The organism is Hominibacterium faecale (assembly GCF_020734085.1).
Classification (GTDB): Bacteria; Bacillota; Clostridia; order Peptostreptococcales; family Anaerovoracaceae; genus Hominibacterium; species Hominibacterium faecale.
Genome location: NZ_JAJAGH010000012.1, coordinates 115,343 through 173,013, shown reverse-complemented (window position 1 = coordinate 173,013; position 57,671 = coordinate 115,343). Strand labels below are relative to the sequence as shown.

The following is a 57,671-nucleotide window of genomic DNA, read 5'->3' as shown; positions in this document are numbered from 1 at the left end:
AAGAAAGCCGTATTTATAAAAAAACACTCATCCCAATCATAGGGACGACAATGGTATTGGGAATTGTTAACTTTATCCTTTTAAATCATTGAGAAAGGAACTTTTAAAATGAAAAGAGAAATAAATGCAATCTTAATCATGGCTGCTTTTCCGATCCTTTTCTTGGGAGGCGTCAAGGGAAATACAGCAATTGCGCTCATTGGAATTTTGCTGCTGGTATTGAACGCCTGCTTCATCATCCTTCAGAAAAAGCCATCCAAGGCTAAAGTCTCAAAAAAAGATGTTTGAGATCAATTGATCTCAAACGATTCCAGCATCTGAAGGAAGTTGCTGGCAGCAGGGGAGATGTAGCGCTCCGAATCCCAAATGGCATAGACCTCTGTTGCCAGATGAGCAGCATCCATTGGAAGGTATCGCATAGCATCATCATGGATTATATTGGCGATGCCTGCGGGGATGATGGCTATGCCCTGGCCGGAGGAAGCCAGAAGTAATGAGGATTTTGCATCATCGTTGATGCAGCGGTAAACGGGAGAAACCTTTTCAGACTTAAAGTATTCATCGAGGATATACTTCCAGCGCCGATAGATAATCAGCGGCTTACCCTGAAAAAAGTCCGCTTCCAAAAGGAGTTCTGAAACATCGGAAAAAAAGCTGGAATGACCGTAAGCAACCAGAGGCTCTTTTAGAAGAAGCATTTGACTGAAATGATTATTATCAAAAGGCGTGCGCACAAAAGCCAGTTCGATTAAATTATTGTCAAGAGATTCAATCAGGTCATATGTATTGTGTTCATGAATATCGAATTGTACATTGGGATATTTGCTGCAGAACTGACTCAGGATATCCGACAACAAGTTCGAGCTCAGTGAGGAGATCATTCCAATGCTGATATGGCCGCTGTTGCCGTCGCCGATGCTTTTGATTTCCCGGCAGGTTTCTTCGGTATAATCAACGATATTCTTGGCGCGGTGGTAGAGGGTTTCACCAGCGCTGGTTAAGGTGATGCAGCGGGGGCCCCGGTCAAAGAGCCTGGTGCCCAGTTCCACTTCCAGCTGTTTGAGCTGGTGGCTGAGAGGAGGTTGGGAGATATGCAGGGCTTTAGCAGCTTTTGTGATGCTGGTTGATTCCACGACAGCGATAAAATATTGAAGCGATTTAATATCCATTGACTCCCTCCCAAACGAATGTGTTAAATAATTGATATCCCCATTAAAACATAACCGGAACAGAAAATCAATTCACACGATCTTGAAAAGTTGTAAAAATATACAATTTGTAGAAAAACATGAACAGTTGTTATATGAAAGGAAAAGAAACATGGAAAAGAAAAAGTTTGTCTATTCGTTTAATGAAGGCTCAAAGGACATGAAGGAGCTGCTGGGCGGAAAAGGCGCTGGTCTGGCTGAAATGACAAAAATCGGCCTGCCGGTACCCTTTGGCTTCACCGTTACCACTCAGGCGTGCAGCCGATATTATCAGGACGGTCAAAAGCTGGCAGATGACCTTGCTGGGGAAATTTTTGAAAAGCTTGCTGAACTGGAAGAGGTAACGGGAAAAGGCTTTGGCAGTAAAGAAAATCCTCTTCTGGTATCGGTTCGTTCCGGGGCTAAAATTTCCATGCCCGGTATGATGGATACGATTTTGAACCTGGGACTGAACGACGATACGGCGGAAGGTCTCGCCAGACTGACAGAAAATCCACGGTTTGCCTATGACAGCTATCGCAGATTCATCCAGATGTTCGGCGAAGTGGTGATGGAGATTGAAAAGGCAAAATTCGATGCTATCTTTGATACTAAGAAAGAAAAGGAAGGCTGCCGCTTTGATGTGGAGCTGACAGCAGGCCACCTGAAAACCATCATCGACGACTATAAAGCACTGGTCAAGAAAGAAACCGGAAGCTGCTTTCCGCAGAATCCGGGCGACCAGCTGATGGAAGCGATCAAAGCTGTTTTCCGATCCTGGAACAATGAAAGGGCGATCCTTTACAGACAGCTCAACGGAATTGCAGAAGACATGGGTACTGCGGTAAATGTGCAGGCCATGGTGTTCGGAAATATGGGCGAGACCTCAGGAACGGGCGTGGCTTTTACAAGAAATCCGGCCAATGGACAAACAGCGCTCTTTGGGGAATTCCTGGTTAATGCGCAGGGGGAGGATGTGGTCGCCGGAGTACGGACGCCGCAGCCCATTGGAGAAATGGAGAAGGCGTTTCCCGAAGCGTACAAAGAGTTCCTTCGTATTTCAAAGCTTTTAGAAAACCATTATCTGGATATGCAGGATATCGAATTTACCATTGAGAAAAACCGGCTGTTTTTGCTTCAAACCAGAAATGGAAAGCGAACCGCGGCGGCAACGGTTAAAATCGCAGTAGACATGGTAAAGGAGGGGCTGATTGACAAGGATACGGCAGTCATGAGGCTGGAACCTGCCATGATCGACCAGCTCCTTCACCCCAGATTCGACGATGGAGATTTGGGAGGGGCAGAGCGGATCGCAAAGGGACTTCCCGCATCTCCGGGAGCAGCGACCGGCAGGATTTACTTTACAGCCTCAGATGTTGTGGCAGCTGCTGAGAACGGGATTGCCGCCATTTTGGTAAGGCTGGAGACTTCCCCCGAGGATTTGGCGGGAATGGCAGCGGCCCAGGGTATTCTCACGGCTAGAGGAGGCATGACCTCACATGCTGCGGTGGTAGCCAGAGGTATGGGAAAATGCTGTGTTTCCGGCTGTGGGGAGCTTCATATTGACGAAGAAGGACATCGTTTAAACATTGGGAATACCGTGTTAAAGGAAGGCGATTATCTCTCTTTGGACGGTACGGCCGGTGAGGTGCTGCTGGGTCAGCTGAAAACAGTACCGGCGGAGCTTTCAGGCGACTTTGAAACGATTATGGGATGGGCGGATGAACTTCGCAGTTTGGGAGTTCGGGCCAATGCGGATAATCCCAGAGATGCCCAGCAGGCTTTGGATTTTGGAGCCGAAGGAATTGGTCTTTGCAGAACCGAGCATATGTTTTTTGAGGAAGAACGCATTCCCGCTGTAAGAAGAATGATTCTGGCGGATACGGAAAAAGAACGGAGGGAGGCCCTATCCTTCCTCTTAAGCTATCAGAAAGATGATTTTAAGAGACTTTATCAAATTATGGGAGAACGGCCGGTGACCATCCGCTTGCTGGATCCGCCGCTTCATGAATTCCTGCCACATACGGAGGACGAGATCCGCCAGCTTTCGGAGCAGATCTACGTTCCTTATGAGAAGCTGGCTAAGAAAGTAGAGGAGCTGCATGAGTTCAATCCGATGATGGGGCATCGAGGCTGCCGCCTGGCGGTCACCTATCCGGAAATCGCCGAGATGCAGGCAGAAGCAATTATAGCAGCGGCGATTGAGGTACGCAGAGAAGAGAATCTCAATCTTGTCCCGGAAATCATGATCCCCCTGGCTGGTATGAAAAACGAACTGGCGGATGTGAAGGCAACGGTGGAGAGAACTGCCCAGTCCGTTATGGCGCGGGAGGGTGAGCAGATTCCCTATTTGATCGGTACCATGATCGAGCTGCCGCGGGCCGCTCTGACAGCCGATGAAATCGCAGAAGAAGCGGAATTCTTTTCTTTTGGTACCAATGATTTGACTCAGCTGACTTTTGGCTTTTCCAGAGACGATACGGGCAAAATGATCAAAGAGTACAAGGAAAAGGGCATCTTCAAAGAGGACCCCTTCCAGTCGATTGATGAGGACGGTGTAGGCTGGCTGGTGGAGACAGGAACGAAAAAAGGAAGAGCAGTAAGACCAGGCATCCACCTGGGCATCTGCGGCGAACATGGAGGGGATCCCAAATCCATCGAATTTTGTGATCGCATTGGATTGAATTATGTATCCTGCTCACCATTCCGTGTACCTGCGGCAAGACTGGCCGCGGCCCAGGCAAGAATAAAGCGTCTGCTGAATGGGAGCGAAAAGGGATGCTGAGAGAGAAAGGCAGCGGAAAGGAGATTGAAAAGATGAAAACCATCAGGAACTTTAAAAGAGTACTGGTCGCCAATCGGGGAGAAATCGCCATCCGAATTTTTCGGGCGTGTAAAGAATTAGGTATTAGAAGTGTAGCAATTTATTCGGAAGAAGATAAAAATTCGCTTTTCAGGACAAAAGCAGATGAGTCCTACCCCATCGCCAAGGGAAAGTCGCCGGTGGACGCGTACCTTGCGGCTGATGAAATTATTGAGCTGGCAAAGGCTAAGGGCGTAGAAGCAATCCACCCGGGTTATGGATTCCTCTCGGAGAACGCGGCGTTCGCCAAAGCCTGCGAGGAGGCAGGCATTGTCTGGATCGGCCCAACTCATGAAATGATGGAGCGTCTGGGAGACAAGATTCAATCCAAACTTGCAGCAAACCAAGCGGGCGTGCCCACGATTCCAGGAATCGAAAAAGCCATTGAGACAAAAGAGGAGGCGATCAAATACGCAGAAGCCTGTGGGTATCCGATTATGTTCAAGGCGGCCGCCGGCGGCGGCGGGAGAGGAATGCGGATCGTCCGCAATCGCAAGGAACTGATCCCCCAGTTTTTGAGCGCAAAGCGGGAAGCAAAAAAAGCCTTTGGGATCGATGATATTTTCATCGAAAAGTACCTGGAGCGGCCTAAGCATATCGAAGTGCAGGTGCTGGGCGATCAATATGGAAATCTGGTGCATCTGTACGAGCGGGACTGCTCGATCCAAAGACGGCACCAGAAAGTGGTGGAATTTACCCCAGCCATCTGCCTTACAAAGGAACAGAGACAGCGAATCTGCCGGGACGCGCTCAAACTGGCCGGCGCTGTCAACTATCGCAGCGCGGGCACGGTGGAATTTCTAGTGGATGAATATGGCGGCCACTATTTTATTGAAATGAACCCGAGAATTCAAGTAGAGCATACCGTCACGGAGATGACAACGGGAATCGATATTGTCCAGTCCCAGATTCTTATCGCCCAAGGCTATCCCCTGGATTCGGAGGAATTGAACATAAAAGGGCAGGAATCCATCGAGCCGCGAGGCTATGCCATCCAGTGCAGAGTAACCACCGAGGACCCTATTCACGGATTTGCCCCGGATACGGGTATAATTACCGCATACCAAAGCGCATCCGGATTTGGGATCCGCCTGGACGGCGGCAATGCCTTTACTGATTCGGTAATTTCGCCCTATTACGACAGCCTGCTGGTAAAAGTAACTGCCTGGTCCAGAAGCTTTACCGATGCGGCTGACAAGGCCATGCGGGCTCTTAGGGAAATGAAGATAAAGGGTGTCAAGACCAACGCGCCTTTTCTCATGAACGTGCTCAACCATCCTGATTTCCGCACGGGCAGCTGTGACACGGGATTTATAGCCGACAATCCCAAGCTGCTCAATATACGAGTCAGAGAAGACCGGGAAATGAAGGTGCTGGCCTTCCTGGGAAATCAATTTGTCAATGAAACAAAAGGAATAAAACCGGAGTTTGATGTGCCGGTTTTCCCGAGAATCAAGCAGGAGGATTTGAAAGAGCTGAGAGGGACCAAGCAGATTCTGGAGGAAGAAGGGCCGGACGGATTGGTGCGGTGGATTCAAAAGCAGAAAAAGCTTTTTCTGACAGATACAACCATGCGGGACGCCCAGCAGTCACTGATGGCAACGCGGGTTCGAACCGTCGATATGGAAAAGATTGCTCCGGCGACCGCTTATTTTGGAAAGGATTTGTTTTCCATAGAAATGTGGGGCGGCGCGACCTTCGATACGTGTTACCGGTTCCTCAAGGAATCGCCATGGGAAAGGCTGGATCTTCTGCGCGCCCAAATCCCCAACATCCTGCTGCAGATGCTCATCCGCGGATCCAACGCAGTGGGCTATAAGAATTACCCGGATAATGTTATTCGCAGGTTCATCAAAGAATCGGCCCGCTCGGGAATTGATGTTTTTCGCATTTTTGATTCGCTGAACTGGATTCAAGGCATGGAAGCTGCTCTGGATGAAACCCTGAATCAGGGCAAAGTGGCCGAAGCGTGCATCTGCTATACCGGAGATCTTTTGGATGACCGAAAGGAGAAATACAATCTGAGCTATTATGTGCGAATGGCAAAGGAACTGGAAAAGCGGGGGACCCATATACTGGGAATTAAAGATATGTCCGGTCTGCTCAAGCCCATGGCTGCAAGCAAGCTGGTGACAGCGCTAAAGCAGGAAGTCAGTATCCCGATTCATCTGCATACTCACGATACCAGCGGCAATGGCATCGCAGCCACACTCATGGCCGCCGGAGCAGGCGTGGATCTGGCCGATGCGGCCTTCAACAGCATGTCGGGGCTAACCAGTCAGCCGGCTTTGAATTCCTTGGCGGCTGCTTTGGAAAATACGGAGCGGGCCACTGGGATGGAGCAGGAGGGCCTGCAAAAGATATCCGAGTACTGGGCAGCCGTAAGGCCGGTTTACAAGAAGTTTGAATCGGAGCTTACCGCCAACTCAGCGGAAATCTATCAATATGAAATACCAGGAGGACAGTATTCCAATTTGAAACCTCAGGTGGAGAGCTTTGGACTGGGCCATAAATTCCAGGAAGTCAAGGACATGTACAAAGCGGTTAACGAGATGCTGGGAGACATAGTCAAAGTAACGCCCACTTCCAAAGTAGTGGGGGATTTGGCCATCTTCATGGTGCGAAATGACCTGACGCCGGAAAACATCTATGAAAAAGGAAAGGACATTGACTTTCCGGACTCGGCTGTTTCCTATTTTGAAGGCATGATGGGCCAGCCGGAAGGAGGCTTTCCCGAGAAGCTGCAAAAGCTGGTACTAAAAAATATAGAGCCGATCACCTGCAGGCCGGGGGATTTGCTGCAGCCCAAAGACTTTGATGGGATTAAGAAAACCCTGCGGGAAGAATTAAATCTCGAAGGCACAGAGCGTCAGGCCCTCAGCTGGGCGCTGTATCCCAAGGTCTTCGAAGACTATATTAAGGAAGTGAGAACTGAAGGGGATTTTCGTTTGATGGGCAGCGATATTTTCTTCCATGGTTTGGCTGAGGGCGAGACCTGTGAGGTGAAGATCGCAGAAGGAAAAGAATTGATCATCAAACTGATTCATGCCGGCGATGGGGATGAAGCTGGTTCTCGCGATGTGGTGTTCGAGGTCAACGGAAGCCGCACCGCTGTAAGAATTAGGGATAAAGATGCCGGAATCGCATCGGAGATATCGCAGATTTTATACGCCGATGAAGAAGACTTAACGGAGATTGGGGCCAATATTCCAGGAAACATTCTCAAAGTCCTGGTGGAGGAAGGTGAGGAAATCAGGGAAAAACAGCCCCTTGCCGTCATTGAGGCCATGAAGATGGAAACCAATATCTTATCACCAATGAATGGGACTGTGGACAAGATTTATGTCCAGGAAGGCCAGCAGGTGAAAACCGGACAGCTGATCGTCAAGCTGAAGTAAGCGTGGCGCTGCCGAGATCAGTGTCGAAAAATGTCGAATGAGAGAATTGGCGCAACAATTGCGTTGTTTTCCTTGATTGTTAATGCCCGTTGCTTGCAGCAACGGGCAGTTCCATATACAATAGCGAATGACTTGAAAGCGATTTCCGAAAAACTGGAGATTATCAACTTACAACTTGCACAAAAGAAGGCCGCAAGGAGAAGACTGCTTCATTGGCTGCTCATCTTTTTACTATTTTCGTTCGCAGCAGCCCAAACTGTATGGTAACGCAAGTAAACAAAAACAGCAGGACCGGATAAAAGGAGTATTTCATGATTTCCAGATAAGTGACGTGCCCGTACTGCTGGGCCAGCAGGAGGCCGCTGTCGTGGGGCAGCAGCATGAGAATGATGCAGGAAAAAATATCCAAAAGGCTGGCCAGGCGCTTTGGAGCGATTCGGTATTTTTCACCCAGCTCTTTGGCTACCGGCGCAGTTATGAGAATGGCCACCGGGTTGTTCAGCGTGGTTCCAGACAGGGCCATACAGGAAAAAGAGATGAGATATTCGCAGCTTTTTCGCGTTTTTATCTTGCGGGTCATGGCTTCAAAGAGCCAGCTGATGCCGCCGTAATACCTCACAAGCTCGATCAATCCCGATATGAGCATGGAAAACACAGCCAGGAAAAACAGATCCTCCATCCCGGAACCAATGGCCATCGTCCACTCAAAGAAGGTGACGGTGCCCATGGCAATGCCGATGATGCCGGACATCAAGATGCCGATCAGCAATACCAGGAGGACATCCAGCCCTGCGATGGCAGTTGCCAGGACGGTCACATAGGGCAAAACCTGGACCACGTGATAGGACAGGTCCTGAGTATCTGCGGTTCCCCCCTGGCTGCCGCCCAGTACAGCATAAAGAATGATGGTAATCATTGCTGCGGGCAGGGCGATCAATAAATTCATTTGAAACTTATCCTTCATCTTTGCGCCAACACCTTTGGTCGCGCAGATGGTGGTATCGGAAATCATGGACAGATTGTCGCCGAAATAGGAACCGGCTATGACAGCCGATCCGGCCATGGCCGCATTCAGTCCTGCTCCCTGGGCTAGGGCCATTGCAACGGGAATCAAGGCCACCTGGGTCCCGGTGGAAGTTCCGATACAAGTGGATATAAAGCAGGTTACGATAAAAATTCCAGGGATTAAAAAATGGTGGGGAATGAGGGTGAGCCCCATGTTGACAATGGATTCCTTTCCGCCCATTGCCTCTGCGGCCGAAGAGAAACCTCCTGCCATGAGAACGATGATGCCCAGCAGCATGACTCCCGAACTTCCGGCGCCTCTGCAATAGACATCCAGCTTTTGGCTGACAGGCGTCTTTCGATCGTAAAAAAGCAGCGCCGCCAAAATTGCCGCCATCACAGCCACGTAACGGGGCATCTTTGCAAAGGGATTTTCCGCTCCCGCCAAAGTGAAGGCGATTCCGCAGCCCACGTACAAGCCCAGAAAAAGAACCAGCGGCAGGAATGCCAGAGCTTTGTAATTTTTGCTGCAAGTTTTATTCATACTGTGATCTCCCGCATGTTTTCTTCTTATTATTAGCGGGTTTAGCCCTTTTGTATGCAGCCCTTTTCCACTAACTTGCTTAAAAATAAAGTGTTTTCATTATGGTAAACCAAAATGTCAGTTGTATTGTTATTATAATTTACAAGACGCCCCTGACAGCTTTCTTGTGATTCAGATAAAAGGCATATTCCCTTTGTCCCAGGTATATTTTTTAAAAGGGGGTGTGCATATGAAACCAGCGAACAGCAACACCAAAGAAAACAAAATCAAATCCTATCTCAAGCAAACAGAGAATCCCTATTGCTTCCTCAGCGGCAAGACCAAGGTGACGATGCGATTCAGCGACACCAGCCAAACCATCGAAAGCAAGTTACGGCAATACTTCATTACCATGAATCACCGTTAGCGTTTGAAGGAGGAACCATGGGAACACGACTTGCAAAGGATGGCAAAAACAAAAACGGCGTTTATTTTCGCAGCCAAAGCGAGCCGATCGTCTGGAAGATCGGAGTCTATATCCGGCTTTCGGTTGCCGATGGAAACGATGTGAGCCTCAGCGTAAAAAATCAGGATGCGATTATCAAGCACTTTTTAGAAGAGGAATTCCGTGAACCGTACAAACTCTATAAAACCTATATTGACGATGGAATCAGCGGAACCACCAATGATGAAAGAACTTCCTTTCAGGAAATGATCAAAGACATTGAAGGCGGCAATGTAAACTGTGTCGTTTCCAAGATGCTGTCCCGGGTTTTTCGAAATTACTCGGATCAGGGGTACTTTCTTGAGGAATATTTTCCCAGAATGGGAATCCGGTTCATTACCCTGGAAGCCCCAGAAGTTGACACTTATAGGAACCCCAATGTGGTACACGGCTACGAGCTGCCCCTAAATGGGATCGTCAACGATCGAATCGCCGAGTCCGCGTCCATGTCTGTCCGTCAAACCTTTCAGAACATGCGCAGGGAAGGAAAATTTCAAGGCGGTTTTCCGCCGTATGGGTATATAAGGAATCCAGAGGATAAGTACAGCTTTATCATAGATGAGGAGGCCGCCAGTATCGTAAGGCAAATTTTTCAGTGGTATGTGGTAAACCGTATGGCGCTGGAGAAAATCCGAAGAACGTTAAATGAAAAAAACATACCAAATCCCACAGGCTACAAAGTCTCAAAAGGATACAAATACCAAAATCCCGGGGTGCAGGGAAGTGAAAGCTTTGCCTGGAGCGCGCGGACGGTCAAAACGATATTGCAAAACCGGACTTATCTCGGGGAGATGATACAGGGAAAGCTCACCGTGATCAGCTACAAAGTTCATAAGCAAATTAAAGTGCCTGAAGACCAGTGGGCCGCTGTCCCAGGCCGGCATGAGCCGATCATCGAGCAAGAGGTTTTTGACAAGGCGCAGGAGCTGCTGGAGTTGAATAAAAGCATGAAAAGCTGCCAGTCGGAGCCGTCACTCCTGTCGGGCTTTGTGTACTGCGCGGATTGCAAGCGGAAAATGCACAAACGGAAAAATGGCAAGCAGGTCTACTATGCCTGCAGCACCTACTATAAAAGGAACAAAAACGATTGCACTTCCCATTTTACCAAGGCGGATATCATTGAAAACGCAGTACTTAAAGCAATCCAGCTACAGATTTCTTTGGTCGATGTGGACGGGATCATGGAAGGCATCGCAGAGCTGGATGAAGGGGAATGGCGCAGTGAACAAAAGAGCCGGAAGAAGGCTGCGAAAGCAGAACTTAAAAAACTGGATAAACAGTTGGAAACCCTGTATTTGGATTATAATAAACGTTTGCTGACAGAGAAAGAATATCTGAGTTTTCGCAAAAAATTCCGCACACAGAAAGCATCTTTGGAAAAGAATCTTGCGCAGATGGATGCGGATCAAAAGGATGAAACGCAGAAACAAGAGCAAAGGCAGTGGAAAGAAGTATTCCGAAAACACCAGAATATCGCGGCCCTTAACAGGCCGCTCCTGGAAGAACTGGTAGAACGAATTTATGTGGATGAGGAGAAAAATCTTACGATATATTTTAAGTTTGGGGATTTATTTAGATAAAGAATAGATTGACACGATTTATATTATTGTCAGCGGCATGGCGTCTCTGTACAAAATCAGCAGTACTCAGTTCCATGTCCATTAAAGTCCGCAGACTGTCTCCTAACTGTGACGTTTTTTCGGAGTATTTTAAAAATGTGCGGTAAGAATTGCAGAATATTTAACAGTAAATGTTAGAATTTTAAAAAAATATTGAAGATGACATAAGTGCATGGTAAAATAAAAGATACTGGAAATGTTATTAAAAAGCTTGTAAGATATAGTTAAAATCAAGGTAACACGCAACGTAGAGAAAGGCGCGCTTATGGAAAAAAGGATTCTTAGCAGGGACAGAAAAATGATTAGCGCCATACGTTGGAAGAGAGTGATGGCCGCGGTGCTGTCCCTCTGCCTGATCACGGCAACAATACCATTGCTGCCAGGCGAAGGCTTTCTTGCAATGGCGGCAGCAAAAGAGAAACTCATTCAAGCAGGCAGCGGTGGAATCGCCAATCCTGCAAAGCCGGCAAGTAAGAATGCTGCCTGGTCAGGCGAATACCTGTATTTCGGGGAATATTATCAAGGGAACGCTACAGATAAGGAGCCAATAAAATGGAAGGTCCTGGACAACGGCAAAAAGAACAGTTTATCCTCTGAGAATGGATGTATGTTGTTGCTTTCCGACCAGGTCGTAGATTGCGTTCAATTTAATGAAAATTCTGTTGAGGGAAATGAATGGAAAGACAGCAATCTGTTAAAGTGGCTGAACAGTGATGGCTTTAGCGGCTTCTATACATCAGGCGGATTTTTAAAAACAGCATTTCAGGAGAGCGAACAAGGAGCGATCTGGAACAGCAATGGCAGTAAAAGCGACGATACCTATGGATGGTATACAAATCCTGCCATAGGAGGGAACAAAATCTTTTGCCTTACGGCAGCAGATATAAACAATGAAAAATATGGGTTTTATAATGCAAATGGCGCTGCCCAATCCAGAAAACAAACTGTGACAACGTATGCAAAAGGTCAGGGCGCTAATTCTGCGGGCGTTTGGTGGCTGCGTTCGGCGTCCACTACTGAGGCTAACTTTGCCGCCATCGTTGACTTTGACGGTGAGGTGGCTATCGGAAATGTGCACTCGAATGACGTCGGCGCTGCTCCCGCTTTTAATTTGAATCTGTCCTCTGTCCTCTTCACATCGGCTGCCGAAGGCAGCAAATCCTCGACCTTTAAAAAAGTGGCAACAAACGGTTCGATCACGGAATGGAAGGCCACCCTGTCTGATAAAAACTCCATGTCCGGCAGCGCCGGGGTTTCCGGAAAAGGAGTCAGTGGCAACACGGTCACCTTGACAAAAGGTTATCCTGCGGCCGCACTGACAATCCGCCATCCGGCATTACAATCCTTTGGCAGTGCAAATTACACCAATGTGACCGCGGCATTGACCGATTCCAGGGGAGAAATCCTGTACTACGGCTCAATCAACAGCAACAAAACAGCGACCAGCTCCAGCCTGACAATCCCTGCAGGGCTTCCTCTCGGAACCTACACCTTGAAGATTTACGGGGAACAGTGGAATGGAGACAAGCGGACCGATTATGCCACCGGCACCCCTTATACCATAAACTTGAACGTGAAGGAACAGGAAACCACCGTACCAAAACCAAAGGCCGCGCCCCCGGCCGCGCCGAAGGTAAAAGGTTCGGTCACCTATAACAGCGCCAAAGTAACCTGGAAGAAGGTAAAGGGCGCAGCCGGCTACCAGGTCTATCGTGCCACCAAGAACGGCAAATACAAAAAGGTAAAGACCACCAAAGCCACTTCCTGGACCAACAAGAAGCTGACCACCGGCCAGAGCTATTATTACAAAGTGCGCGCATACAAAAATCAGGGTGGGAAAAACTTGTACAGTAACTTCTCCAAGAGGCTAAAGGCCGTGCCCCGGACCAAAGCGCCTTCTTACAAACTGACCGCAGGCAAAAAGAACATTCGGATATCCTGGAAAAAAGTCCATGGAGCCGATGGTTATCGTATCTACCGAGCAAAAAGTAAAAACGGCAAATATAAGCAGATCAAAGATTCCCGCAGTAAGCTGAGACGTTACACGAGCATTTGTCTGACGAGTCATCACCGGTACTATTATAAAGTGCGCTCCTACAGAATCGTCAAAGGCAAGAAAGTTTACAGCCCCTATTCAACCGTGAAGAGCGTTCGTACAAAATAATATTAGACAAATGCGTGTTTCATAGCACAGCAAAAAATCTCTTTCTTCGTTATAATGCTCACAAAGAGAAGAACGAAGGAGGAGATTTTTATGTTTGGGGACGTAATCCCTGCGGTTACCAAAGCCGCAAAAGTAAAAGCGAGGGTTTTGTCCAATTGCTTACCAAATGCACCGGCTCTACCGGGCCTATGGGAAACTGCCTTACATACGGCAATGGCTGCTGCATGTGCATCCTCAGGTGCCCGGCCTTCGGCCCGCGAGTCAGCATAACGCAAAAAGCAGGCAAGAGTGATATTATGGGCCGCCGAAAAGACGGAGCTTTCGGCGCTTTCAGCGGATCGGGCAAGTTGGAAAAAGGTTCCCTTTCCGATGAAATTCGTCAGCAGTTGGATGAATACGGCGTAGCAGTCATTCCTGTGCCAAAGGAAGAAATCGTGCCGGAAAAATTGGATTTGAAGGTTTGTCAGCAGTATGCCCTGACTGAATATGCGGAGAACATTGTTCTTTTGGACACGGGCTATGCCAAAATCATGACGCCCTTCTTCCCGCTGGAAAGTTTGCGCCGTGTTCCGGGCTTTGAAAATGCCAGATATGTGGACCCTTACGCCGGGGGAAAAGGCAACTCCATTCGCTATCTGTCCGTGGCGGAACGGGAAAATTCGATGAAGGCAGCCGGAATTGAAAATATTTTCTGCGGCGGCGAAAAATCCGGACTTTTTGTAGGCCACACAGAAGCCATCTCCACTGGCAGCCTGGCCGGGCATAACGCGGTGCGGTATCTGAAAGGCATGAAGCTTTTAGAACTGCCTATCGGCCTGGCCATCGGCGATTTGATTGCCTTCGCCAATAAGAACCTGGAAAGCGAGGAAGGTTTGATGACACGCTATACCTTTGCCGGAGCGGAATACTTTAAGCGAATGAAAGAAAAAGGACTGTATTCCATTGATCGGGAAGAGATCCGGGAACGGGTGAAACGATACGGCCTTGAGGACATTTATAGTGAAAAGTTGATTTAAGAAATGCTGAGAGGAGCTGCTGCATTCGAATTCGTGATGAATGCGATCAGCTCCTTTTTCACGCAAATTTTACTAAATCTTTTCCGCAATCCGAAAATCTATACACCCAACATTTGAAAAAAGCTTGTGCTGCCGAGTGACCTCCCGCAAATAGGGCGGCCGCATGAAAAGCGATTTGCTTCATCAGGCAGTCCCATTCATCTGCTTGAAGAAAGAAAAAACTAATCTGAAAAGTCCCAAACTCCCAGTGGAATATCAAGCCAAAAACCTTTCAGTGCTTGCAACAGCAAGGATTACAGCGTATAATGTCTATGAATGCATTGGAAGAAGAACTGGGGGCACTGGCAAGACCCAGAGCAAGCTGCAGCAGGAGAAACACAAGCTAAAACCGCACCTACAGACCCGACAGCAGAAAACAGCAGCAATGACCCTGCAGCAAGTACAGAGGAATAACAGCATCGTCGCCTCTGCTTCCAAATTGGACTGCAGACAATCCCAATAAAAGGAGGACCCTGAATTGTTGATCGATAAACTTTTACAAGCTGCAAAGCCATATACCCAAAACAGAACCATAAAAGATCTGGTGGTAGGAATTTCCCTGATCGCTGTCCAGCTGGACGATGACAGTGTGGGCGTGTCCTATGTCCTCCGGGAAGATTTGCCCGGCGGATGCTCCGTTTTCCCCTACGCCAGAGAAATGATCGGCGTTTCGGCGGCGCAAATCGCTGACTGGGCAGCCGAAGGAAGGGATAATATTCAAAGAGCCATTGGCAATGCAGTTCTCAATGCGGCTTCTACCCAGCAGGATTTGCCCGACTGCAGCCAGGAGGGAAAACCATTCGGACTGCATTTGACGGGAGGCGAAAAGGTGGGCATGATCGGTATGATCCAACCAGCCGTCATGATGCTAAAGCCCTACAACTGTCAGATGTACATGTTCGATAAGGGAAGAGAAGGACAGGATGGTATCTACCCTGCAGAAAGACAAGCAGAATTGCTGCCCCAGTGCCAAGTTGTTTTTCTAAGCGGCACCACAACTATCAATGGAACCATCGATCAGCTGCTCCGCTGGTGCGCGCCGGACAGCCGCATCGTTATGCTCGGATCCAGTACGCCCATGTTTCCGCAAGGATTCAGGGGCACGCAAGTGGATATTCTGGCAGGAAGCTGGTGGGATGGCACCAAGAAAAGCGAAATCTTTCGCTTGATATCCCTGGCATCTGGTATCGATGGGCTGAGACCTTATATGATCAAGAAGAATGTAAAAGTAAGACCGTAAATCTTTGTCTCCGGGGACCTTCCATCCCAACTGGGCGGGCCTGCCTGGAGCCGAAGATCGGAAAATTTCTGCGAAATTTGGCAATCTTTACGCAAAGTTGTGGGTTTGCGGGGCCCCGTCTTGCCAAAAAGAAGGTTTTCCTGCGCTATGGTCAATTTAAGGGGGCGCAATCGTTGAAAAATGCGTAAATTTCGCATAATTTTTTTGCTTTTTTCCGCAAACAGCTTTTCCCTTCCAGCAGCCTGCTATTTACGACTCTCCTCCCATACCGCCGGCAACCCTCTCTTCATGCCGCCAGAAAACTGCCAATATGCGATCACCACTGAGGCCTGATGCCCCATATGACCCGGTAACGAAAGAAATTGGTCAAATTTTGCAGAAAAATCGACAAGATTGACGTTACATTTTTACGCAGTTCTCTATATAATATAAGGGTATTATTTTCATTGTTTCAAGATTTCAAAGAACGTTCGCCGCGCGATATGCTATCTGCAGGTGGCATACGTGCTGACAGATTGATTAAAAAAGGCCCTCGGGGCCGGAAGACGAGGGATAAGGCATGCGTATTGCAATTTGTGAAGACAACGAAAAAGATACTCGGCGGCTGGTGCAGATGATCGGCGTGGATCATAGCTGCGAACTCTATACCAGCGGAGAAAAACTGATACTCGATATGGAAGAACTTTCCCTTCGCTTTGATCTTTATCTGCTGGATATTTTTCTGGAGGATGATGAAAACGGCATTCACTTGGCCGGAACCATCCGCAGTATGGACGAAGAGGCTTTGATCTGTTTTGTTTCCACCAGCGATGATTTTTATCGCCAGGCATATGATCTATATGTGTTTCAGTACCTGATCAAACCAGTGGAACAACAGGATATGGACAGGCTTTTGCAAAGAGCTGAACATCAGATCAAAAAAAATAAGGGAAGAGCCGTAATCTTTGAGCGGTATGGGAAGCCCTACGCGATCCCTTACCAAAAACTCCTCTATATCGCCAGCCGGGGGCATAATCTTTTATATAAATGCAAAGACGGGAGTGAATACAGCAGCGGCGGAAAACTCAATGAAATCGCCGAGGCGCTGGATCCAGGAATATTTTTCCGATGTCATCAGAGTTTTATCGTCAATATGTACAATGTGGACGATATGCAGCAAAACATTTTTTTGTGCGGGGGAGAAGAAATCCCTATCTCCAGACCTTATTACCAGCAGGCGAAAGAGCGGTATCGAAGAGCGCTCTTCGAGGAATTTGATTGAACAAAGGGAGACACGCTCGTGGAAGAATTATTACGCCAGTTATCGATTCTATGGTCCTTATTTCATATTTTGATTCTTTTTATCCTGATCTATCGTTCACGTTACTCTCTGAAAACCACGATGATTGCCACCGGTATCTGCATGGGTCTGTTAATCCTGGGCAACGTCTGGGGCTTGGCAAGATTCGGTCCGGGGGTTATGGGAAAACTGTTCATCCTTACTTGCACGCTGCCCAGCCTGGTCTTTTTCTTCTATATGTCCAAGGACCGGGGCGGACGTTTTTTCTTTACTTTTTGTATTGCAGATACCATTGCCCTTTGGATCATAGCAGTGACCAATCTGCTGGATTTTTATCTGCACGGCCAATGCGTGATCATGCTGGTGAGCCGTATCGTAGCTTTTCCGCTGCTTGAGTTTTTTGTATATCGATATTTGCGAAAGCCTTACCTGGAAGTGCAGAGCCATGTGGAAAAAGGATGGTGGATCTTCGCGCTGATGACAGCATTGTACTACATGCTGCTGGCGGTGATGTCCAACTGGCCGACGGTGGTTACCGATCGGCCTCACGACCTTCCAGCGATGTTTTTAGTATTACTTTTGATGCCGATGACCTATCTGGTTATCTTTTTCGCGCTTTACAGACAGCTGCTGCTTTTTCGGACGCAGCAGCAGCAAAGGGAACTGCGGATTCAGATGGAAACCTACGAGGCGCAATTGGAAAACCAGCGGATGATTCGTCAAATGAAGCACGATATGAAAGCCCATTTTGCCGCTTTGACAGGAATGCTGGCAGAGGGAAGGAGCGAGGAGGCAAAGTCCTATTTACAGGAAGCGTCGGATTATAGCGATGAACTGGCAGGCAGCAAATATTGCGAGGACCCCTATCTCAATGGAGTGCTCACCCAGTTCGTCGCTCGTTTCGAGAAGTTGGAAACAGCCATTGAAATCGATGTTTCCGTGCCGATCATCATCACCCATCGAGTGGAACTATGTTTGATCCTTTCCAATGCTCTGGAAAACGCATGGGAGGCCAGCCAAAAGCTGCCTGTCAGAGAACGTTTTGTCAGTCTGCAAATGCGGAAAAAACATAACAACCTGCTGCTGATTCGGATCAAAAATCATTGCGATAAACGATTGGTCACTCGGGAGGGGACTTTGCCCAAGTCGACCAAGCAGGAAGCAGGACATGGCTTTGGGCTTCCCACTATGAAAGAACTGGCTGCCCGGTTGGGAGGCGAAATCGTCTGCTATGCGGAGGGCGGACTCTTTGTTGTTGATGTAATGGTAAAAATATAGGTAATACCCGGTTGACCAAGCCGGGCTTTCCCGATATAATATAAATAACATATGTCAATAACAGAAGAGAGGAAATAAACAATGGAAGAAAATACAAGAGGCTGCGGCGACACCGGATGCACGGAAGAATGCTGCAGCGGATGCGAACACGCATGTTCTGATCAGCAGCCTGAGAGCCTGATCGAACCGACCAACGAATACAACAATATCAAAAAAGTAATTGGCGTTGTCAGCGGAAAAGGCGGCGTAGGAAAATCCTTGGTGACCTCGCTGCTGGCAGTGACCATGCAGAGAAAGGGATACCAAGCTGCGATCCTGGATGCGGATATTACAGGTCCGTCCATTCCCAAGGCATTTAAGCTGAAGGAAAAAGCCGTGGCCAATGAACTGGGAATCTTTCCGGTAAAAACTAAGACAGGCATCGGCACTATGTCTGTCAACTCCATTCTGGAAAACGACACGGATCCGGTCGTATGGAGAGGACCGGTTATCGCCGGAACGGTTAAACAGTTCTGGACCGATGTTTTATGGGGGGATGTGGATTACATGTTCATCGATATGCCGCCGGGTACCGGCGATGTGCCGCTGACCGTATTCCAATCCATTCCGGTGGATGGTATCGTAATCGTTACTTCTCCACAGGAACTGGTATCGATGATCGTTTCCAAAGCCGTTAAAATGGCCCAGCTGATGAATATTCCAATCATCGGTCTGGTGGAAAACATGTCCTATTTTACCTGTCCGGACAATGGCAAGGATTATCAAGTATTCGGCGACAGCCATATTGAAGAGGTCGCCAAGGAACACGGTTTGGAAGTGCTGGGACGCCTGCCGATCGATCCTAAGCTGGCTGCGGCCTGCGACAAGGGAATGATCGAACTCTTTGAAGGCGACTGGCTGGAAGAGCTGGCAAAGAAACTGGAAACCATGTAGAAAGCCGCTGCTATTTGAGCAAAAGGGAGAAAAAGATGGATTTACAAGGGCAAACCTGGATACCCTGGGCTTTGGCGGGGGTATTAATCGTAGTAATGGTTATATACAAGCTGGAGCTGCGGCGTAAAAGAAACAAGCGAAAATAAAAGGTACAAGAAAGGGCGGCTGCATGAAAAGCGATATGCTTCATGCAGCCGCCCTGCGTTTTTGATTTCATGAAATTTGCTTCCAGCCAGTGGGGCCATACCTTTGCAATGCGAGGCTGCTGCGGCTTGCAGATACGATGTGGGGAGTTTCGGGAAAAAAGTAAAACAAAATTTCAATTTTTACGCAAGTTTCAACGCTCAAGCACACTCAGACTCGCCATGGAGGCCGCGCGGGCCGCAGGTTGCGGAGATCAGACCCTGCAAGCTCACAACTTTGCGTAAAGAATGCAATTTTTTTCAAAAGTTTTCCGGGTCCAGGTCCGGATCCCGCTGCTATGCCTGTTTTTGATACTTTTCCTGGCCCCGTTACGATACCTGCTCACAAAACACCTTTCCGGGTCCCAGCACCCCGTCAGGTTTAAAGACCCTTCCGATTCTTATAACTAAATTTGCTCCCGGAGAGGATAAATCTGAGGATGGTCATGATGGCAAGCAATGCGGCGCACATCCAGAATGCGGTGATATAGAAGCAAGATGTCTCGCTGAGCCGGGAGACGGATGGGTGTACGGCTTCAATTTTCTGGATCAATATATCAAGGAAAAACGGTATCCTGACCCTTGACGGTGCAGCATTTGAACATACCATGGCCTGCTTCACACCCTACACGGATCGGCCGGAGCTTCGGGGAATGCTCTATCATTCCGATGAGGAAGTATATGATTTTATTTCAAAAGCCCATGCACGGAGCATGCAGTGTACCATGCACGCTGTAGGCGAAAGGGCCATCGATCAGCTGCTCTATACATATCTTCGGGTATTTTCGGAGCAGGGGAGAAAAGACATCCGCCACAGGCTGGAGCATTTCTGCCTCCCCACAGATGAACAGATCCAAATGGCAAAAGAACTGGACATCATTCTTTCCATGCAGCCGAGCTTTTCCTACTTTTGGGACGGAGCCGGCCAAGAGTTCGCCAATGTGGTGGGAAGAAAGCGGGCAGACAGAATGGACCCCTTTCATAAAATTATCGAAAAGGGGATCACTGTCCTCAGCGGCTCCGACGCGCCGGTGGCGCCGATTCAGCCCCTTACTTATCTGGCCCACTGCGTAAGCGGCTATAATCAAGTTAGAAACATTTCTGTTACCGAGGCCATCAAGATGTGTACGGTCAATGCTGCTTATGCCAATGGTGAAGAAAAACAAAAGGGCTCCTTGGAGGTGGGAAAAACCGCCGACATGGCAGTGATCAGCAAGGATCCTTATGAAGCGGCCGCTGCTGGTGAAATCCTGGAGATGGAAGTTCTGGCTACGATCAAGGACGGCCGCATAATATATAGGAAGGAGCCTGTTTAATCATATGCAGATCGGAAGGCTACAGCTTTCCGGCGATATAGCTGGCCCGGTGTACAATAGATAGAATAATCCGCAGCACCGCGCCCACGACCAGCAGTCCCAAGGCGATAGAGCCTGCCATCATCAGCGTATTGCTGCCGGTGGCCGCCGCATCTTTCAGATCGCCCGAAACCAGCGCGGCCATGGTGTTGTACATGCCGGAACCGGGGACAAGACACAAGATGCCGGGAATGGTGAAAATGGTCGAAGCATCTTTAAATACGCGGGAGGCGATGTCGCTGAGCAGCCCCACCGCGCAGGAAGCGATGAAGCAGGAGACAACCGCCGTAGCTCCCAGAGCCATGAGGGACTGATAGACCACCCAGCCCACTGCGCCGATGCAGGCGGCAACGGGAATATGGCGGGCAGGCACATGAAAGATGATGCAAAATCCCAGCGTGGCAAAGAGGGCAAAGAAAAATGCGGAAATCATATGAACGTACCTCCTATCAAAGACCCAAATACCGAGTTCCAAATCTTCATGATCACACCGGCCCCGGCAGCCAGCGATATGGCGATCAAAGCGGCTTCCGTGGCTCTGGCAAGTCCCGACAGCATATCGCCCGACAGAAAATCACGGATGGAGTTGGTGATGGCTACGCCGGGAACAAAGATCATCAAGGTGCCGATGATAATGGCATTGGAATTGGTTCCCGGAATAAAAGCCGCCGCCGTGAGGGCAAGGGCTGCCGAAACGGCACAGCAGCAGAACCCTCGGATAAAATAATTGATGGAAAAACGCTTGAGCAAAAGGGACAGCAAATAGCTGGCAGCTCCGATCAAAAGTCCGCAGAGAAAGTCGAGAATTCCCCCGCCGAAGAGCACGGAGAAAAAGGACGCAACGAGAGAAGCTCCCAGCAGCCGTACCGGAAGCGGAGCCGAGGGTATATTGTCAATTTCCTTTAGCCGCTTCATCCCATCTTCTACGGAAAGGTCCGTTGTAGTAAACTCCCGGGAAAAGCGGTTGATTTCGGATATTTTCGTCAGGTCCGTATCGCCGCCGCCCTTGATCCGCTTTACATACGTATACATATCGCTGTCCGCATCGCCGGAATCCAGGGAGACGAAGATGCCGGTGGGCATGGCGAAAACCTCTACATAATGGATCCGGCAGGCCTTACAAATCCGCTCTATGGTATCTTCCACCCGGTAGATTTCCGCCCCGTTTTTCATCATCAGTTCTCCCGCCCGAACGGCTAGAATCAGCACTTTTTTTTGAAATGGATTGATCATATTATAAGCCCTTCTACACAACATTTTACAGGTATATGATTGATTACGTCCCATTATACCAAAAGGCCCTGCCTACAGCAAATGAAGAATCCCTTAAAAATCTTCAAAAACAAAAGAAAATCGGTTGACTTTTCCTGCGTATCACGTTATCATGATAAAGTAATAAAGAAAGCGGTTCGAAGGGAGGGTCATAGGATGATAGTTCTGGTCAAAGACAGCAACGGAAACGTTGTAATTGAAAAGGAAATCAGTCAGAAAGAAGTTCTGCTGCGGCTTTGTGTAAGAGACGACGACTTTTCCGACGAACAGAAAGAATACAGCCTTGAGCAGGTATTTGGTTCCTACCACTAGGTGGTAAATAAATCAACTCTCTGAAAGACCATGGAAGCATGGTCTTTTCATTTTGCCCTAAATATGGTAGAATCAAGCGGGACAAGAAACCGGAGGCCCGCGGGCCTCTTAAATTTTGAGGAGCGACTATGAGATTAAATAAATATATTGCCCATGCCGGGATCGCCAGCAGGCGCAAAGCGGACGAACTGACCATAAACGGAAACGTGAAGATCAATGGCCTGACCATGCGCGAGCCCGGTTATGACGTGAAACCGGGGGATGTGGTGGAAGTCAACGGTACTACCATCCGCTCACAGGAAAAGAAGGAATATGTGCTTTTGAATAAACCAGTGGGATACATTACCTCGGTTCAAGACGAACAGGGCAGGCCGGTGGTCATGGAGCTAGTAGCCGATGTGGATGCGAGACTGTTTCCAGTCGGGAGACTGGATTACAATACATCCGGAATGCTGATTTTGACCAATGACGGCGATCTGGCGTACCGATTGACACACCCCAAGCATCAGGTTACCAAGACCTATCGGGCGCTGGTAGCCGGCGTACTTTCCAATGAAAAGCTGGCCAGGCTGCGGAGGGGCGTGGACATCGGCGGTTTTGTGACTTCTCCGGCACAAGTGAAGGTCATCAAGCAGGCGGAGCGTTCGGCTTTGGTGGAAATTAAAATCCACGAAGGCAAGAACCGGCAGGTGCGCAAGATGTTCGCCGCTGTTGGAAATAAAGTGCAGGAGCTGCAGAGAACAGCCATTGGGGATCTATATCTTGGGCGCCTGAAAGAAGGCCATTATCGGAAACTGACAAAAGAGGAAATCGATTATCTGAAAGGTTTATAGAGGAGGAAAATGGTATGCTGAGACTGGAACATATTGCCTGGGATTCGCCGGACGGCGAGGAAATCATCCAGGATATCGATTTGGAGATAGGAAAGGGCAAGCTGATTGTCGTTACAGGCCCCAACGGGGGAGGAAAGACCACGCTGGCCAAACTGATCGCAGGTCTTGTAACGCCCTCATCAGGGCGGATTTTCCTGGAGGGAGAAGATATCACCGAGGCCAACGTGACGGATCGGGCAAAAAAGGGAGTCGCATATGCGTTCCAGCAGCCGGTACGCTTTAAGGGACTGACCGTTCGCGATCTGCTGGATCTGGCCGCAGGCGGCGGTCTGGATGAAACGTCCATCTGCACACTGCTGGGAAAAGTGGGGCTCTGTGCGGAAGAATACATAGACCGGGAAATGAGCGCGTCCCTTTCAGGAGGCGAAAGCAAACGCATTGAGATTGCTACCGTTCTGGCTCGCAATGCCAAGCTGTCCATCTTCGATGAACCGGAGGCAGGTATCGATCTTTGGAGCTTTACCCGTTTGGTGGAGACTTTTGAAGAATTGCGCCAGGAAAACGAGGGGACTTTGCTGGTGATTTCCCACCAGGAGCGAATTTTATCCATTGCCGACGAGATCGTCGTTATCGGAGCGGGCCGTGTGAAGAGCGCCGGACCTCGGGAGAAAATCCTGCCGACGCTGCTTTCAGAAGAACGGACGATTCGCTGCCCTCATGGAAAGGAGGAGATTTGCCATGAATAAGATTACGGAAACTCTACTGCGCATTGTCTCCGAGTTTGACGGAGATTTTAAAGGCGCCTTCAATATACGGGAAGACGGCATGTGCGCCGGCCGCCAGTCTACGGAACATGTGCGCATTGAATCCAAGACGGACAAGCCTGGCCTGGAAATCCACATCAAGCCGGGAACCAAGGGCGAAACCATTTCCATACCAGCCTGCGTGACCAGGGGAAATGTGGACGATTTAGTTTACAATGATTTTTATGTGGGAGAAGGGGCGGATGTGACCATTGTCGCCGGCTGCGGTGTTCATACAGACAGCGATGATGAGGCCCGCCACAACGGGATCCATCGTTTTGTTCTGGAAAAAGGAGCCCACGTACTTTATACGGAAAAACATATCGGTACGGGAAGCGGTACGGGAGCGCGCCGCATCGATCCGGTGACGGAAGTAGAGCTGGCGGAGGATGCCAGCCTGGAAATGGATACGGTCCAGATCAAAGGGGTTGACAGTACCATCCGTAAAACTACGGGAACCCTGGCTGCGCGGGCCAAGCTGGTGGTGCGCGAGCGAATCATGACTGATGGCTATGAGAAAGCAGAGACCGATTTTGAGGTGACCCTTGCAGGAGAGGATTCAGGAGCCGACCTGATTTCCAGATCCGTTGCCCGGGGCAATTCCCATCAGATGTTCCGTTCGGTTATCAAAGGTGAAACCCGCTGTACCGGCCATTCGGAATGCGACGCCATTCTGGCGGACAACGGAACGGTTTCCGCAGCCCCGGCGCTGGAGGCATCCCATGTGGACGCACAGCTGATCCATGAGGCAGCCATCGGAAAGATTGCAGGCGAACAGATCCTCAAGCTGCGGACCTTAGGCCTTACTGAGGCCGAAGCCGAAGAAAAAATTATTTCGGGATTTTTGAAATAGAAAAATGAGACAAAGGCGCATTGGCGAAAGAGCCGCTCAACCTGCGGACTGCTTGGACCATTTGGCAGGATTGAGCTGATCGGGAAGCTGATGATTCATCGTTTCCTGATACAGCGCCGCTTTCTTTTCCAGATATTCCAGACGCCGTTCTGCTTCCGCTTTTTGCGCCTTGGCTTTGATGATTTGATCCTGAATGATCTGCCAGCGCTGGCGGATGGTGGAATCACCCTCCAGGCATAAATCCACATACTGTTTAACCGCATCGAGAGGCATTCCGCAATCGCGAAGATATTTGACTCCGGTCAGCCAGTTGATGGATTCCTCATCAAACAGACGAATATTATTCTTATCTCGTTTTACAGAGGGCACCAGTCCCTTATCCGTATAAAAGCGGACCGTATGTTCCGTAAGATCCAGCATCTTGGATACATCTTTTACCGTAAACATAAAAAACCTCCTTAAAAAGCTTGACTTCGAGCTGCTCGAAGGTGTTAAAGTAATGATAATGCAGGTGTACATCCCTGTCAAGCTTTGAAGATAGAAAACGAGGAGGGACCTAAATGGAGACTTTAGGAAAAGACATAAAAAAACTGGGGTTTGGACTGATGCGGCTGCCGCAGAAAGAGGGCAAAGTCGATGTCGAACAGGTAAAAATAATGGTGGATCGGTTTTTGGATGCCGGTTTTACCTATTTTGATACGGCATGGGCCTATGCAGGCAGTGAAGATGCGATTCGGACGGCTCTCGTGGAGCGGTACCCGAGGGAGCGTTTTCAGCTGGCAACGAAGAACGCAGCATGGATTGACTGCAAGACCAGGGAGGAAGCGATTAAGCAATTCGATACGTCGCTCAAGCAAACTGGCGCCGGTTACTTTGACTTTTATTTGCTGCACAATTTGGGTGAAAACCGTACAAAAGTTTTCGATGACTATGATATGTGGAGTTGGGTACAGGAAAAAAAAGAGGAAGGTCTAATTAAGCATGCAGGATTTTCCTTTCATTCAACGGCAGATGAACTGGAAGCTATCCTAACGGCTCACCCGGAAATGGAATTCGTCCAGCTGCAGATCAATTATGCGGACTGGGATAATCCATCCATACAATCCCGATCCTGCTACGAGGTTGCCAGAAAACACAAAAAACCCGTGATTATTATGGAACCGGTCAAAGGCGGCATGCTGGCGACTCCGCCTGCGCCTGTGCAAAAAGTTCTGCAGGAGGCCGACCCCGGCGCATCAAACGCGTCCTGGGCAATTCGCTATGCTGCGGATTTGGAAGGTGTGATTACGGTCTTGTCCGGCATGAGCAGTTTGGAGCAAATGGAAGACAACCTTTCTTTTATGAAAACTTTTAAAGGGCTGTCGGCTGAGGAGAAAGGCGTGATCGAAAGAGCGCGTGACGCTTTGTGCCGAATCCCGCTTATTTCCTGTACCACCTGCGATTACTGCGCAAAGGTATGCCCCATGAACATTGGCATTTCTGGGTCCTTCACTGCAATGAACCAGTTGACCTTATTCAACCAGAAAGAAGCAGCGGCATCACAAGAAGAATGGCTGGTGAACGGACATGGAAAAAAACGGGCTTCGGAATGTATCAAATGCGGAAAATGCGAAGAAGTCTGCCCCCAGCATATTTCCATTATTCGTGAATTGGAAAAGGTCAGCCAAACGTTTTCCTGATTGCTGGACGACCACTATGACCGTTTCAGTCACGATGGGAAGAGAATTACCCAGCCGCCAGGATTTTTGCCGGCTGGGGGAGATGTGAAGCCTCTTGACAGTTTGAGAAGCAGCTCAATGTAAAATGGAATGCGAAAACAGGATGCGTTGTCGCATGAAAGCTAGTTTGGTGCATACAGCGGCCCGATGTCTGGGATTACACTAATTTCTTGATTCTTAAAAATTTAGTATAGAATTTTAACTACGTTTCGTGGGGCAATCCCATATCAATCTGGCCGCGATAAAAAATTACCGCAATCCGGAGGGAAACTCCCAGGCCGCGATAATTTCCCGGCTATCAACCTGGGAGGCCCAGAGGCCGCTCTCCTTGCAGGCAGCCTCATGTTATTCGCTGTAAATACCTATTGTTTGACGACGGCTTTTCGCATCAGGGTAAAAGCCAATGCGTTGAAGACGACGATGGCCAGCAGGCAAGTAACAGCCATATGAGAAGGCGTATTCACAGCAGTCATGATCAGCTTTACCAGAGCGATCGTAATCTTTCCATTAAAAAAATATTGATCCGCCCAGGGAATGGCCATCAGGAAAAGCACGGGAACCCCGGCGCCTACAATCACTTTCCCAGTTTTGCTCAGACGATAAAACATAATGGTGATAAAATAGCCTGCGGCCATAGCTGCCAGGGCTAGCAGAACTTCGAAGAAAAAGCTTTCTGCATGAAGCATCAGCGGGCCTGCACCAGCGGTGCTGGATGGATACAGCGCTTCATAAAAAGTGGAGGCGGTGACTTGACTATTGGTGATGGATAAGGCTGCCGCGTAGAGCAGAAAGAAAATCTTATCAATCATCGCCATAATTACGGCAACTGACAGCATGGTGAGCAGTTTTGCCGTAAAAAGTGTTTTTCTGGAAACCCCGTTTTGAAGGGAGATCAGAAACGTTTCTTTAAAGGTACACAGGCCAACGACAAAGAGGAAAATGACAGTGGCCATTTCATTGCCGCTCGTGGAACCATGAACAGCTGCGTCATTGCCGTTGATGATCAAGGTGGTACTAAAACCGAAGATGAGAGATAGCCCAACAATCACTACATAGAAAATGAGGATACTCTTTTTATGATCCGCCATCTGATAGCGGTAACTTGGTAATATATTCATGACAATCACACTCCTTAAGAATTGGTAAGCTGAATGAACAGCTTTTGCAGATCCAGTTTGGTGACTTCCAGGGAATCGGGCACTTGGCACCGATCGAGGTCGCCGATAATATGGGCGGTTTTCAATCCTCCCAGCCGATCTATGCCGATGACTTCCTTCCCCTCGATGAAAGCATCGACCTGGCTGGCTTTTCCCGAAACCGTATAGCCTTTGGATAAAAGCGATTCACAGGATTCATTTTTGATGATGGTTCCATTTTTAATGATTATAATATCTTCGATAACACTGGATACTTCCTCGATCAAGTGGGTCGAGATGATAAAAGTGCTGGGACTTTTGCTGTATTTCTCAATGAGAAGCTTGTAGAACATATCCCGATGGTTGGCGTCCAGCCCCAGAACCGGTTCGTCCAGCAGCACATAAGGCGTATTGACGGAAAGGGCGACAATGATCTTAAAGATCGATCCGTAGCCGGTTGAAAGGGAGCGGACCTTTTTCTTAGTGTCCAAGCCGAACTTGGCCGCCAGATTCTGGGCATAGGCCAGATCAAAATTGGGATAAAAATTCTTTGTCCACTTGAATACTTCCCGTATCTTCATACTTTCCGGATACAAAGTCTGTTCGCTCATGAGATAGATCAACTGCTGGGCCTGGTCGTTTTCCGCTGCCGCCAGTCCGTTGACTGTAACTTCTCCGGAATCCGCGAACAGCCGGTTGGCAATGATGTTGAGCATGGTCGACTTCCCGGCCCCGTTTCTGCCCAGGAGTCCGTAGATTTTATTTTCTTCAAAATAGAGAGAAATGTCCTTTAGGGCTATGGTATCTCCAAACTGTTTCGATATGCCTTTTAATGCAATACTGTTCATTTGTTAAAACCCCTTTCAATCATATTTTTGATATCTTCTGCAGTCAGTCCCAGCCGTTTAGCTTCTTCCACCAAACTGGCAATGTAACTGTCATAGAACTGGTCTCTCCTAATCTGCTGTAACTTTTCCGTTGCTCCGTTATTGACAAACATGCCTACCCCCCTTTTTTTATACACGATATCTTCATCAACCAGCAAGTTGATCCCCTTCAAAGCCGTGGCCGGATTGATTTTATAACTGGCTGAAAGCTCTGTAATTGAGGGGATCTGCTGCCCTTCAGGAAATGCTCCGGAAAGAATGGCATCTTCGATACCTTCTGCGATTTGGAGAAATATGGGCTTACTTGATTCAAAGTCAAGTTTCATAAAATCCCTCCTTACTAGAATTATAAGAATGCTTCATTTGTTAGATGGTTAATTACTTGAGTAACTAACCATATCGGTATTATGCCACGACAAAGGATCGGTGTCAAGAAAAAGTGCAAAAAAAGAAATTTGCTGGTTGTTTTACGGAAAAACAAGGCTTTTTGCGAGAACTTTTTGAAATGAGCAGAAATGTTGAAATTTCAAGAATCTTGACGTTGTAGAAAGGGCGGACGAGGGGGCAAAAACTTGACATGTCGTATCAATTTGCTATAATAATTTTTGCACAGTGTATTTATAAAGAATACACTGTTTTTCATTTTATGAAGGAGTAAAGACAAAGCCATGATTAAAAAACTTGCAGATCATAAACTATTAATCATATGCCTGGGAATGTTGCTCCTAATTATTGGACTGGCTTTCCTGCTTGTGACCCAGCTGGCTTCAAAGGAGATCCGGCTGGTGGTGGATGGACAGGCTCAATCCGTTGAAACGAGCAGCTATGACGTTGGTGAGCTGCTGGAAGAAGAAAAGATTGAGCTGGTCAAGGAAGATTCCGTTACACCGGATATTGACAAGCCGCTGACGGATGGACAGGAAGTTACGGTTGAGAAAGCAGTGGACTTTACCCTGCAGGCCGACGGCCGGACTAAGGAGCTGAAAGCCCTTCCAAAAACTGTCGGTGAGGCCCTGAAGTATCATAAGATTAAAGTGGGAGAAGCCGACAAGGTCAGCCCTGCGCTCAGCGAACCCCTGGCGGCGGGAACGGAGATTGTGATTAATCGAATCACGACTGCTACCCAGGAGGTTATGGAAGAGATCGATTTTAAAACTAAGACAAAGGACGACGATGACTTGCCTGCAGGAACGACGAAGGTTGAAAAAAAGGGTGAGAAGGGACAGGATCGGGTTGTCTACCAAATCACTTATTCCGATGGTAAGGAGATTGCGCGCAAGGAGCTGGAACGTGAAACAGTCAGCAAACCAGTGAATAAGGTGGTTGCTAAGAGCACCCGCGGCACGATTCAAGGCAAGGAATATACGAAAAAATTTACGGTCAAAGCATATGCCTATACTGGCGGCGGCCGGACAGCCATGGGTACTGCTGCCAGAACCGGCGAGATTGCGGTTGATCCAAGTGTAATCCCCTTGGGGACAAATGTGTATGTAGAAGGCTATGGCTTTGCCAGGGCAGAAGATACCGGAGGCAATATCAAGGGAAACACCATAGATGTTTATAAGAACTCAGAAAGTGCCTGCCTCAGTTGGGGCGTTCGAAATGTTACAATTTATATCCTCAGTGATTAACTGGGGCAGCAAAGGAGGGAGTATGAAAAAAGAAGAAGTAAGTAAAATACGACGATGGGGAGCACTCACCGTGGCGGCGATTATGCTGGTGGCTGTGTTTTCTCCGATGCCGACTGCTTTTGCGCAGACAGATACACAGATGGAGACTTCCAGCGAAGCGGCGGCGATGGCAGCATCGGAGACTGTATCTACGCAGGAGCAGGGAACAGCTGATGAAACTTCTGCCGTACAGGCGCCGAAAACTTTGGCGGCTCCGTCAGGAATTAAAACCAAGAGCCTGGGTGTCAAAACCATTCAGATTCAGTGGAAGCAGGTGGCGGGAGCCGACGGCTACAGGGTCTATCGTGCAACAAAGAAAAACGGAAAATACAAGAAGATTGCCACTGTGAGAGGCGGCAAGACCAGCTATAAGAATAAAAAACGTATTACGGGAAAGGTCTACTATTATAAGGTAAGAGCCTATAATGGCAGCGTTCAGAGCAGCTATTCCAAGATTGCGTCGGGCAAAGCCAGACCTGTTAAAACAACAGTGAAAGCAAGGGCCGGGGAGGAAAAAGTAACTATAACCTGGAAAAAGATCAGCGGCGCTGAAGGCTACCACATATACCGGGCCGGATCAAAAAACGGGAAGTATAAACGGATTAAGATCATAAACAAGGGTAAGACAACCAAGTTTACCAATTCAAAGCTTAAGGGCGGAAAAACTTATTATTATAAAGTGCGAGCCTTTAAAAAAATGAAAGGCAAGAAAGTCTTTTCCGTTTATTCTGCTCCAGCAATGGCGAAAGCAGGCAAGGTGAAGATGAAGACTCATAAAAAGGGTTTTTCTTATAAGAAGAAGTTTACCGTGAAAGCATATGCTTACAGCGGAGGCGGACGGACGGCTATGGGAACTAAGGCCAGGGTCGGTGCCATTGCGGTCGATCCAAAGGTGATTCCCCTTGGCACCAAGGTGTACATCGATGGATACGGGCACGCCAGGGCTGAGGATACCGGCGGCAACATCAAAGGCAGAACCGTAGATTTGTATATGAACTCCAGCAGCAAGTGCTATAAATGGGGTGTACAATTCAAGACTGTTTATGTAGATGTTAGAAAATAAAATATCGTACCGGTTCTAAAAACGGGCCACTGTCGTTATTCACAACGCGCAGCGGCCCGTTTTGTTGTTCGCGGAGGAGAGAGCCGCAGGGGAACGATGCCGTTTTGCCCAGCGCTTTAGCGATGCAGGCAAAAGGGACAGCGAAGCGAACGAAGGGAGCGGAGGAGAGAGCCGCAGGGGAACGATGCCGTTTTGCCCAGATGGTATTGCTCCCTGATAGTCCGATTTAAAGTTTTTTTCCCGATTTCTATTCGATATGGGCTAAAATCAAAGCAATGTCCATAGAAAAAATAGGCTATTTTTCATATTAGACACCTTGATAAGCATTAATTTGCTGTCAATACAAACTTAGAAATGAAAAGTTTGCGCTAACTTGGTTTCCAATTCCTAATATTTCCTTGATTTTACGAAAAAAGGCTGAATTGATATGGACAATGTCTCTAAAATGCAGTATTTCGAATAGAATTGGAATTTATTTATATTTTAGTGCCTGCCGGAGGGCTGAAACCGCGCCAGATGATCCTTTCTTTAATATAAGTCCCACAGCCTCACAACTTTGCGGAAATATCACAAATTTTTGTGGGTTGAGTACAACGATAGCACACTAATGTGACCTTGCGGCTTTGCCGTAGTCGCGGGACCTCACCGGGTATTGTTGAAATGTGATCTCTTTGCCGTACTCGCACCCCATATTAGCAGCCACTTTTTCCGGCCAACTGCCAATCGATTGAACCGGCGCACCCAGAGAGCAATATCAAAAAACAAACGGCACCTAAGTGATCAAGCCAGTCAGGAAGTGAAATAGTCTAGGTATACAAAGCGGCATGATAAGAAACTATCACGATTTAACGAAAATTTCTTCGATACTGATACTTTTCCTTCCACTTGCTTGAAGAAGAGCCACGAAAGTATCAGAACACTTTAAAGGGCGTTCTGATAGTTCCCCAGATGCCCAGTTACGTGGAAGCCGCCAGACGCCATAAGGTATTGGAATCAAGGCATTTTCGCCGCAATTATGATATTAACCGCCTGAAAAATTCACCAAACCTCTAGCGAAGATGTTTCTCCAAAAGGTCGACAAAGGTATCAAGCCCTTCCCGCTTGGGAAAAATGGCTCTGGCGGAGGTGGCGCTGCCGCCGCCCTTTCCGTTATAGATCGAAGCATTCTCCTTTACCAGCTTTCCGCAGTTGAGATTACCGTTTGAAAAGAGCAGCAATGTGCAATCCTGCGGCGAGATAATCAATAGCAGCTTTTTGATATCCTGAATTAAGGGGCGGCCAATATTGAGCAGATCATCGGTCTTCATGTCGGCAAATTCATATATCACAATTTCCGATGGCTCTGAACTCTGGATCTGCTGACGGATGCGATCGACCCTTTCCTGAATTACAGATTGTCGGAGCACATGAAGTTCGTTTTTTATGATCTTATTCTTTTCTTCTCTGGCCTTTATTTTATCCAATAAATCTTCTGCTCCTGCAGAATAGCGATTGCCCAGAGCGGTGACCAAGTCGTGCTTGCCATCGTAATCCATAAGCGCGCGCTGGCCGGCTTCAAAATAGATACGGAACATCCCCTTATAATGTTCAACCTTATAGAGCTTGATCAGCCCCACCTGACCAGCCGATGAGGGGTGGGTTCCGCAGCAGGCAACACAGTCGGAGGCATTTTTTACATCCCCTACACAGACGATGGAGATTTCTTCATCAATGGCCAGAGCCTTGCGCAGAGGCATTTTTTCAGCTTCCTCCCTGGTTTCAAAGTGTCTTACTGTTACAGGGGCGTTCGACCAGATAACTTGATTGGCCGCCAATTCGGCTTCCTTTGCCATTTCCCAGGTGATTTCTTTTATTTCGGGATTCTCTTCCAAAGCAATATCGACGGTCATATAATCCTGCCCCATATGAAACCCGCGGTTGATTCCTCCGAACAATTGGTAACAGATGCCCGACAGAATATGTTCGCCGCAATGGCGCTGCATGTTATCAAAGCGCCTATCCCAGTCGATCCGGCAATGTACCTGCATACCTTCCTGAAAGGCAGGCGGAACGGAAAGGCGGTGATAGACCAGGTCGTCCTTTTCATAAACTTCCGTTACCTCCAACCCGTCTATGGTTCCCAGGTCGCAGCTCTGTCCGCCGCCGGTTGGAAAGAAAATCGTCTGATCCAGAAGGACGGTGTCCTGATCCACGGCCTTTACGACTGCCTGGCATTGTTGTTGATATACGTCTTGCTGGTATAGCTTTATCGTGTTCATAAGCATCTCCTTATTACAAAGCATAGTCCAATGAAAAGATTGTAATATAAATTCTATAAAAAAGTCAAATGTTAGGCTGTCCAAACAAATCAGTTTGTTATATAATAAAACAAACATGTACTAATTTGCTGTAGAATAAGTGAGCACTCTGCTTCATACAATTTCAAAGGAGTCTTTCCAATGAAATGAGGTGGAGTTAATGAAAAAAAGACTGATACAAGCAGGTATTTGTATAGGTTTGCTGCTCCTGGCAGTTGCATTTGTTCCGGGTTACAGCCAGATCGTTGAAAAAGTGGCAAGTGTGATGGAAACGGATGTACTGCTGATTGACCCTGGCCACGGCGGAATAGATGGCGGAGCTGAAAGCGGGCAGGGCGTTTCTGAGAAAGCGATCAACCTGGCAATTTCTCAAGAAGTAAAAGCCCTGGCAGAGGCTGCGGGATGGCAGGTGGTCATGACACGAGATACGGATACAGGACTATATGAAGAGGGCAGCGGTACCATACGCAGCCTGAAAACCCAGGATTTAAAAGCGAGACGAGATTTGATTGACAAGACGGATCCGGTGCTGGCAGTAAGCATACATCTGAACAGCTTTAAAGAAGACCCGTCGGTGAGAGGTATGCAGGTTTTCTATCCAGGTTCGGGCGGGGAAGAAAAAATCCTTAAGAACAGCAAAAAATTAGCCGAAACACTTCAAGAAAAAGTAGGAGCAGTTTTAGAAAATAATAAAAAGAGGGTGGCTCTTCCAAAAACAGATGTATTTTTATTCAAGGAAGTGACCTGTCCCATCGCTATTATTGAATGCGGATTCTTGTCCAACCCCGAGGAAGCAAAGCTTTTGGAAAGCAGTCAGTATCAGAAAAAATTGGCGCAGGGGATTTTTGAGGGCATTACGGATTTTACCGGTAAAAAGCCTAGAAAACAGATTGAAATTGTTGATAATTCCGAAAAAAACAAGGGGAGTGGGATATAACAGAACAGGCTGTGGATAACACAGTATGAAAAAAAGGGGGTTGACAAGAAAAACGTTGAAATTGATGGACTTTTTTTGATTGGATTTTCCACAGGAGGGTTGGGATAAAATTGTATACGATTTTGAAAAAAGTGTGGATAAACGTCGAAAAGCTTAAAATTAACCACATTTGAAGTTGTTGAAAACCGTTTCCCCATAGGGAGGACGTAGGTTTACATAATGCGGATGAAAAGCAAAAGAAAAATTTTTTGAAGAACAAGGAGGATAAAGGGTTGTTAAAAGAAAAAAACATTTACAAGGATGAATTACCCGTTAGCGTGGTGGTCGCCAATATTGAAGAATATCCGATCCACTTTCACGATGATATGGAAGTGGTATACGTCCTGGAGGGCAGCGTGGTGCTCCGTAACGGCTACTACACGTATACCCTTAAACAGGGTGACATTTTTATCCTTAATGACAGAGAGATGCACAGCTTTGCCAATACCGGCGAAAAAAATATGGTGATGATGCTCCAGCTGGATCTGGCATACTTCTCCAAATACTATGATAACCTGCGGAATAATTTCTTTGTTACCGATATGGAGGATGACAGCGACGAAAGCCTTGAAATTCTGCGAAACATTCTTGCCAGAATCATGATGGAGATTCTGCAGAAAGGATACGGTTATGAACACAAGGTAATTGAAAGCACCCACAACCTTATCGCCTGCCTCATGTCCGATTTTCAATATTTTGTTATGGAGGACGGCAAATTTGTCAACGAAGCCAAGAACAAAGGAAATAAAATTCTGGCCGGGCGTCTTGCCAGGATCACCGATTACATGTACGACAACTATTCACGCAAGCTGACTCTGAACGAAATCGCCAATCGGGAGCATTTGAGCATTTATTATTTGTCCCATGTAATCAAAGAGGCCACCGGCCTCAGTTTTCAAGATTTACTCAGCTTTATCCGCGTGGAGGAATCAGAAAAACTGCTCCTGGGTACCAACAAGAAAATTGGAGCTATTGCCGAAGAAACCGGATTCTCGGCGGTCCGCTATTATATCAAGCATTTTGAAACTTGGTACGGAATGCATCCGCTGGAATATAGAAAGTTGTTTACCGGCAAGGTCATCAGCCGGGAGACCCACGCCCAATATACCAGAAGTACGCCGGCAGAGATTGAAGAGGCGATCCGCCAGCAGGTAAAGGGCGTTTACACCGACTATATTAATAAGCAGAAAGCAAAACCGATTATCGTTGATGTGAACATCCACGACGACTACATGGGATATCGGTCAAAATCCCTTGAGCTGAAAGAATTAATGGAACGGGATAATATGAAACCGGCGGCAGGACCTTACGAACTGCTGAAAAGTCTAGGAGAGACGGTGGTCGCATCCGGGAAGAACTACATCATTACCACAGCCTCCAAATACCCGGGACCGCTGAGCAATTTAAGCATATTAGTATATAATTTCAGTGAAGCCGTGGAAGCGGACTTAAAAAATACGACCAGCAAAGAGACGACTTTGGATATTATAAAAAAATACGATGAAGAAATCGAATTTCTGGTACGCTGCTCGGGCCTTTCCGGTGAATTTAAAATTTCCAGGTATAAAACCTTCCGCGATAAAGTGATTTCAGACCTTGAGGACGTTATAAGGCCCCATGGAACTTTTAGCCGAAGGGAGGAAATTATCAGCCAGTGGACATCCATGCCGGTCATTGAGTTCGGAGAATTCACCAGTTCTGACACATTAAGCCTGAGAACAACGCTCAAAGGATTCAGTGCAGAATTGTTATTGGTGGACAAAAAATAACAGCAAATAAGTATTTTTTTATAGCAAATGCATTGTTGAAATTTTCAGATATCTCTGGTAAGATTGACCTATCAAATTTAAGACATGGTTTTATGTTTTAAGAATATGTTTGGAGGTAGGAAGATGAAATTACTTATTATCGGAGCAGGCGGCGTAGGAACATCAGCGGCAAAGATCATTGAACGCAGAGGTGCAGAAGGCGACTGGGCAGAAAAAGTTGTAGTAGCTGACTACGATTTCGAAAGAGCGAAGAAAGTTGCCAATGAGATTTGCGGCGGCGGAAAATTCGTTCCGGCTCAGATCAATGCTATGGATGCAGAAAGCATTAAATCGGTAGTAAAAGAACACGATATCGACTTCGCAATGAACGCTTGCGATCCTAGAATGAACGAAACGATCTTCGACACTTGCCTGGAAGCAGGAATCGGATATCTGGACTGTGCGATGACTCTGGGAACTGAGCATCCGGAAAAGCCATACGAGCTGGCGAACATCAAGCTGGGCGATTACCAGTTCGCGAAGCAGAAGGAATGGGAAGCTTCCGGTAAAATCGCGGTATGCGGATCCGGTGTTGAACCTGGTATGGCGGACGTATTCGCTAAATATGCGGAAAAGCATCTGTTTGATAAGATCGATGAAGTAAATGTAAGAGACGGCGACAACTATGGAAATACTGATTCCGACTTCGGTTTCTCCGTATGGACGACCATCGAAGAATGTCTGCAGCCGCCAGTAATCTGGGAAAAGAACGAAGAGCATCCGGAAGGCCACTGGTTCTGTACCGAGCAGTTCTCCGAGCCTGAAATCTTTAACTTCCCTGGTGGAATCGGCGATGTGGAAGTAATCAACGTAGAGCACGAAGAAGTTCTGCTGGTACCGAGAGAAATCGATTGTAACAGATGTACGTTCAAATACGGCGTACCTGCTGACTTCAGAAAGAAGCTGATGGTTCTGTTCGAATATGGTCTCTCCGACAAGAAGACCAAGATCAAGGTCGGCGACAGCGAAATCACACCGAGAGATTTCATCTGTAAAGTAATCCCGAGCCCGGTAGACGCTACTATGACCATGACTGGAAAAGGCTGCGCAGGAACATGGGTAACAGGCTGGAAAGACGGAAAATACAGATCCATTTACCTGTATCAGATCGCAGACAATCAGGATTGCATCAAGAAGTATACAACCAACTCTGTAGTAGCACAGACAGCAGTAGGCCCAGTTATCATGATGGAACTGATCGCCAAAGGCATCTGGAGCGATGCTGGTGCATGGGGACCAGAACACTTTGATCCAGATCCATTCGTAGAAAGACTGGCTAAGTATGAATTCCCGGCTGGAATCAGAGAAATGGATTCCGAATATGCGGATATGCTGGACGAACAGAAACTTCTGGACGCTTTAAAATAAGAGCTGCAAGGCAGGTAGTATAAGCGCTACATATTCAATGCAATAAAAGACGGCCGATCGTTGGCCGTCTTTTTGTGCTGCAAAATTCCCGGATTTGAGAATGTTAAATTTATAATTTTTGAAAATTCTGAATTAATCTATTGCATTTTCTTTTGCTATCATTTATAATAAAATTGTACAGGATTTTGTACAATTTTCGGTGAGGGAGAGGATAACAGAGATCGAGAAAGGGAAAGGTGAATATTATGTTAGGCTTAAAGAATGATTTTAAAGTAATGCCGACTCCTGAATATGTTTATATTAAGGTAGATCATGATTTTCGAAGCGGAGAAGCGGTACGGGCTGAAAAGGGTGAATATGTAAAGGTTGGACAGCCGATCGTATCTTACAGCGGCAGATACCACTCTGAGCTGCGCTCCAGTGTCTCAGGTTATATCGAAGATTATATTATGTATAATGATTACGGCACCATGGAAAGCGAATACGTGAAAATTAAAACCGACGGTAAGCAGGCCAGATGGGAACAACTCCAACCTCCAGAAATTAAAGATCGCAGTGATTTTTTACGGGCGATCGCCAGCTGCGGAATTCGAGGTATCGAAGGTATTACCTTGGCAACTTGTCTGTTGATTGAGAATGATGAACTGGACAATTTGGACACCTTGGTGGTAAATGCAGCCGAGTGGATTGAATATGGTAATTTAGAACAAACGATTATTAAAAAGGACGCAGAGACGATCATTGATATGATTTGTTTGACTATGAAGTGCTTGCAGCTGCAAAAATGCTATATTGGGGTAATTGAAAACCGAAAAGACTCCATGGCTTGCCTCAAGTGGTATCTGAAAGAAAAGGAACTGGACAATATCGAAGTGGTTCCACTGCAGCACAGTTATCCGCCGGGTTCAGACCGGCTTTTGGTATTCGAGACCGTGGGCGAGCTGCTGGACGCCCGGATGCTTTCTACGGATATGGGCATTTTGATCGCCAATGTTGTTTCCTTCTCAGCCTTGGGCCGCTATATCAAAGAGGGCATTCCGGTTACGCACAAACTGATTACTGTTACCGATCAGGATCGGACAGCTTCTAGGGATCTCCTTACTCCGCTGGGAGCAACGATCGAGGATATTGTTGCTTACTGCAGCGAAGACAACGAGTTTCCTAAGGAAATTCTTTTAGGTGGGTATAATGTAGCACACCTCTTAAAGAACTATCAGCTTCCGCTGGGCAGGGACAATATGGCTGTCTTTGTCTTTGACAAATCTCCGCAGAATGGCGATGCGGACGTCAGACTGGAATGCAGCGATTGCGGGGTGTGCCGGGATAACTGCTCTGCTGATTTAGACCCGGGACAAATATACAAGACCTTTATGGCCAATGACATGGAGGGATTGAAAAAGACCGGAGTGGAAACCTGTGCCGAGTGTGGGAGATGCGCATATGTCTGCCCGGATAAAAATCCACTGAATTACATCGTTAAGATTGCCAAAGAAATGTTGGCAGAGAAATAAGATAGGAAACTGCATGAGCATATAGACAAAGAGGGCAGCGCCGTAACCGGGCGCGCCCTCTTTTGCTGGGGAAAATCAAAGAACCCGATCGGAATCGGACCGGCAATCCCCCCGCCTTTTTTCACAGAAATGGCAGCGACAAGGAAATAGACTCCCCCCCCAGGATTAGACTTTCTGTCAGGTATCAGTTCTAAATAGTCCAATATTTTCATAGATTGGACCAGCAGAGAGGTTAGTTATGAAGCAAAGGCTGATCGCAGGAGTTCTCCTGATCCTGACAATTTTTATATTCTGCAATCGCATCGCATCCCAGAATCCGGAGCAGGCTGCGGTGCAAATGCGTACCCAAGCGCCTGTGAAAGGAAGGCAGGGATCGGACTTCTATTACAATCAAAAGACAAATCCCTTTTATCCCAAACTGGCGCCCTACTATCGCACAAAAAGCGGATATGTAACCGGTAACTGTACCTGGTATGCCTGGGGGCGGGTATGTGAAATAAAGGGAGGCAAGCTGCCGTATGTTTTTACCGGAGATGCAGGGACGTGGTGGCAGAAAAACATTGATGAAGGCTGGTATGATTACGGCGCCAGCCCGCAGCGGGGTGCCATTGCTTGCTATGAGACCCATGTGGCAGTGGTCGAACAGGCGGAGCCGCTGACTGTTTCTGAATCGGGCTGGACCGTTTCTCCAAAAAAAAGCGGCCCGGTCTTTCACTGCGGAAAGCCTTGGCGCAGCAAAGAACGGCCGCTGGGATACATTTATGTGATTCCTTAATGCCAATGACAGCGCCCGCCCCGAAGGGCGGCATCAAAGCCAGCAAAGCATTCACCCGGTCCATCGGCCGTGCTTCCATAAAAAAACAGCAGTCGGAATCAGGTTTGAATAGAAAATTATCGTTATGGAGCTGTTTTTGCCGGCTCAGCGATGATTCTTTATCGCTACTGTTGAGATACTGGTGGATTTACGATGATTTTGTCCCGGATTAGCCCGGATTATCCGTTAAATATGGTCAAAATCATCGCTGGAAGCAAAATTTGGGCACTCTAGCGATAAAATCCGCAGCATCCGGCGGGCTCAGCCCTCCGGCCTGGGCCCCACAGCAGCCCGGCTTCTTATATTCATTCCGGCCCCGCCCTGAAGCCTCGCCTTACAGGACCAGAGCAGCGGCCCGGCCCCAATTCGCTGCTATTCAAAAATTTCCGCAGTTTTCTCCATGATTTCGCTAATGGGGAGGTGCTGAGGACAATGTTCTTCGCAAGCTTTGCAGGCAACGCAATCGCTGGGTCTTCTGCCTTCCGTGAGCCATGTTGGATAGTCGTCCTTGATCTTAGGATTGCCTTCATAGAGAAACCATTCGTTATAAAAGTTGATAGCGGTCGGGATGTCAATTTTTTTTGGACACGGCATGCAGTATTTACAGCCAGTGCAGGAATACTGGATCAGCTTGTTGTACTCGTCGGAAACCTGATCGATGATAGCGCGCTCCTGATCCGTCAGGCTGCACGGCTGAGCATCAGAGAGGATGCGCAGGTTTTCCTCCAGCTGAGCATTGGAACTCATGCCGCTGAGAATGACCATGACCTCAGGATGATCGGCGACCCAGCGAAACGCCCATTCCGCCGGCGTTCTCTTGATCGGAGCCTGCTCCCACAGGGACTGAACGGTCCGCGGCAGCGCATCGGTCAGCTTACCGCCCTTGAGCGGCTCCATGATCACAACGGGAATGTTTTTCTCAGCCGCATAACGCAGCCCTTCTTCGCCAGCCTGAAAATCCTTGTCCATATAATTGAGCTGGATTTGACAGAAATCCCACGGATACGCATCAATTACTTCTTTAAAGAGAGATAATTCATCATGGAAGGAAAAGCCGATATGCTTGATTCTGCCTTTTTCCTGCTGCTCCTTTAAAAAATCCATAAGCTTGAATTTTTGCGCCCGCTTCCATACAGGAACCGTGATGTTGTGGACCAGATACATGTCGATCACATCAACCTGAAGGCGCTTGAACTGCTCCTCAAAGAGCGCCTTCATCTCATCCTCATCCTTGGCCAGCCAAACGGGCATTTTATCAGCCAGCAGAACTTTTTCACGATACCCGTCTTTCAGCGCCTCACCGACGATCTTTTCGCTTTCGCCGTCGTGGTACATATAGGCGGTATCCACATAGTTGACCCCCATATCGATGGAACGGCGGATCATCGAAATCGCTTTCAGACGGTCCACCTTGCCGTCCTCGGAAAGCGGCAGCCGCATAGTTCCGGTGCCGAGGAGGGAAACCTGTTCTCCTGTTTTGTTAAATGTACGATATTGCATGTATTTATCTCCTCACCTTTTATGTTATAATGGTTCCAGCTAAGGAACAACTAATACCATAAATTATAACCAAGGAGAAAAAGAAGCGCAATGGAAAATATGATAAAACAACTGGATAAATACGCGGAAGAAGCCCTTTTTTACCACGACCTGCCGGGCCTGGCCATTTCCGTAGAGATCGGCGAAAATGGCCCGGAGCCTTTAAAAGGGCTCAACTATAAAAGAGCGCTGGGGGTGAAGGACGCGACCACCCGGCAGCCGCTTTTGCCGGAACAGATTTTTCATATGGCGTCGGTGTCAAAATTGTTTACTTCCGCGGGCATCCTGAAGCTATGCGAGCAGGAAAAGCTGAGCCTGGACAGCCGGATTTGCCGTTTGCTGCCCGATGTGTGCGTAGACGATGAACGATATGGGGAAATCACCCTCTTTCATATGCTCACCCATACATCCGGGCTGGCCGATGTGGAAGATTATCACTGGGATGATCCCAAGCTGGATGATCAGGCATTAAAGAATTATGCCCTCAGTGAAGAAGTAAAAGGCTCCCGCATGCTGTGGTCTCCCAAGGAGAATAAATTCCGTTACAGCAATATGGCCTATGAGCTTTTGGGACTGGTGATCGCCCAAACCTCAAGCATGACCTACGAGGAGTACATGAAAAAACATATTCTGGAGCCCTTGGGCATGAATGATTCCACATTTTTGACCTTTGAGCGGGCCGGGGGAAGCCTGGCATTGAGCGACTTGAGCCAGGCAGGCATGGCTATGCCCCATACCAAGAATCAGGAAAAACAGATTGTGCTGGAAAAGCATTATCCGTACAACCGGCAGCACGGCCCCAGCTCCACATTGACCAGCAACATCTGCGACCTGGCAAAGTGGGCAAAGGCCCATCTGAGCAAACAGTTCTTCAAAAAAGAAACTTATGAAAAGCTATGGAAAAGGTATGCGACTGTGCCCAATAACGGAGAAGGTATGGGCCTTGGCTGGTTTATGCGCCGCCAGGGAGAATACGATATTTACGGACATGAAGGCACGGATGATGGATTCCGCGCCAGCTTTTGGATCTGCCCCGCACTATGCGCCCACGTTACCGTGGTTTCCAACATCAGCCGCGGAGCAGTTAAGAAGATCAACAAAAAGATCTACGACATGCTTATTCATTGCGAATAAAATCGAGGAATTCATTGAAGTCCTCAAAATCACTCTGGATAAACTCATAGAGAATCGGTTCTTTGAACTCATATTTGGCCGTTGCCATCAGATACGGCGCGAGGACGCTTTTTCGTAAATCCCGCTCCAAAGCATGGATTCCGCTCAGACTGTAGGAGGAAACGATCAACTGACCGTAATCTGTGATATAGTACAGTCCAAAAACATCTTCACTGAGGCGGAATACCCGCTTGTTGACGTGGTTGTTATTGTTGTTGAAGGCGAGGAACAGCTTGCCGTTTTCGTGGGGCGTCATCATGGTTCCGTGGGCCATCTGTCCCATGCTGCTGCTGAAATCATCGGGCGGCATGAGAACTTCATACACCGTGACAAATTCAGGCCGGGAAAGCATCATTGCCGCCTCGGCCGGGCTGATGGGAAAGCCGGAGCATTTCTCAAAGGAAGTAACCCGGTTTTTATTTACCGTCAATTCCGATACCAGCAGGGTATACTGATCATTATATTCGATCAGAGATTCGCACAAATAAGTGCCGGAATCGAACTCATCTTCATCGATGGTGTTTTTGCACAAGGTCGCCGCAGGATGCTCCCCGTAAATATCCAGAGGAAAGTCTCCTTCTGACAGCCAGGATGCCGCTTCGTAATCGTGGCCAAAGCAGCGCATGAGAAAATAATTGATGGTTTGATAGCTGGAAACGATCCGGTCGCACTGCTTCTCGATGAGAACCTTCTGTTCGTTTGGATTGAGGACCGTGGGATGCTCGATGAGAAATTCGTATTCCTCCCGGCCTTCCGGAAGTGAAAGGTTGTGGCGCTGATTGAAGCGGGCGTATTCACACAGCAAATATCTGGCTTCCCGTTCCGTTACCTCTACTTTGCGGCCGCCAAGACCGCCGATAAGGGCTTGCTCGATGGCAGCGATCTCCTCCACATTATTTCCAGTAATGCTCTTATATGTCTCAAACCCGAATTCTTCCGCATCCAGATAAAAGAATTGGTGAAAGTCCGGGGGCAGCGGCTGATCGGGGATCCGCCAGTGTATATAAAGCCCCATCACGCCCATCAGCCGGGTATCGGTAACATAAGCTCCCATGAAATATTTTTTCTGCGTTTCTTTTGGGGCGCTTAATCCGCCCTCAATAACTGTGAATTTTGGTTTGGTCAAAATTGGTACCTCTTTTAAATATAATACATAAAGTATAACCCATTTTATAAAAATTACAAGTAGGCATAGCACCTATTGACAAGCCAATTAAAAACGATATAATATAAAAGTGTAATAACTAAGTCGGCTTTGCCGATTCTTTAAAAAATGATATAGATATCCTTATTAAGAGCGGCAGAGGGAATAGGCCCAATGAAGCCCGGCAACCTAGATGTTTCTCAACAAACAGAAAAGGTGCTAAATCCTACAGAATAGTTTATTCTGAAAGATGAGGAAAGATAACGAAAATCTCAAACCTCTTCTTTAAGAAGAGGTTTTTTCGCTAGATGAGGATTCTATGACAAAACGAGGAGGAACGTGAATGAAAAAACTTTTTACATCAGAATCAGTGACCGAAGGGCATCCGGATAAAATCTGTGACCAGATTTCCGATGCTATTTTAGATGCGATCTTCGAAGAGGATCCTTACGGACGCGTGGCGGCGGAGACGACCGTAAATACCGGCTACGCAATGATCATGGGTGAAATCACCACCGAATGTTACATAGATATACAGGAAATCGCCCGCAAAGTGATCTGCGATATCGGCTACACCAAAAGCGATTATGGGTTTGACGGAAATACATGTGCAGTACTGACCGCCATCGACGATCAGTCGCCGGATATCGCCATGGGCGTGGATAAAGCCCTGGAATACAAAGAAGGCATTTTGGCTGATGAGGCGGAGGAAACCGGTGCCGGAGACCAGGGTCTCATGTTTGGATTTGCCTGCAGCGAAACGCCGGAGCTGATGCCGATGCCCATCGCCATGGCCCATAAGCTGGCCAGACGGCTGACAGAGGTTAGAAAGGCGGGACTCCTGCCTTATCTGAGACCGGACGGAAAGACCCAGGTGACCGTGGAATATGACGACGATCAAGTAAAGCGGATCGATACAGTCTTGGTATCTTCCCAGCATGACCCAGATGTGACCCACGATCTGATTGAAGCGGACATCATCCAGCAGGTAATAAAACCAATTATTCCGGAGGAGCTCCTTGACGAGAACACAAAATATTTTGTCAATCCTACCGGCAAATTTGTCATTGGAGGACCCCACGGGGATTCGGGGCTGACCGGAAGAAAGATTATCGTCGATACTTACGGCGGATATGCACGCCACGGCGGGGGCGCATTCAGCGGAAAAGATCCGACAAAGGTAGACCGGTCCGCCGCTTATGCCGCCAGATATGCAGCAAAGAACCTGGTTGCCGCAGGGCTTGCTGATAAGTGCGAAATCCAGCTGGCCTATGCAATTGGCGTCGCCAAGCCGGTATCCATCCTGGTCGATTCTTTTGGCACCGGAAAGGTTTCCGATGAAAAACTGGCACAGCTGGTAGAAGAACACTTCGACCTGCGTCCGGCAGCAATTATCCGCGACCTGAATCTGAGAAGGCCGATCTACAGACAGCTGGCTGCCTACGGACACTTTGGCAGGACCGATATCGACTTGCCCTGGGAAAAGACCGATAAGGTAGAGGCGCTAAAAAAGAGCGCAGGCATACTATAAACATATAAGGGAATCCCGTGCGTGCTTGAAAAGCGGTGCTTCCCAGACAATAATAACAGGAGGAATATAAATGGGCATAAAGGTAGCAAAGTTCGGCGGTTCTTCGGTGGCGGACGCCATTCAGATCGGAAAGACCAAGAAAATCATTGAGGCCGACCCGGACAGAAAATATATTGTGGTTTCGGCGCCGGGAAAGCGATTTGACGGAGATACAAAAGTGACAGACTTGCTGTATCTGTGCAAGACGCACATCGAGCATAATCTGCCTTACGAGCAGTTGTTTCAGGTTGTCTGCGACCGCTATAAGGTTACGGAAGTGAATCTGGAAGTTGAGGTAAATATCCAGAAATATCTGGATGAAATCAAAGCCAACCTGGAAAAAGGGACCACATCCGATTATATCGCCAGCAGAGGCGAGTATCTCAACGCCATACTCATCGCCGCGTATCTGGGTTACGATTTTGTGGATGCACAGGGACTGATTCGATTCAATGCCAAAGGAAAAATGCTGGCAGAAGAGACCAACCAGGCCCTCAAGGCCGAGCTGGCAAAGCATGAACGGGCCGTTATTCCCGGGTTCTACGGCTGCAGCCCTGATGGAAGTGTGAAGACCTTCAGCAGGGGCGGCTCCGATATCACCGGTGCTCTGGTGGCCAGAGCCGTAGGGGCGGAAGTATATGAAAATTGGACCGACGTATCCGGTTTTCTGGTAGCGGATCCCCGGATTGTAGAGGGGGCAAAACCGATCAGTACCATTTCCTATAAAGAACTAAGGGAGCTTTCCTATATGGGAGCATCGGTTCTTCACGAAGATGCCATCTACCCGGCAAGAGTGGCGGATATTCCCATCAATATTCGGAATACCAACCGCCCTGAAGATGAAGGCACGCTCATTACTGCCGAAGCAGGTCCCCTTGAAGACGGGCAGATTATCACCGGTATTGCAGGAAGCAAGGACTTTACCGTTATCGCCCTGTACAAGAATATGCTCAGTGATGAACGAGGCTTTGTCCGCAGATTGACGGGAATTCTGGAAGATTTCGACATCCCTTTGGAGCACCTGCCCAGCGGGATCGATACCGTATCTGTCGTTCTTTCTGACAAATCCATTGACGGACGGCTGGATGAAATTCTGGAGCAGTTCCAGCAGCAGCTCAAGCCGGATACTATAGATGTCTCCGAGCATATGGCATTGGTTGCTACCGTAGGCTACGGTATGTCCGACCGCCCAGGCGTGTCGGCAAAGCTGTTCACGGCGCTGGCGGAAGCAGGGGTGAACATCCGTATGATCGACCAGGGGTCCAGCGAAATGAATATTATCGTTGGTGTTGAAAATAAGGATCTGGAAACCTCAATCCGGGCCATCTACAAGGCTTTTGTCGATTAGAGAAAGTGATAAATACGCGGGCAAAGGAGTTTTTCTTCTTTGCTCGTTTTTGTTATATGTGGTATCATTTGGATAATAGGACAAAGACAATATTAGGAGTTGAGCATGGATATATGGAATACCCTGGGAATCCAGGAAACAAAGAAGAAAGAAGAGATTCAAGCCGCCTACCGCAAAAAACTGACAACTGCCAACCCGGAGGACGATCCGGAAGCATTCATGGCTTTGCGGGAGGCTCTGGAAGAAGCTCTCAAAGCAGCGGATGAACCCGAAGAAAAAACGGCCGATGGTGATCAGGAACCAGTGTGGGATGACAGCTCCGTTGGCAGATGGATGCGCCAGGTGGATCATCTGTATCGCCATTTTTCAAAGAGGATTGATCCTGAGCAATGGGAAGCGCTGCTGCAGGCGGATGTTTGCCAGAATTTAGATACAAAGACTTCCGCAAGGGACGCTCTGTTGGAATATATGCTGGATCATTTTTTTCTGCCCCAGTCAGTCGTTGCGGTGATCGACCTGGCATTCGGCCTGAGAGAAAATATGGATGAACTGGCGGAAGAATTTCCGCAGGCGTTTTTGGAGGGGGCGATCCTGGAATCGCTGGAAGCGCAGGAATATCCGCCCTATGATAGTTTGCAGGGCGATGATAGTCTGCCCTTTGAAGAATATCTGCGGCTTTGTTCCCGGCTCAGCAGCTGTATTGGTGAAGGCGATACCCAGCAGAGCCGGGAACTTTTAAAGCAAATGGAGGCGACCGGAATCCGCTCTCCCTACGATCAAATCGAAATGGCTAAAATTTGCTGCCAGGAGAAAAAGTACCACCAGGCGAAAGAAACGATTGACCAGCTGCTGCCTCAATATGAGTATCTGGCGGATGTCAAGCTGATGCAGGGGGATATCTGTTTTTTCTTGGAGGAATATGAAGAGGCCCGCAAGGCATACATCCAGGCCTTGGAGGATGAGCCCCATTCCAGGTGGGGGCGTTACGGACTGGCAAGATGTTATGTAAAAAAGGGAAAGCTGAAAGAAGCCAATGAAATTTTGTCCCGACTTCTTCAGGAAGACCCTTATAATCAGCGCGCCGAGGAGTGGCTGCATGAGTGTAACAATCTTTATATCGATCAGCTGAACCAGCGGCGCAGTGAAGGTGAGAACGGCCAGGAGATCCTCTTTGAGCTGGGGTGGTCCTATTTTCAGAATGGCGAATACGAAACGGTTTTAGAACTTTTTCATAATGTGGAGCCGGAAGAATCCCACAAAATCGAATTCAGCAGCTTGATTGGAAGGGCCTGCCTCTATAGCGGCGATGAAAAAAGGGCTCTGACCTATATCAAGGACTGGAAACAGTATTTGCTGGATTTGGAAGATACAGAGGAGAATCAAAAGAAAAAAGAAGATCAGCTGCCGTATGTGCTTCAGCTGGAAAGTTCCATCTATCAAAGTCTGGGCGAGATAGAAAATGCCTTAAAGCTGCTGAATCAGCTGCTTGAGGAGAGGCCGGACGATGCGGATGCCTGGCGGCAGAAAGGCCAGATCCTCTACGATATCTGGAATTTTGAAGAGGCTGTAGAGGCACTGAGCAAATCCATTGAGCTGGACCGGACTTCCCATATATCCTACTTAATGCGGGCCAAAGCGTTTTACCGCATGGAATTTTACGGTGAAGCCTTCGACGACTGCGAAGCGTCGATGGATCTTTATCCTTATGAGCTGGCCTCCTATGTTTATAAAATTAAGATTCTCGTTGCGGCAGGCGAGCTGGAGGAGGCGAAGAACGTGGTCACCTACTTGGAAAGCGAGGAGATCAGCGGAAGTGAGCTGGACTTTTTAAAGGGCTATATAGAAGAGGCAAAAGAGCATTTTCTTCAAGCGAGACGAATTTATTACAAGATCATCGAAACAACGGAAAAAGGCGAAGAAGGAGATGTAGTTTTCAATGTGGAGAATTTGGCCGAGGTTTACCACCATTTGGCTGTAATGGAATACGACCGGGAAGATGAAGATTTTACACCAGTGGTGGAGCTGATCGACCAGGGGCTGGCCTGTGATGAGCAATATGTGCCCCTGCTGGAACTAAAAGCGGAGATTGCCCAGGACTGCGAAAAGTATCAGGAGGCGCTGGAGCTGTATCAGCGGATCCGAAAAGCAGCACCCGGCCGCATTGGTACCTGCGGAATGATAGACGGAATCTATCGGGAACTGGATCAATGGGACCAGGCGCTGAAATATGCTGGCCTTCAGCTGGCGCAGACCCAATCGGCATACGCGTATATGCGCAGAGGCCAGATTTATACATGCCTGGATCGATTGGATGAAGCGTGGGAGGATTTTTGCAAAGCGGCGGCTATGGACCCGGAACTGGAATACACCTATAATTATATGGGCGTGATTTTAGAATTCAAGGGTCAGGAAGATGAGGCGTTGTCCTATTACAAGAAAGCCATCGATGTAGGCGAGCAGCAGGACGAGCTTTGCGAGGAAGCATATGAAAACGCAGCCAATCTTCAATGCCGCAGGGGAGATTGGAACGCCGCACTGGACATGTTGCAGGAGATTTATGAGCGGACAGAAGAACCTAAATATCTAAGAAAGCAGATCGAAATCTGCCGGATTGCCGGCGATTTTATCAGCGCCAGGCAGAAGCTGGAAGCCTATAAAAGGGCAATGGGGCTGGAGACTTCCGATTTTCTTTATAGATGGGAAAAGGCTCATATATTCCGCGATGAAAAATTGACGGCCGATGCTTTGGTTATTTATGAATCGGAGGGAAAGCGAGAGCCGGCGGCTTTGAAAGAAGCGGGAAAACTATTATATTATAAAGGAAAGTACCGCAAGGCGTTAAAATACTTTTTTAAGGCCATCGCCGGGCTGGATAAGGACCACGATTATTTGGAGCCGGACTTTTTGGAGGCTGACTATGACTTGTGGGCCGCAAGGGCTAGTCTCAAACTGGGTAAGCCGGAGGATGCGGCTTTGTTTGCGCGCAGGGGACTTGAAAAGCTGCCCGGCGATTGCGAACGCACTCTCAGCCATTGTCTGCCCATGGTTTATCAGCTTCGGGGAGCGCTGTATGCAACCCAGGGCGACTATAAAAGCGCGCGGGGCTGGCTGAAAAAAGCCTTGGAATTAAGAAAATGTGACTATTGCAACTATGGATGCTGCACGGACGCTCTTTATGAGCTGGGATTTTTATGTGAGCTGGAGGGCGACCTTGAGGGTGCAAGGCGCTGCTATGAAGAAGGACTGCGCTTTTCTCCTGCTGACAGCGATTTGGTCTCTGCAGCGGCAAACTTGGAGTATATGAGGATATGAAGATAGGAATTGACTTAGGAACTACAAATTCGTTAGCAGCATATTATACCGATCAGGGACCGGTGATTATTCCCAACCGCCTGGGAGATCGTTTGACCCCGTCGATTGTCAGCTTTGATGAATCGGGGACTGTATATGTGGGAAAAACAGCCCGGGAACGGATGTCCACTTTTCCCGATCGGACGGCATCCCTATTCAAGCGGAGTATGGGTACAGAGAGAGAATTTGTTATGGGAAACCAAAAATTTCGCGCTGAAGAGCTATCGTCTTTTGTGCTGCGGGCGCTGAAAGAGGACGCGGAGAGCTATCTGGGACAGCCGGTTGAAGAAGCAGTCATCAGTGTTCCCGCTTATTTCAACGATATACAGCGAAAAGCCACCAAGAGGGCCGGGGAACTGGCGGGACTGAAGGTGGAACGGATCATCAATGAACCGACAGCGGCCGCCATTGCCTATGGGCTTCACCACCGGGCGGACCATACCCGTTTTCTAGTCTTTGATTTGGGCGGCGGTACCTTTGATATTTCCATATTGGAGCGATATGGAAATATTATGGAGGTGAGGGCCATCGCCGGTGACAATTTTATCGGCGGCGAGGACTTTACCAAGGTTCTCTGCGGGATGATGCTGAGAGAACGGGACGTTGATGAAACTTTGCTGAGCCCGAAGGAGCAGGTGTATCTGACCCGCCAGGCTGAAACCTGCAAGCTGGGATTTGCCAACAGTGATCGTTCTTCCATGAAATGCGTGCTTAACAAAGAAACCTATGAGCGGGAATTTTCCCTGGAAGAGTATGAACGCAACTGCCAGCTGCTTTTGGCTCGAATTCGAAAGCCCATTGAAAGAAGCTTGAAAGATGCCAATATAAGACTTTCTGATATCGATGAGATTGTTTTGGTGGGAGGTGCCACCAAGCTGCCGATCATTCGCAATTTTGTGGGGCGTATTTTCGGACGTATCCCTAACACAGATGTAAACCCCGACGAGGCCATCGCTGTGGGGGCCGCCATTCAGTGCGCCATGAAAGAGCGGAACCAGGCGGTCCGTGAAGTGGTGCTGACAGAAGTATGCCCTTTTACTCTGGGGACCTCGGTGGCAGTTCAGCGTTTGGGAGAAATGCTGGAGAGCGGCCATTTCCTCCCCATTATTGAACGCAACACGGTTATACCCGTCAGCCGGACCGACACCTTATATACGGCCAGCGACTATCAGCGAAAAATTACTGTGGATATTCTTCAGGGCGAAAGCCGGCTGGCAAAGAATAACCTGTCTCTGGGAGAAATTACAGTGCCGGTGCCGCCGAAAAAGTCCGGTGAAGAATCCATCGATGTCACCTATACTTATGACATTAATTCCATTCTTGAGGTAAAAGTGAAGGTAAATTCCACCGGGGTGGAAAAGAAGATCATCATTCAAAAGGAAGGATCTCAGCTGACAGAAGAGGAAGCGGAAAGGCGCATGGAAGAGCTCAATTATCTCAAGATCCATCCCCGGGATCAGGAGGAAAACAAGCTGCTTTTGTTTCGCGGAGAGCGGCTGTATGAAGAGGCCACCGGCGACCTTCGGCGGGAGCTGGATTTTTTACTGAGCCAATTTGAAGCTGTGCTGGATAAACAGGATAAGGACGCAATTCGACAGGCCGCAGGTGAGGTAAAGGAAGCCCTGGACGAGATCGAAGCTGCTATGGAAGACGATTTATTTGATTAAAGATAAGGAGGAACTTATGAAAAGAAAGATTTGTTTTATGTTTATCAACGGAGAGATCGATGCTCCCCAGAGAACGATTATGGAAGTCGGAGAAAACGGTGAAATGATTCTGGTGGGCGTGGGCAGCTATGCTTCGGCCGTCGAGGAAGCGGCCAAGCTGGTGGAAGAGGGCGTTGTGGCTCTGGAGCTGTGCGGCGGTTTTGGCACCATGGGCCATGCCAAGGTGACGGAAGCGGTCGCCGGTAAATGCCCGGTAGGTGTGATCCGGTTCGATAACCACCCGGGCTATGATGGAATGTCCGGCGATGAGAAGTGGGGGAAGTGATCGGTTGAGGACTGGATTACCGTAAATGATTCACCAAAGAATCGATAAGATGCTTTGGTGAATCATTTTTTTTGAACATAGTTCTGAAAATTCTATAACCTTCTTTGATCAAGAGACAGGAGAGCGTCTTTGGTGAGATTGGTACATGGATCGCTGGGATATCTAAAATTCTTGCTGTGTAATGGGATTTTTTGTAATAACTAAAAAATTTTCATGGAGGTTTTGAAAAAACGGTTGAAAATTCCTTTTATTTACAGTAAAATATTAACAAATAAAAAGGAGGCACGTAACATGACGAAAAACAGACCCACCTTGCAGGAATTGAACCTATCCGATGATTTCCTCTTTGCAAAAGTAATGGAGAACGAAGAGGTATGCCGGAGGCTGTTGGAAAAGATCCTGGACCTGAAGATTAAGAAGGTCCGGCTCGTAGAGCCGCAGCTAACGAAGGACGTGGTGCACGATGCCAAAAGCGTCCGGCTGGACATCTTCCTGGACGACGAGGAAAACAGCGTTTACACAGTTGAAATGCAAAAGTATAACGAGTATAATATACCCAAAAGATCGAGGTATTACCACAGCATTGTGGACGTGGAACATCTGCTGAAAAAGGGCATGGGCTACAATGAATTGCGCGGAAATTATGTGATCTTCCTCTGCCTGTTTGACTTCTTTGGATATGGGCGTCATAAGTACAGTTTTCGGCATCGGTGCGAAGAAGAGCCCGGCCTGGAGCTGAAAGACGAGGCCTATACCATCGTCCTCAACACGAGGGGGACGGCTGACGATGTGGACGATGAAATGAAAGCGCTGTTGCGGTATATCGAGGAATCGACCGACGAGGTGGTGGAACGCTCTGGAAGCGACCTTCTTGCGTTGATTCACAGCCAGGTAAAGGAGATCAAAAGTTCCAGGGGAAGCGAGGTCAGTTATATGAAATTCGAAGAACTATTGCAAAAAGAATACTTTGAAGGCCGATCTGAAGGCGAGTTATTGAAATTGATCCAACTGGTCAAGAAAAAGTGCCTGAAAGGAAAACCACTGGGGCAAATAGCGGAGGAATTGGAAGAGGAGGCTGTTAATATCCGGCCCATTGTGGAAAAGGTTATGGAGGATATGGAACGCTCTGAGGAAGAGATACTGGAGGAGTTAAAGGGCGAGCGATAGGAACAAGGCAGTATAGAAAGCGCCTTCATTTCTTTGAACAAGAGACAGGACAGCGGCTCAGCCCGGTGCCATGATCACTGCAGGTTTTCGCGACGGTATGTTTCCATTGCGACCATCAATTTGGCCGATAATTTGATCAGCTCAATGGCTGCCTGCCGTGCATCCAGTGTATCTTCTTTGATTTGATTTTCGATCCTGTCCATCAAAATCGTTTTCTCCTCGGCAATCCGTGCGGAATCGTCCTTTTCATCCAACTTTCCGTCTGGGATCTGAAAAATCCCGATTTCCCTTAAAATGTTATCATAGTCCGGCGGCCCGTCACGGTGGATCAAAAGATCCACTTCATTCAAGACCTTGGAGACGTGCATCGCAGTCTCTTCCAGGTATTTAATATGCAGTTCTTTTCGCGTCTGTTCTTCATCCAGCTTTCGGTAGTGGTTCATCACCATGGCTCCGGAAAGCCACCCGGACATCATCCCGGTTATCATTCCCACAGCAACGGAAATCACAATTTCTCTTAAAATCAAATTTCACACCCTCTTTTTCCCTGATTTTTTGTATGAGGTTTATTTTTTCCATCAGCCCGGATGATATGCGGGTGAAGGCAAAAGGGCATGATTCCAAATAGAGGAAACATACAAATAGTTATTGACATAGCTCATAAAAAAGCGTATTCTGATCTTAGAAAATTTAATGGGCAAAGCCGGGGAAACACGGTGACGCAAAGCTACAGGGCCTGTAAAATGGCAGCCAGCTGCAAAAACTTTAAGATCGATACGGTTATCACTGAGAATGTCTCAGAGGATAGGGCGTCGATTGTATTTTGCTGCGTCATCCGAAAGGATGATTTTTTTGTTGGAAAGACACCTCACCGTCCGGTGTGAAAGGGTACGGAAGTTCTGTACATAATTGGTGACATTTTATGAAGAAACTGAGAAAGATTGGTTTGTTGACGACCGCAATCGTGTTGGCAGCGGCCTTGTCAGCAATGACGGCCTGGGCAGACACAAGGACCCAGGAAACGGCGGTCATAAAAGAGGGGAATAACATATATGCCAACGGAGTACCGATTTTAATCAAAAAGGATAGCGATAATAAAGCGTATGTCTATGACCAGGCGGGAACTGGAAAACTGCTGCCCGATGAGGTGACAGGATTGACAGTCTATGGCGGCGGTAAAAATGTTCCGGTGAACGGGGACACAAGCATAATCGTGGACAATGTAAAAATGGGTTATATCTACGGAGGCGGTTACTCTGACGGCAGCGGTTCTGCCGATGTGTCCGGCGATTCGACGGTGCTGATTAAAGGAAACGTGGATGCGGCGACCATCTATGGAGGCGGCCGGGCCGATGCGGCCAAAGGAAACGCCAGCGCCAATGTGGGCGGCACTGCATCTGCAAAGATCATCGCCGATCCGACCGGCAATCATGGCAATATCTATGGCGGCGGGTATGCCACCGCAAACAGTACCTATCGTGCTTCGGCGACCGCAGGCGCATCCTATGCCCAGACAAAAGGGAGGACCTACTCCCTCCGCGGCGGCGGCATGGCATACGCAAAGGAAGAAGGAAACGCCCAGGCAGACATTCAGGGCAGTATCGCTGTTCAGTTGGATGCCGTGGATATACGGGAAGTATACGGAGGCGGCTATGCCAGCGGGATAAACGCTAGTGCCAAAGCAGGATCGGTGAAGGTAATGGGCAGCGGCAACGAGATGATGATCTTTCGGGCAGGAGGAGATGCGGATAAAGGAAAAGCCGATGTTGCAGGAGCAATTCAAATCGAGCTGAAGAATTTTTCCAATCTATATGGATATACCTGCGGCGGCGGCAGTGCCAGAAATGGCGGTTCTGCCAATGCCGGCTCTGTGAACATGGTCATTCAAGACAGCGTTACGCCAGTAGAAGAGCAATTCACGGATTATTGGGTATGTGCTGCTTTCTACGGCGGCGGAGATGCGGAAGCAGGATCTCAGGCTGATATTCTGGGAAAGGTTACCATGAACTTTGAAGGGGATACATTGGGCGGCAGTATTCTCGGCGGAGGAGAAGCTACAGGAGACGGCTCGGCGTCCATTGATAGCAGCGAAATTCTGTTTACCGGCTGCAAGGGATTCTATGTTGATCAATTGGATCAAACAGCCTGTCCTTCGGTTGTCTCAGGGGGTGAAACGGAAGCTGTCAGCCCGGCCAAGTCGGCCATAACCGTTGCTGACAGTCAGATCGAAGAAGTATGGGGCGGATACATGAAAGAAAATCAGCCGATTGCGATTGAAGGCACCGCTGCTCTGACTGTTACAGGTGATAAAACGAAAATAGGAGAAGCGGGGCTCTTTGATACGATTCAGCTGGATCGTACCTTTTCCCTGGAAAACTTCCAGCCAAAGAAACCTGGTATGGCGACCAAGCTCAAGGCTGCCGACTTGAAAACAGGCGACACTGTGATTAGATGTGGCAGCGCCGATGCGGAGGCCGGCTGGTTTGCCCTGCAGGGAGGAAAGCTGGCTTTTGAAAAGACAGAAAATCAGGCTGTCTGGAAAATTGCTGAGGTAACCCCGGCACAGACACCGCAGATCAATACGGAAATCAGTCAGGGAGCGCCAACGGTTACAGTCAAAGACGATGATGTGCAAAAGTTCCTGACAGAAGAGGATAAGGAGGATCTTGCCAATGGAAGCACGATTCGGTTCCTTGTTCAGGTTGATAAGGTGGAGAAGCCCGCACAGGCTGTTCTTCAGGAAGTAAATCAACAGCTGCAAGATACAGGTAAAAAAGTTGGAGCCTATTTAGATATCAATTTGGTCAAGGAAAAAAACGGAGTCAAAAGTTCGATTTCCGAATGGAACGATTCGATGGATTTGGTTATTGCCATTCCGCAAGAACTGTGGCCGAGGGAAGGGGAAAAGCGGATTTTTTCTATCATCCACGTGCACGAAAAGGACGGCCAATTGATTACCACAGAGCTTCCTGACATGGACGATAACGATCGGACAATTACTGCTCGAATCAAGGGCATGTCAACCTTCGCGCTGGCATATACTGACGATCAAAGCAGTGTCGCTGAAACAGCTGCCAAGCCTGAAACCGAAAGTGGGAAAGATGTGAATACGGCTGCTGCAAAGGAAACCGGTCAGCCGGATCGCTCCGCCGCAACAGGAGATGACTTCGATTTTTGGCCTCTGATTTTGCTGGCAGCAGTCAGCGGTGCGGCAGTACTTCTTATCTGGGGGCCGTTGAGAAAGAAACGTAATTAAAAAGATGTGACGTGATTTGCCCAGGCCGTATAGCCGGGCCCATGGAAATGGGAGATTAACGACGATTGCACTAATTTACAAGTTTGATAAATTAGTGCAATTTTTTTGTATGGAAGCCTAAAAATTTATTTACATAGTTGTTCCATGACAAAGAAAAGATCCTAGAGCTATACAATGCCTTATCGGGCAGGAACTATTCTTCGGACACCGAAATACAAATCGTCACCTTAGAGGATGTGATTTTCGGTGACCGTAAGAACGACCTGGCCTTTATCATCGATGGGCGGCTGATCATCCTGATCGAACACCAATCGACGATCAACCCCAACATGCCGCTGAGGATGCTGGTTTACATCACCAAAGAGTATGAAAAACTTTACTTTTCCAAGACCATTTACAGTAAGCAGCTGGTTAAAATACCCACGCCGGAGATGTACGTTTTTTATAACGGAAAAGAAGTCCTTCCGCTGGAAGAAAACTTAAAACTTTCCGACGCATTTCTTGAAAAATGTGCTACACTATCGTTAGAAGCAGTCGTAAAGGTCATCAATGTCAATTACAAACAGGGAGCTGAAATTCTGGAGCGCTGTAAGGTTTTGAACGAATACAGCAGATTCATATACCTGGTACGGAAAAACTGGGAGAAAACGAATGACCTGAAAGCTGCCATCAAACAATCCATAGACACCTGCATTAAAGAAGGAGTCTTACGGGATTTTCTAAAGAAGAACGGTGGTGATGTTATGAGTTTTTTGTATGATGAGCTGAGCAGAGAAGAGTGCGAAACGATTCGGGAGCAGGACGGCTATCAGAAGGGGTTATCGGAAGGCTTCGACAAGGGAATCAAACAAGGAATCGAACAAGGCATTGAACAGGGAATTGAGAAAGGTATCGCGCAAGGTACTGCAGCCCTGATAGAGCTCTGTCAGGATATGGAGCTTTCAAGAGCGGAAACGAAGGCTCAGATTGCGGAGAAATTTTCCTTGTCGGAGGAAAGAGCTGACAACTATATGCAGCAATACTGGAAATAATACCTGCGCAAAGGCCTGTCCAGCCAGAGGGGCGAGGCAGGTGATGTCCCTGTTTTTCCAAAACAGATGAAGGGGATTTAGCCGTCATGACCCTTCGGAGGCTCCATGATTTCCAAAACCACTGCAGTGTTGTGATCGATTAAAAAATCATCCTCTTGAAGATCCTTATCAAGGCGGAAAAAGTGAACTTTTC

The 57,671-nt window shown here is 48.0% G+C and carries 48 protein-coding genes and 2 riboswitches (2 of these 50 running past the window's edge); of the genes, 35 read left to right on the top strand and 13 right to left on the bottom strand.

The genetic code is table 11. The features are described 5' to 3' along the window. A protein-coding gene (locus LG211_RS16435; protein WP_269478019.1) for an L-lactate permease crosses the window boundary here: on the top strand, positions 1-92 show its final stretch. Its footprint begins 1,420 nt before the window's first position; the window shows 92 of its 1,512 coding nt (coding positions 1,421-1,512); its start codon lies off the left edge, out of view; the stop codon is at positions 90-92. 16 nt (positions 93-108) lie between these two features. Next, on the top strand, positions 109-288 hold the full coding sequence (locus LG211_RS16430) for a hypothetical protein (RefSeq protein WP_148399113.1): 180 nt from the start codon (positions 109-111) through the stop codon (positions 286-288). A 2-nt stretch (positions 289-290) separates the two neighbouring features. Here LG211_RS16430 and LG211_RS16425 read toward each other — a convergent pair whose 3' ends face one another. Continuing rightward, the gene (locus LG211_RS16425) at positions 291-1,169 is read right to left on the bottom strand and encodes a LysR family transcriptional regulator (protein ID WP_148399114.1); all 879 of its coding nucleotides are present in this window, start codon (positions 1,167-1,169) and stop codon (positions 291-293) included. A 151-nt stretch (positions 1,170-1,320) separates the two neighbouring features. Between LG211_RS16425 and ppdK the strand changes: the two genes are divergently transcribed. Further along, positions 1,321-3,972 (top strand): pyruvate, phosphate dikinase, encoded by a 2,652-nt coding sequence (gene ppdK, locus LG211_RS16420; RefSeq protein ID WP_269478018.1) that lies wholly within the window; start codon positions 1,321-1,323, stop codon positions 3,970-3,972. Continuing rightward, positions 3,966-7,448, top strand: coding sequence for a pyruvate carboxylase (locus LG211_RS16415; RefSeq protein WP_465250809.1), 3,483 nt, complete (start codon positions 3,966-3,968; stop codon positions 7,446-7,448). The genes ppdK and LG211_RS16415 overlap by 7 nt, the downstream gene beginning before the upstream one ends. Positions 7,449-7,668: 220 nt before the next feature. Here the strand turns inward: LG211_RS16415 and LG211_RS16405 are convergent, their stop codons facing one another. Then, positions 7,669-8,997, bottom strand: a complete 1,329-nt coding sequence (locus tag LG211_RS16405) for a Na+/H+ antiporter NhaC family protein (protein ID WP_269478017.1) — start codon at positions 8,995-8,997, stop codon at positions 7,669-7,671. A 229-nt stretch (positions 8,998-9,226) separates the two neighbouring features. Here LG211_RS16405 and LG211_RS16400 point away from each other — a divergent pair, with 229 nt between their 5' ends. From LG211_RS16400 to LG211_RS16355, 10 genes are all read left to right on the top strand, one after another. Then, a complete protein-coding gene (locus LG211_RS16400) occupies positions 9,227-9,403 on the top strand; it encodes a DUF6870 family protein (RefSeq protein WP_227755525.1) in 177 nt (58 codons plus the stop codon). Between the two features lie 17 nt (positions 9,404-9,420). Then, positions 9,421-11,061 carry a recombinase family protein gene (locus LG211_RS16395; protein WP_269478016.1) on the top strand — a complete coding sequence of 547 codons (1,641 nt, stop codon included), beginning with the start codon at positions 9,421-9,423 and terminating at the stop codon, positions 11,059-11,061. Positions 11,062-11,398: 337 nt separating this feature from the next. Beyond that, entirely contained in the window at positions 11,399-13,264 is a 1,866-nt protein-coding gene (locus tag LG211_RS16390) for a DUF6273 domain-containing protein (RefSeq protein ID WP_269478015.1), read from the top strand. Between the two features lie 155 nt (positions 13,265-13,419). Continuing rightward, positions 13,420-14,280, top strand: a complete 861-nt coding sequence (locus LG211_RS16385) for an FAD-dependent oxidoreductase (RefSeq protein ID WP_465250808.1) — start codon at positions 13,420-13,422, stop codon at positions 14,278-14,280. A 163-nt stretch (positions 14,281-14,443) separates the two neighbouring features. Continuing rightward, on the top strand, positions 14,444-14,782 hold the full coding sequence (locus LG211_RS16380; protein ID WP_269478014.1) for a hypothetical protein: 339 nt from the start codon (positions 14,444-14,446) through the stop codon (positions 14,780-14,782). A 15-nt stretch (positions 14,783-14,797) separates the two neighbouring features. Then, on the top strand, positions 14,798-15,559 hold the full coding sequence (locus LG211_RS16375; protein WP_148396884.1) for a Rossmann-like domain-containing protein: 762 nt from the start codon (positions 14,798-14,800) through the stop codon (positions 15,557-15,559). A 559-nt stretch (positions 15,560-16,118) separates the two neighbouring features. Beyond that, complete coding sequence (locus LG211_RS16370) at positions 16,119-16,820, top strand: LytR/AlgR family response regulator transcription factor (RefSeq protein WP_269478013.1); 702 nt, start codon at positions 16,119-16,121, stop codon at positions 16,818-16,820. A gap of 18 nt (positions 16,821-16,838) precedes the next feature. Continuing rightward, a complete protein-coding gene (locus LG211_RS16365) occupies positions 16,839-18,116 on the top strand; it encodes a sensor histidine kinase (protein WP_269478012.1) in 1,278 nt (425 codons plus the stop codon). Positions 18,117-18,197: 81 nt separating this feature from the next. Then, on the top strand, positions 18,198-19,049 hold the full coding sequence (locus LG211_RS16360; protein WP_148396881.1) for an Mrp/NBP35 family ATP-binding protein: 852 nt from the start codon (positions 18,198-18,200) through the stop codon (positions 19,047-19,049). Between the two features lie 688 nt (positions 19,050-19,737). Then, positions 19,738-20,547 (top strand): amidohydrolase, encoded by an 810-nt coding sequence (locus LG211_RS16355; protein WP_336246084.1) that lies wholly within the window; start codon positions 19,738-19,740, stop codon positions 20,545-20,547. 19 nt (positions 20,548-20,566) lie between these two features. Here the strand turns inward: LG211_RS16355 and LG211_RS16350 are convergent, their stop codons facing one another. Together LG211_RS16350 and LG211_RS16345 are read right to left on the bottom strand one after the other, a co-directional pair. Then, entirely contained in the window at positions 20,567-21,019 is a 453-nt protein-coding gene (locus LG211_RS16350; protein ID WP_148396879.1) for a threonine/serine exporter family protein, read from the bottom strand. Beyond that, positions 21,016-21,819 (bottom strand): threonine/serine exporter family protein, encoded by an 804-nt coding sequence (locus LG211_RS16345; RefSeq protein ID WP_227755516.1) that lies wholly within the window; start codon positions 21,817-21,819, stop codon positions 21,016-21,018. The genes LG211_RS16350 and LG211_RS16345 overlap by 4 nt, the downstream gene beginning before the upstream one ends. A gap of 195 nt (positions 21,820-22,014) precedes the next feature. On the opposite strand from LG211_RS16345, the gene LG211_RS16340 reads away from it, so the two are divergent. The 4 genes from LG211_RS16340 to LG211_RS16325 all read left to right on the top strand — a co-directional run bounded on the left by LG211_RS16340 (position 22,015) and on the right by LG211_RS16325 (position 24,659). Next, positions 22,015-22,170, top strand: coding sequence for a hypothetical protein (locus LG211_RS16340; RefSeq protein ID WP_227755515.1), 156 nt, complete (start codon positions 22,015-22,017; stop codon positions 22,168-22,170). Between the two features lie 128 nt (positions 22,171-22,298). After that, entirely contained in the window at positions 22,299-23,003 is a 705-nt protein-coding gene (locus tag LG211_RS16335) for a pseudouridine synthase (protein ID WP_148396877.1), read from the top strand. Between the two features lie 14 nt (positions 23,004-23,017). Next, positions 23,018-23,749 (top strand): ABC transporter ATP-binding protein, encoded by a 732-nt coding sequence (locus LG211_RS16330; protein ID WP_269478011.1) that lies wholly within the window; start codon positions 23,018-23,020, stop codon positions 23,747-23,749. Next, positions 23,742-24,659 carry a SufB/SufD family protein gene (locus LG211_RS16325; protein ID WP_148396875.1) on the top strand — a complete coding sequence of 306 codons (918 nt, stop codon included), beginning with the start codon at positions 23,742-23,744 and terminating at the stop codon, positions 24,657-24,659. Before LG211_RS16330 ends, LG211_RS16325 begins: the two co-directional genes overlap by 8 nt. A 36-nt stretch (positions 24,660-24,695) precedes the next feature. On the opposite strand, the gene LG211_RS16320 is transcribed toward LG211_RS16325, so the two are convergent. Continuing rightward, a complete protein-coding gene (locus tag LG211_RS16320; protein WP_148396874.1) occupies positions 24,696-25,106 on the bottom strand; it encodes a MerR family transcriptional regulator in 411 nt (136 codons plus the stop codon). 113 nt (positions 25,107-25,219) lie between these two features. On the opposite strand from LG211_RS16320, the gene LG211_RS16315 reads away from it, so the two are divergent. Continuing rightward, a complete protein-coding gene (locus LG211_RS16315; RefSeq protein WP_269478010.1) occupies positions 25,220-26,338 on the top strand; it encodes an aldo/keto reductase in 1,119 nt (372 codons plus the stop codon). A gap of 401 nt (positions 26,339-26,739) precedes the next feature. Here the strand turns inward: LG211_RS16315 and LG211_RS16310 are convergent, their stop codons facing one another. The 3 genes from LG211_RS16310 to LG211_RS16300 are packed head-to-tail and all read right to left on the bottom strand — an operon-like array spanning position 26,740 to position 28,726. After that, positions 26,740-27,495, bottom strand: coding sequence for a hypothetical protein (locus LG211_RS16310; protein ID WP_148396872.1), 756 nt, complete (start codon positions 27,493-27,495; stop codon positions 26,740-26,742). Between the two features lie 14 nt (positions 27,496-27,509). Beyond that, positions 27,510-28,361 (bottom strand): ATP-binding cassette domain-containing protein, encoded by an 852-nt coding sequence (locus tag LG211_RS16305; protein ID WP_148396871.1) that lies wholly within the window; start codon positions 28,359-28,361, stop codon positions 27,510-27,512. Further along, the gene (locus LG211_RS16300) at positions 28,358-28,726 is read right to left on the bottom strand and encodes a GntR family transcriptional regulator (protein WP_148396870.1); all 369 of its coding nucleotides are present in this window, start codon (positions 28,724-28,726) and stop codon (positions 28,358-28,360) included. The genes LG211_RS16305 and LG211_RS16300 overlap by 4 nt, the downstream gene beginning before the upstream one ends. A gap of 342 nt (positions 28,727-29,068) precedes the next feature. Here LG211_RS16300 and LG211_RS16295 point away from each other — a divergent pair, with 342 nt between their 5' ends. Next, complete coding sequence (locus LG211_RS16295) at positions 29,069-30,031, top strand: G5 domain-containing protein (protein ID WP_269478009.1); 963 nt, start codon at positions 29,069-29,071, stop codon at positions 30,029-30,031. 22 nt (positions 30,032-30,053) lie between these two features. Next, complete coding sequence (locus tag LG211_RS16290) at positions 30,054-31,133, top strand: 3D domain-containing protein (protein WP_269478008.1); 1,080 nt, start codon at positions 30,054-30,056, stop codon at positions 31,131-31,133. Positions 31,134-32,182: 1,049 nt separating this feature from the next. Here the strand turns inward: LG211_RS16290 and LG211_RS16285 are convergent. Further along, on the bottom strand, positions 32,183-33,391 hold the full coding sequence (locus tag LG211_RS16285; protein WP_269478007.1) for an alanyl-tRNA editing protein: 1,209 nt from the start codon (positions 33,389-33,391) through the stop codon (positions 32,183-32,185). Positions 33,392-33,590: 199 nt separating this feature from the next. On the opposite strand from LG211_RS16285, the gene LG211_RS16280 reads away from it, so the two are divergent. From LG211_RS16280 to LG211_RS16260, 5 genes are all read left to right on the top strand, one after another. Next, the gene (locus LG211_RS16280; protein WP_269478006.1) at positions 33,591-34,367 is read left to right on the top strand and encodes an N-acetylmuramoyl-L-alanine amidase; all 777 of its coding nucleotides are present in this window, start codon (positions 33,591-33,593) and stop codon (positions 34,365-34,367) included. 272 nt (positions 34,368-34,639) lie between these two features. Next, the gene (locus LG211_RS16275) at positions 34,640-36,175 is read left to right on the top strand and encodes a helix-turn-helix domain-containing protein (RefSeq protein WP_148396865.1); all 1,536 of its coding nucleotides are present in this window, start codon (positions 34,640-34,642) and stop codon (positions 36,173-36,175) included. 123 nt (positions 36,176-36,298) lie between these two features. Beyond that, positions 36,299-37,582: a saccharopine dehydrogenase family protein gene (locus LG211_RS16270; protein WP_148396864.1), complete on the top strand. Its 1,284-nt coding sequence runs from the start codon at positions 36,299-36,301 to the stop codon at positions 37,580-37,582. A gap of 245 nt (positions 37,583-37,827) precedes the next feature. Next, positions 37,828-39,093: a 4Fe-4S dicluster domain-containing protein gene (locus tag LG211_RS16265; RefSeq protein WP_148396863.1), complete on the top strand. Its 1,266-nt coding sequence runs from the start codon at positions 37,828-37,830 to the stop codon at positions 39,091-39,093. 238 nt (positions 39,094-39,331) lie between these two features. Continuing rightward, on the top strand, positions 39,332-39,868 hold the full coding sequence (locus LG211_RS16260) for a CHAP domain-containing protein (RefSeq protein ID WP_148396862.1): 537 nt from the start codon (positions 39,332-39,334) through the stop codon (positions 39,866-39,868). Positions 39,869-40,279: 411 nt separating this feature from the next. Here LG211_RS16260 and LG211_RS16255 read toward each other — a convergent pair whose 3' ends face one another. Beyond that, positions 40,280-41,407, bottom strand: coding sequence for an aldo/keto reductase (locus LG211_RS16255; RefSeq protein ID WP_269478005.1), 1,128 nt, complete (start codon positions 41,405-41,407; stop codon positions 40,280-40,282). Positions 41,408-41,497: 90 nt separating this feature from the next. Between LG211_RS16255 and LG211_RS16250 the strand changes: the two genes are divergently transcribed. Beyond that, on the top strand, positions 41,498-42,580 hold the full coding sequence (locus LG211_RS16250; RefSeq protein ID WP_148396860.1) for a serine hydrolase domain-containing protein: 1,083 nt from the start codon (positions 41,498-41,500) through the stop codon (positions 42,578-42,580). Here the strand turns inward: LG211_RS16250 and LG211_RS16245 are convergent. Continuing rightward, positions 42,564-43,745, bottom strand: a complete 1,182-nt coding sequence (locus LG211_RS16245) for a hypothetical protein (RefSeq protein WP_148396859.1) — start codon at positions 43,743-43,745, stop codon at positions 42,564-42,566. The two genes, LG211_RS16250 and LG211_RS16245, sit on opposite strands and share 17 nt — an antisense overlap. 159 nt (positions 43,746-43,904) lie before the next feature. Further along, positions 43,905-44,020, top strand: a riboswitch (SAM riboswitch). A gap of 86 nt (positions 44,021-44,106) precedes the next feature. Here LG211_RS16245 and metK point away from each other — a divergent pair. The 6 genes from metK (at position 44,107) to LG211_RS16215 (ending at position 53,191) form a co-directional block, all read left to right on the top strand. After that, on the top strand, positions 44,107-45,294 hold the full coding sequence (metK, locus tag LG211_RS16240) for a methionine adenosyltransferase (RefSeq protein WP_148396858.1): 1,188 nt from the start codon (positions 44,107-44,109) through the stop codon (positions 45,292-45,294). Positions 45,295-45,364: 70 nt separating this feature from the next. Further along, entirely contained in the window at positions 45,365-46,681 is a 1,317-nt protein-coding gene (locus LG211_RS16235) for an aspartate kinase (RefSeq protein ID WP_148396857.1), read from the top strand. A 105-nt stretch (positions 46,682-46,786) separates the two neighbouring features. Continuing rightward, a complete protein-coding gene (locus tag LG211_RS16230) occupies positions 46,787-49,993 on the top strand; it encodes a tetratricopeptide repeat protein (protein WP_269478004.1) in 3,207 nt (1,068 codons plus the stop codon). Next, complete coding sequence (locus LG211_RS16225; RefSeq protein ID WP_269478003.1) at positions 49,990-51,699, top strand: molecular chaperone HscC; 1,710 nt, start codon at positions 49,990-49,992, stop codon at positions 51,697-51,699. Before LG211_RS16230 ends, LG211_RS16225 begins: the two co-directional genes overlap by 4 nt. Before the next feature lie 16 nt (positions 51,700-51,715). Beyond that, entirely contained in the window at positions 51,716-52,024 is a 309-nt protein-coding gene (locus LG211_RS16220; protein WP_269478002.1) for a DUF6506 family protein, read from the top strand. A 291-nt stretch (positions 52,025-52,315) separates the two neighbouring features. Then, positions 52,316-53,191: an Rpn family recombination-promoting nuclease/putative transposase gene (locus LG211_RS16215; protein WP_269478001.1), complete on the top strand. Its 876-nt coding sequence runs from the start codon at positions 52,316-52,318 to the stop codon at positions 53,189-53,191. A 74-nt stretch (positions 53,192-53,265) separates the two neighbouring features. On the opposite strand, the gene LG211_RS16210 is transcribed toward LG211_RS16215, so the two are convergent. Further along, entirely contained in the window at positions 53,266-53,718 is a 453-nt protein-coding gene (locus LG211_RS16210) for a hypothetical protein (RefSeq protein WP_148396852.1), read from the bottom strand. Positions 53,719-53,877: 159 nt separating this feature from the next. Then, a riboswitch (cyclic di-GMP riboswitch) is annotated at positions 53,878-53,953 on the top strand. A 160-nt stretch (positions 53,954-54,113) separates the two neighbouring features. Here LG211_RS16210 and LG211_RS16205 point away from each other — a divergent pair. Next, a complete protein-coding gene (locus tag LG211_RS16205; protein WP_269478000.1) occupies positions 54,114-56,447 on the top strand; it encodes a hypothetical protein in 2,334 nt (777 codons plus the stop codon). A gap of 236 nt (positions 56,448-56,683) precedes the next feature. Further along, the gene (locus LG211_RS16200; protein ID WP_269477999.1) at positions 56,684-57,478 is read left to right on the top strand and encodes an RpnC/YadD family protein; all 795 of its coding nucleotides are present in this window, start codon (positions 56,684-56,686) and stop codon (positions 57,476-57,478) included. Between the two features lie 77 nt (positions 57,479-57,555). On the opposite strand, the gene LG211_RS16195 is transcribed toward LG211_RS16200, so the two are convergent. Further along, positions 57,556-57,671, bottom strand: partial view of a helix-turn-helix domain-containing protein gene (locus LG211_RS16195; RefSeq protein WP_269477998.1) — the end only. It continues 1,633 nt past the right edge of the window; the window shows 116 of its 1,749 coding nt (coding positions 1,634-1,749); its start codon lies beyond the right edge, outside the window; the stop codon is at positions 57,556-57,558.

Coding starts and splice junctions, on each gene's coding strand:
- LG211_RS16260 (WP_148396862.1), top strand. CDS start 39,332: ATGAAGCAAAGGCTGATCGCAGGAGTTCTCCTGATCCTGACAATTTTT.
- LG211_RS16225 (WP_269478003.1), top strand. CDS start 49,990: ATGAAGATAGGAATTGACTTAGGAACTACAAATTCGTTAGCAGCATAT.
- LG211_RS16335 (WP_148396877.1), top strand. CDS start 22,299: ATGAGATTAAATAAATATATTGCCCATGCCGGGATCGCCAGCAGGCGC.
- LG211_RS16285 (WP_269478007.1), bottom strand. CDS start 33,391: ATGAACACGATAAAGCTATACCAGCAAGACGTATATCAACAACAATGC.
- LG211_RS16325 (WP_148396875.1), top strand. CDS start 23,742: ATGAATAAGATTACGGAAACTCTACTGCGCATTGTCTCCGAGTTTGAC.
- LG211_RS16395 (WP_269478016.1), top strand. CDS start 9,421: ATGGGAACACGACTTGCAAAGGATGGCAAAAACAAAAACGGCGTTTAT.
- LG211_RS16230 (WP_269478004.1), top strand. CDS start 46,787: ATGGATATATGGAATACCCTGGGAATCCAGGAAACAAAGAAGAAAGAA.
- LG211_RS16315 (WP_269478010.1), top strand. CDS start 25,220: ATGGAGACTTTAGGAAAAGACATAAAAAAACTGGGGTTTGGACTGATG.
- LG211_RS16400 (WP_227755525.1), top strand. CDS start 9,227: ATGAAACCAGCGAACAGCAACACCAAAGAAAACAAAATCAAATCCTAT.
- LG211_RS16370 (WP_269478013.1), top strand. CDS start 16,119: ATGCGTATTGCAATTTGTGAAGACAACGAAAAAGATACTCGGCGGCTG.
- LG211_RS16280 (WP_269478006.1), top strand. CDS start 33,591: ATGAAAAAAAGACTGATACAAGCAGGTATTTGTATAGGTTTGCTGCTC.
- LG211_RS16235 (WP_148396857.1), top strand. CDS start 45,365: ATGGGCATAAAGGTAGCAAAGTTCGGCGGTTCTTCGGTGGCGGACGCC.
- LG211_RS16345 (WP_227755516.1), bottom strand. CDS start 21,819: ATGATCAATCCATTTCAAAAAAAAGTGCTGATTCTAGCCGTTCGGGCG.
- LG211_RS16270 (WP_148396864.1), top strand. CDS start 36,299: ATGAAATTACTTATTATCGGAGCAGGCGGCGTAGGAACATCAGCGGCA.
- metK (WP_148396858.1), top strand. CDS start 44,107: ATGAAAAAACTTTTTACATCAGAATCAGTGACCGAAGGGCATCCGGAT.
- LG211_RS16380 (WP_269478014.1), top strand. CDS start 14,444: ATGAAAAGCGATTTGCTTCATCAGGCAGTCCCATTCATCTGCTTGAAG.
- LG211_RS16340 (WP_227755515.1), top strand. CDS start 22,015: ATGATAGTTCTGGTCAAAGACAGCAACGGAAACGTTGTAATTGAAAAG.
- LG211_RS16300 (WP_148396870.1), bottom strand. CDS start 28,726: ATGAAACTTGACTTTGAATCAAGTAAGCCCATATTTCTCCAAATCGCA.
- LG211_RS16265 (WP_148396863.1), top strand. CDS start 37,828: ATGTTAGGCTTAAAGAATGATTTTAAAGTAATGCCGACTCCTGAATAT.
- LG211_RS16305 (WP_148396871.1), bottom strand. CDS start 28,361: ATGAACAGTATTGCATTAAAAGGCATATCGAAACAGTTTGGAGATACC.
- LG211_RS16310 (WP_148396872.1), bottom strand. CDS start 27,495: ATGAATATATTACCAAGTTACCGCTATCAGATGGCGGATCATAAAAAG.
- LG211_RS16250 (WP_148396860.1), top strand. CDS start 41,498: ATGGAAAATATGATAAAACAACTGGATAAATACGCGGAAGAAGCCCTT.
- LG211_RS16415 (WP_465250809.1), top strand. CDS start 3,966: ATGCTGAGAGAGAAAGGCAGCGGAAAGGAGATTGAAAAGATGAAAACC.
- LG211_RS16430 (WP_148399113.1), top strand. CDS start 109: ATGAAAAGAGAAATAAATGCAATCTTAATCATGGCTGCTTTTCCGATC.
- LG211_RS16215 (WP_269478001.1), top strand. CDS start 52,316: ATGACGAAAAACAGACCCACCTTGCAGGAATTGAACCTATCCGATGAT.
- LG211_RS16390 (WP_269478015.1), top strand. CDS start 11,399: ATGATTAGCGCCATACGTTGGAAGAGAGTGATGGCCGCGGTGCTGTCC.
- LG211_RS16205 (WP_269478000.1), top strand. CDS start 54,114: ATGAAGAAACTGAGAAAGATTGGTTTGTTGACGACCGCAATCGTGTTG.
- LG211_RS16350 (WP_148396879.1), bottom strand. CDS start 21,019: ATGATTTCCGCATTTTTCTTTGCCCTCTTTGCCACGCTGGGATTTTGC.
- ppdK (WP_269478018.1), top strand. CDS start 1,321: ATGGAAAAGAAAAAGTTTGTCTATTCGTTTAATGAAGGCTCAAAGGAC.
- LG211_RS16405 (WP_269478017.1), bottom strand. CDS start 8,997: ATGAATAAAACTTGCAGCAAAAATTACAAAGCTCTGGCATTCCTGCCG.
- LG211_RS16360 (WP_148396881.1), top strand. CDS start 18,198: ATGGAAGAAAATACAAGAGGCTGCGGCGACACCGGATGCACGGAAGAA.
- LG211_RS16425 (WP_148399114.1), bottom strand. CDS start 1,169: ATGGATATTAAATCGCTTCAATATTTTATCGCTGTCGTGGAATCAACC.
- LG211_RS16290 (WP_269478008.1), top strand. CDS start 30,054: ATGAAAAAAGAAGAAGTAAGTAAAATACGACGATGGGGAGCACTCACC.
- LG211_RS16330 (WP_269478011.1), top strand. CDS start 23,018: ATGCTGAGACTGGAACATATTGCCTGGGATTCGCCGGACGGCGAGGAA.
- LG211_RS16295 (WP_269478009.1), top strand. CDS start 29,069: ATGATTAAAAAACTTGCAGATCATAAACTATTAATCATATGCCTGGGA.
- LG211_RS16320 (WP_148396874.1), bottom strand. CDS start 25,106: ATGTTTACGGTAAAAGATGTATCCAAGATGCTGGATCTTACGGAACAT.
- LG211_RS16255 (WP_269478005.1), bottom strand. CDS start 41,407: ATGCAATATCGTACATTTAACAAAACAGGAGAACAGGTTTCCCTCCTC.
- LG211_RS16220 (WP_269478002.1), top strand. CDS start 51,716: ATGAAAAGAAAGATTTGTTTTATGTTTATCAACGGAGAGATCGATGCT.